At 61.1% G+C, this 54233-nt stretch carries 66 protein-coding genes and 1 pseudogene (1 of these 67 running past the window's edge); 11 read left to right on the forward strand and 56 right to left on the reverse strand.

The features are described from left to right. From DM08_RS08555 to cysM, 9 genes and pseudogenes are all read right to left on the reverse strand, one after another. A pseudogene (locus DM08_RS08555) lies at positions 1-252 on the reverse strand (IS110 family transposase); the annotation flags it as partial. Between the two features lie 104 nt (positions 253-356). Beyond that, on the reverse strand, positions 357-512 hold the full coding sequence (locus DM08_RS13040; protein WP_161780279.1) for a hypothetical protein: 156 nt from the start codon (positions 510-512) through the stop codon (positions 357-359). Next, positions 509-697, reverse strand: a complete 189-nt coding sequence (locus tag DM08_RS13180; protein ID WP_237560254.1) for a hypothetical protein — start codon at positions 695-697, stop codon at positions 509-511. Before DM08_RS13180 ends, DM08_RS13040 begins: the two co-directional genes overlap by 4 nt. Beyond that, on the reverse strand, positions 667-1038 hold the full coding sequence (locus DM08_RS08560) for a hypothetical protein (RefSeq protein ID WP_237560255.1): 372 nt from the start codon (positions 1036-1038) through the stop codon (positions 667-669). Before DM08_RS08560 ends, DM08_RS13180 begins: the two co-directional genes overlap by 31 nt. A gap of 82 nt (positions 1039-1120) precedes the next feature. Beyond that, positions 1121-1726 carry a hypothetical protein gene (locus DM08_RS08565; protein WP_035384251.1) on the reverse strand — a complete coding sequence of 202 codons (606 nt, stop codon included), beginning with the start codon at positions 1724-1726 and terminating at the stop codon, positions 1121-1123. A 57-nt stretch (positions 1727-1783) separates the two neighbouring features. Then, the gene (locus tag DM08_RS08570; protein WP_237560256.1) at positions 1784-2104 is read right to left on the reverse strand and encodes a DUF2442 domain-containing protein; all 321 of its coding nucleotides are present in this window, start codon (positions 2102-2104) and stop codon (positions 1784-1786) included. After that, on the reverse strand, positions 2059-2319 hold the full coding sequence (locus tag DM08_RS08575) for a DUF4160 domain-containing protein (protein WP_035384253.1): 261 nt from the start codon (positions 2317-2319) through the stop codon (positions 2059-2061). Before DM08_RS08575 ends, DM08_RS08570 begins: the two co-directional genes overlap by 46 nt. Positions 2320-2420: 101 nt before the next feature. Then, entirely contained in the window at positions 2421-4085 is a 1665-nt protein-coding gene (gene ettA, locus DM08_RS08580) for an energy-dependent translational throttle protein EttA (RefSeq protein WP_035384254.1), read from the reverse strand. Between the two features lie 54 nt (positions 4086-4139). Then, the gene (gene cysM / locus DM08_RS08585) at positions 4140-5027 is read right to left on the reverse strand and encodes a cysteine synthase CysM (protein WP_035384255.1); all 888 of its coding nucleotides are present in this window, start codon (positions 5025-5027) and stop codon (positions 4140-4142) included. Positions 5028-5157: 130 nt separating this feature from the next. On the opposite strand from cysM, the gene DM08_RS08590 reads away from it, so the two are divergent. From DM08_RS08590 to folD, 3 genes are read left to right on the forward strand one after another with little or no spacing between them, the layout of a single operon-like run. Beyond that, the gene (locus DM08_RS08590; protein WP_161780280.1) at positions 5158-5766 is read left to right on the forward strand and encodes a C40 family peptidase; all 609 of its coding nucleotides are present in this window, start codon (positions 5158-5160) and stop codon (positions 5764-5766) included. A 1-nt stretch (position 5767) separates the two neighbouring features. Next, positions 5768-6295, forward strand: a complete 528-nt coding sequence (gene ppa / locus DM08_RS08595) for an inorganic diphosphatase (RefSeq protein ID WP_035384256.1) — start codon at positions 5768-5770, stop codon at positions 6293-6295. Between the two features lie 3 nt (positions 6296-6298). Next, on the forward strand, positions 6299-7153 hold the full coding sequence (gene folD / locus DM08_RS08600) for a bifunctional methylenetetrahydrofolate dehydrogenase/methenyltetrahydrofolate cyclohydrolase FolD (protein ID WP_035384257.1): 855 nt from the start codon (positions 6299-6301) through the stop codon (positions 7151-7153). 11 nt (positions 7154-7164) lie between these two features. On the opposite strand, the gene DM08_RS08605 is transcribed toward folD, so the two are convergent. From DM08_RS08605 to nagZ, 11 genes are all read right to left on the reverse strand, one after another. Then, complete coding sequence (locus tag DM08_RS08605; protein ID WP_035384258.1) at positions 7165-7431, reverse strand: TfoX/Sxy family protein; 267 nt, start codon at positions 7429-7431, stop codon at positions 7165-7167. Positions 7432-7441: 10 nt separating this feature from the next. After that, complete coding sequence (locus DM08_RS12310) at positions 7442-10798, reverse strand: EAL domain-containing protein (RefSeq protein ID WP_051938028.1); 3357 nt, start codon at positions 10796-10798, stop codon at positions 7442-7444. A gap of 6 nt (positions 10799-10804) precedes the next feature. After that, positions 10805-11509 carry a TorF family putative porin gene (locus DM08_RS12315; protein ID WP_051938030.1) on the reverse strand — a complete coding sequence of 235 codons (705 nt, stop codon included), beginning with the start codon at positions 11507-11509 and terminating at the stop codon, positions 10805-10807. Positions 11510-11520: 11 nt separating this feature from the next. Then, the gene (locus tag DM08_RS08620; RefSeq protein WP_237560257.1) at positions 11521-12555 is read right to left on the reverse strand and encodes a potassium channel family protein; all 1035 of its coding nucleotides are present in this window, start codon (positions 12553-12555) and stop codon (positions 11521-11523) included. A 1-nt stretch (position 12556) separates the two neighbouring features. After that, positions 12557-13084 carry a peptide deformylase gene (gene def, locus DM08_RS08625; protein WP_035384259.1) on the reverse strand — a complete coding sequence of 176 codons (528 nt, stop codon included), beginning with the start codon at positions 13082-13084 and terminating at the stop codon, positions 12557-12559. Beyond that, complete coding sequence (locus tag DM08_RS08630) at positions 13074-13820, reverse strand: S-methyl-5'-thioinosine phosphorylase (protein WP_035384260.1); 747 nt, start codon at positions 13818-13820, stop codon at positions 13074-13076. The genes def and DM08_RS08630 overlap by 11 nt, the downstream gene beginning before the upstream one ends. A 1-nt stretch (position 13821) precedes the next feature. Beyond that, positions 13822-14373, reverse strand: a complete 552-nt coding sequence (locus DM08_RS08635) for a hypoxanthine-guanine phosphoribosyltransferase (RefSeq protein WP_035384261.1) — start codon at positions 14371-14373, stop codon at positions 13822-13824. After that, positions 14370-15308 (reverse strand): UTP--glucose-1-phosphate uridylyltransferase GalU, encoded by a 939-nt coding sequence (gene galU / locus DM08_RS08640; RefSeq protein ID WP_081908844.1) that lies wholly within the window; start codon positions 15306-15308, stop codon positions 14370-14372. The genes DM08_RS08635 and galU overlap by 4 nt, the downstream gene beginning before the upstream one ends. Then, positions 15305-17386 carry an NAD-dependent DNA ligase LigA gene (gene ligA, locus DM08_RS08645; RefSeq protein WP_035384262.1) on the reverse strand — a complete coding sequence of 694 codons (2082 nt, stop codon included), beginning with the start codon at positions 17384-17386 and terminating at the stop codon, positions 15305-15307. Before ligA ends, galU begins: the two co-directional genes overlap by 4 nt. Next, positions 17383-18474, reverse strand: a complete 1092-nt coding sequence (locus DM08_RS08650) for a cell division protein ZipA (RefSeq protein ID WP_081908845.1) — start codon at positions 18472-18474, stop codon at positions 17383-17385. Before DM08_RS08650 ends, ligA begins: the two co-directional genes overlap by 4 nt. A gap of 63 nt (positions 18475-18537) precedes the next feature. Beyond that, entirely contained in the window at positions 18538-19587 is a 1050-nt protein-coding gene (gene nagZ, locus DM08_RS08655; RefSeq protein WP_035384264.1) for a beta-N-acetylhexosaminidase, read from the reverse strand. Between the two features lie 331 nt (positions 19588-19918). On the opposite strand from nagZ, the gene DM08_RS12885 reads away from it, so the two are divergent. Next, a complete protein-coding gene (locus DM08_RS12885) occupies positions 19919-20392 on the forward strand; it encodes a hypothetical protein (protein ID WP_152555814.1) in 474 nt (157 codons plus the stop codon). Positions 20393-21095: 703 nt separating this feature from the next. Here DM08_RS12885 and DM08_RS08665 read toward each other — a convergent pair. The 12 genes from DM08_RS08665 to DM08_RS08720 form a co-directional block, all read right to left on the reverse strand. After that, complete coding sequence (locus DM08_RS08665) at positions 21096-22652, reverse strand: protein adenylyltransferase SelO (protein WP_035384265.1); 1557 nt, start codon at positions 22650-22652, stop codon at positions 21096-21098. Positions 22653-22694: 42 nt separating this feature from the next. After that, on the reverse strand, positions 22695-23207 hold the full coding sequence (locus DM08_RS08670; protein WP_237560258.1) for a disulfide bond formation protein B: 513 nt from the start codon (positions 23205-23207) through the stop codon (positions 22695-22697). Next, complete coding sequence (gene iscX, locus DM08_RS08675) at positions 23204-23398, reverse strand: Fe-S cluster assembly protein IscX (protein ID WP_035384266.1); 195 nt, start codon at positions 23396-23398, stop codon at positions 23204-23206. The genes DM08_RS08670 and iscX overlap by 4 nt, the downstream gene beginning before the upstream one ends. Then, a complete protein-coding gene (gene fdx, locus DM08_RS08680; RefSeq protein ID WP_035384267.1) occupies positions 23395-23736 on the reverse strand; it encodes an ISC system 2Fe-2S type ferredoxin in 342 nt (113 codons plus the stop codon). The genes iscX and fdx overlap by 4 nt, the downstream gene beginning before the upstream one ends. Then, entirely contained in the window at positions 23737-25629 is a 1893-nt protein-coding gene (gene hscA / locus DM08_RS08685; RefSeq protein WP_035384268.1) for a Fe-S protein assembly chaperone HscA, read from the reverse strand. It lies immediately after the preceding gene. Between the two features lie 77 nt (positions 25630-25706). Further along, positions 25707-26255, reverse strand: coding sequence for a Fe-S protein assembly co-chaperone HscB (gene hscB, locus DM08_RS08690; protein ID WP_035384269.1), 549 nt, complete (start codon positions 26253-26255; stop codon positions 25707-25709). After that, positions 26255-26578 (reverse strand): iron-sulfur cluster assembly protein IscA, encoded by a 324-nt coding sequence (gene iscA / locus DM08_RS08695; protein WP_035384270.1) that lies wholly within the window; start codon positions 26576-26578, stop codon positions 26255-26257. The genes hscB and iscA overlap by 1 nt, the downstream gene beginning before the upstream one ends. A 10-nt stretch (positions 26579-26588) precedes the next feature. Continuing rightward, entirely contained in the window at positions 26589-27005 is a 417-nt protein-coding gene (gene iscU / locus DM08_RS08700; RefSeq protein WP_035384271.1) for a Fe-S cluster assembly scaffold IscU, read from the reverse strand. Positions 27006-27104: 99 nt separating this feature from the next. Continuing rightward, the gene (locus tag DM08_RS08705) at positions 27105-28319 is read right to left on the reverse strand and encodes an IscS subfamily cysteine desulfurase (protein WP_035384272.1); all 1215 of its coding nucleotides are present in this window, start codon (positions 28317-28319) and stop codon (positions 27105-27107) included. Between the two features lie 12 nt (positions 28320-28331). Continuing rightward, positions 28332-28790, reverse strand: coding sequence for a Fe-S cluster assembly transcription factor (locus DM08_RS08710; RefSeq protein ID WP_035384273.1), 459 nt, complete (start codon positions 28788-28790; stop codon positions 28332-28334). An 81-nt stretch (positions 28791-28871) separates the two neighbouring features. Further along, positions 28872-29603: a serine O-acetyltransferase gene (cysE, locus tag DM08_RS08715; RefSeq protein WP_035384274.1), complete on the reverse strand. Its 732-nt coding sequence runs from the start codon at positions 29601-29603 to the stop codon at positions 28872-28874. After that, the gene (locus DM08_RS08720; protein WP_343282999.1) at positions 29603-30346 is read right to left on the reverse strand and encodes an RNA methyltransferase; all 744 of its coding nucleotides are present in this window, start codon (positions 30344-30346) and stop codon (positions 29603-29605) included. Before DM08_RS08720 ends, cysE begins: the two co-directional genes overlap by 1 nt. Before the next feature lie 71 nt (positions 30347-30417). On the opposite strand from DM08_RS08720, the gene DM08_RS08725 reads away from it, so the two are divergent. Beyond that, the gene (locus DM08_RS08725) at positions 30418-31215 is read left to right on the forward strand and encodes an inositol monophosphatase family protein (protein ID WP_035384276.1); all 798 of its coding nucleotides are present in this window, start codon (positions 30418-30420) and stop codon (positions 31213-31215) included. Between the two features lie 54 nt (positions 31216-31269). Here the strand turns inward: DM08_RS08725 and DM08_RS08730 are convergent, their stop codons facing one another. Both DM08_RS08730 and DM08_RS08735 read right to left on the reverse strand, forming a co-directional pair. Beyond that, on the reverse strand, positions 31270-31698 hold the full coding sequence (locus DM08_RS08730) for a GNAT family N-acetyltransferase (RefSeq protein WP_035384277.1): 429 nt from the start codon (positions 31696-31698) through the stop codon (positions 31270-31272). An 11-nt stretch (positions 31699-31709) separates the two neighbouring features. Further along, positions 31710-32189 carry a L,D-transpeptidase gene (locus DM08_RS08735; protein ID WP_035384278.1) on the reverse strand — a complete coding sequence of 160 codons (480 nt, stop codon included), beginning with the start codon at positions 32187-32189 and terminating at the stop codon, positions 31710-31712. Positions 32190-32328: 139 nt separating this feature from the next. Between DM08_RS08735 and DM08_RS12325 the strand changes: the two genes are divergently transcribed. Beyond that, a complete protein-coding gene (locus tag DM08_RS12325; RefSeq protein ID WP_051938034.1) occupies positions 32329-34107 on the forward strand; it encodes a diguanylate cyclase domain-containing protein in 1779 nt (592 codons plus the stop codon). A gap of 4 nt (positions 34108-34111) precedes the next feature. Here the strand turns inward: DM08_RS12325 and tadA are convergent, their stop codons facing one another. From tadA to DM08_RS08810, 15 genes are all read right to left on the reverse strand, one after another. Further along, positions 34112-34585, reverse strand: coding sequence for a tRNA adenosine(34) deaminase TadA (tadA, locus tag DM08_RS08745; protein WP_202593392.1), 474 nt, complete (start codon positions 34583-34585; stop codon positions 34112-34114). A 1-nt stretch (position 34586) separates the two neighbouring features. Next, on the reverse strand, positions 34587-35348 hold the full coding sequence (locus tag DM08_RS08750) for a TatD family hydrolase (protein ID WP_035384279.1): 762 nt from the start codon (positions 35346-35348) through the stop codon (positions 34587-34589). Between the two features lie 5 nt (positions 35349-35353). Continuing rightward, positions 35354-36364 carry a DNA polymerase III subunit delta' gene (gene holB / locus DM08_RS08755; RefSeq protein WP_035384280.1) on the reverse strand — a complete coding sequence of 337 codons (1011 nt, stop codon included), beginning with the start codon at positions 36362-36364 and terminating at the stop codon, positions 35354-35356. Beyond that, positions 36361-36966: a dTMP kinase gene (tmk, locus tag DM08_RS08760; protein WP_035384281.1), complete on the reverse strand. Its 606-nt coding sequence runs from the start codon at positions 36964-36966 to the stop codon at positions 36361-36363. The genes holB and tmk overlap by 4 nt, the downstream gene beginning before the upstream one ends. Continuing rightward, positions 36963-37955 carry an endolytic transglycosylase MltG gene (gene mltG / locus DM08_RS08765; RefSeq protein WP_343282996.1) on the reverse strand — a complete coding sequence of 331 codons (993 nt, stop codon included), beginning with the start codon at positions 37953-37955 and terminating at the stop codon, positions 36963-36965. Before mltG ends, tmk begins: the two co-directional genes overlap by 4 nt. Next, positions 37952-38758 (reverse strand): aminodeoxychorismate lyase, encoded by an 807-nt coding sequence (gene pabC / locus DM08_RS08770; protein WP_035384282.1) that lies wholly within the window; start codon positions 38756-38758, stop codon positions 37952-37954. Before pabC ends, mltG begins: the two co-directional genes overlap by 4 nt. A gap of 10 nt (positions 38759-38768) precedes the next feature. After that, positions 38769-40001: a beta-ketoacyl-ACP synthase II gene (gene fabF / locus DM08_RS08775; protein WP_035384283.1), complete on the reverse strand. Its 1233-nt coding sequence runs from the start codon at positions 39999-40001 to the stop codon at positions 38769-38771. A gap of 35 nt (positions 40002-40036) precedes the next feature. Continuing rightward, a complete protein-coding gene (gene acpP / locus DM08_RS08780) occupies positions 40037-40273 on the reverse strand; it encodes an acyl carrier protein (RefSeq protein ID WP_035384284.1) in 237 nt (78 codons plus the stop codon). Between the two features lie 78 nt (positions 40274-40351). Then, positions 40352-41095 (reverse strand): 3-oxoacyl-ACP reductase FabG, encoded by a 744-nt coding sequence (gene fabG / locus DM08_RS08785; RefSeq protein WP_035384285.1) that lies wholly within the window; start codon positions 41093-41095, stop codon positions 40352-40354. Between the two features lie 10 nt (positions 41096-41105). Continuing rightward, positions 41106-42038 carry an ACP S-malonyltransferase gene (gene fabD, locus DM08_RS08790; protein WP_035384286.1) on the reverse strand — a complete coding sequence of 311 codons (933 nt, stop codon included), beginning with the start codon at positions 42036-42038 and terminating at the stop codon, positions 41106-41108. A gap of 23 nt (positions 42039-42061) precedes the next feature. After that, positions 42062-42448, reverse strand: coding sequence for a lysozyme inhibitor LprI family protein (locus DM08_RS12590; protein WP_161780281.1), 387 nt, complete (start codon positions 42446-42448; stop codon positions 42062-42064). 39 nt (positions 42449-42487) lie between these two features. Next, the gene (locus DM08_RS08795; RefSeq protein WP_035384287.1) at positions 42488-43447 is read right to left on the reverse strand and encodes a beta-ketoacyl-ACP synthase III; all 960 of its coding nucleotides are present in this window, start codon (positions 43445-43447) and stop codon (positions 42488-42490) included. Next, on the reverse strand, positions 43444-44481 hold the full coding sequence (gene plsX / locus DM08_RS08800; RefSeq protein WP_035384288.1) for a phosphate acyltransferase PlsX: 1038 nt from the start codon (positions 44479-44481) through the stop codon (positions 43444-43446). The genes DM08_RS08795 and plsX overlap by 4 nt, the downstream gene beginning before the upstream one ends. Before the next feature lie 76 nt (positions 44482-44557). After that, on the reverse strand, positions 44558-44737 hold the full coding sequence (rpmF, locus tag DM08_RS08805; RefSeq protein ID WP_035384289.1) for a 50S ribosomal protein L32: 180 nt from the start codon (positions 44735-44737) through the stop codon (positions 44558-44560). A gap of 22 nt (positions 44738-44759) precedes the next feature. Continuing rightward, complete coding sequence (locus DM08_RS08810) at positions 44760-45248, reverse strand: YceD family protein (protein ID WP_035384290.1); 489 nt, start codon at positions 45246-45248, stop codon at positions 44760-44762. A gap of 9 nt (positions 45249-45257) precedes the next feature. Here DM08_RS08810 and DM08_RS08815 point away from each other — a divergent pair, with 9 nt between their 5' ends. The 5 genes from DM08_RS08815 (at position 45258) to dksA (ending at position 48727) form a co-directional block, all read left to right on the forward strand. Continuing rightward, a complete protein-coding gene (locus DM08_RS08815) occupies positions 45258-45887 on the forward strand; it encodes a Maf family nucleotide pyrophosphatase (protein ID WP_051938036.1) in 630 nt (209 codons plus the stop codon). A 102-nt stretch (positions 45888-45989) separates the two neighbouring features. Beyond that, on the forward strand, positions 45990-46316 hold the full coding sequence (trxA, locus tag DM08_RS08820) for a thioredoxin TrxA (protein WP_035384292.1): 327 nt from the start codon (positions 45990-45992) through the stop codon (positions 46314-46316). A 131-nt stretch (positions 46317-46447) separates the two neighbouring features. Continuing rightward, positions 46448-47704: a transcription termination factor Rho gene (rho, locus tag DM08_RS08825; RefSeq protein WP_035384293.1), complete on the forward strand. Its 1257-nt coding sequence runs from the start codon at positions 46448-46450 to the stop codon at positions 47702-47704. Between the two features lie 13 nt (positions 47705-47717). Then, positions 47718-48230 carry a dihydrofolate reductase gene (locus DM08_RS08830; RefSeq protein WP_035384294.1) on the forward strand — a complete coding sequence of 171 codons (513 nt, stop codon included), beginning with the start codon at positions 47718-47720 and terminating at the stop codon, positions 48228-48230. 77 nt (positions 48231-48307) lie between these two features. Further along, positions 48308-48727 (forward strand): RNA polymerase-binding protein DksA, encoded by a 420-nt coding sequence (dksA, locus tag DM08_RS08835; protein ID WP_035384295.1) that lies wholly within the window; start codon positions 48308-48310, stop codon positions 48725-48727. Between the two features lie 73 nt (positions 48728-48800). Here the strand turns inward: dksA and DM08_RS08840 are convergent, their stop codons facing one another. The 7 genes from DM08_RS08840 to DM08_RS08870 form a co-directional block, all read right to left on the reverse strand. Continuing rightward, positions 48801-49262, reverse strand: coding sequence for a rhodanese-like domain-containing protein (locus DM08_RS08840; RefSeq protein ID WP_035384296.1), 462 nt, complete (start codon positions 49260-49262; stop codon positions 48801-48803). Between the two features lie 2 nt (positions 49263-49264). Continuing rightward, positions 49265-50575: a 23S rRNA (uracil(1939)-C(5))-methyltransferase RlmD gene (rlmD, locus tag DM08_RS08845; RefSeq protein ID WP_035384297.1), complete on the reverse strand. Its 1311-nt coding sequence runs from the start codon at positions 50573-50575 to the stop codon at positions 49265-49267. Positions 50576-50580: 5 nt separating this feature from the next. Next, positions 50581-50958 (reverse strand): VanZ family protein, encoded by a 378-nt coding sequence (locus DM08_RS08850; RefSeq protein WP_035384298.1) that lies wholly within the window; start codon positions 50956-50958, stop codon positions 50581-50583. A 1-nt stretch (position 50959) separates the two neighbouring features. Next, positions 50960-51736 (reverse strand): 3'-5' exonuclease, encoded by a 777-nt coding sequence (locus tag DM08_RS08855; RefSeq protein ID WP_035384299.1) that lies wholly within the window; start codon positions 51734-51736, stop codon positions 50960-50962. A gap of 62 nt (positions 51737-51798) precedes the next feature. Next, positions 51799-52215, reverse strand: a complete 417-nt coding sequence (locus DM08_RS08860) for a YdbL family probable chaperone protein (RefSeq protein WP_035384300.1) — start codon at positions 52213-52215, stop codon at positions 51799-51801. Continuing rightward, positions 52212-52394, reverse strand: a complete 183-nt coding sequence (locus DM08_RS08865) for a hypothetical protein (RefSeq protein WP_035384301.1) — start codon at positions 52392-52394, stop codon at positions 52212-52214. Before DM08_RS08865 ends, DM08_RS08860 begins: the two co-directional genes overlap by 4 nt. A 10-nt stretch (positions 52395-52404) precedes the next feature. Next, positions 52405-54233 carry the 3' portion of a translocation/assembly module TamB domain-containing protein gene (locus DM08_RS08870; protein WP_035384302.1) on the reverse strand. It continues 151 nt past the right edge of the window, so only the last 1829 of its 1980 coding nucleotides appear in the window; the start codon falls outside the window, past its right edge — the gene reads right to left on this strand; it ends in the stop codon at positions 52405-52407.

A 54233-nucleotide genomic window follows, 5' to 3' on the forward strand; every position in this document is an offset into this window, starting at 1 on the left:
CTTGACGTAAGGCTTGACGAATTGCGGCGACATCAGTCGCACGTCATGTCCCATTTTGCCCAGCTCCCGCGCCCAGTAGTGTGAGCTTCCACAGGCTTCCATGCCGATCAATGTCGCTGGCAGTTTGCCAAAGTATGCCTGCATCTGGTTGCGCCGCAATTGCTTCCTGACAATCACCTTGCCCGCACGATCCACTCCGTGTATCTGGAATACGTTCTTTGCCAGGTCTATGCCAATACGCGTAATATCCATTTCACACCTCCCTCTGTTGACTGGTTGTTTGCCATCTCCAGTCTGGCACATCTCGATGCCGTTTAGGGGGAGGTGTCCATTCCATTGCCCTACACGGGCTGTACTTACTTGTTTTTTTTCGCTTCCGTACCAGACGGCCGCGAAACAAAAGGCGTACCGGTCTGCGCAGCTAGTTGGCGTGCCTTCTCGGCAGCGCGCATCAAGGCTTGCGGAGCTTTTTGCAAAGTGGAGTCTTTCAAATGCGACACGGGAGCTTTCATTTTTTCTGTCCTTCATCTAACAGCACTGGAGGCATGCTGGAATTATCATAAAACTGCCAGCTATCTACCAGCAACTTGTAGCGCTCGAAATTCGAAATGCCATGTGCGAAACGACGGCGAATCACATCAACCGGGATATTGTGCCCGCCCTGTCTTACACAAATCGCGACACGCTCAATCGCCATTTCAGCATCCGGTAATGATAAAAAACCAGCTCAACCACATAACCCGAAGCGCGCCACACCGGAATCATCTGCGCATAGGTCAACCCAGAAAGCGTCGTCTCGAAAGAAAAACTCGCACCGCGCTTTGCATACTCCGCTATCGTTTCCAGCATCAACCGCCCGGCCTTGAAGGCCGCAAGCTCTGGCGCGAAGGGAGATAGACCGGCGGCGATCAGATCGGCATTCACAAAGTTGGGCAACTCGGCATCCGTCGGCAAGAACTCTCGCGCAAAGGTCGTCTTACCCGCGCCGTTTGGCCCGGCGATGATGACGATGCGCTTATTACTTGAGGTAGATGTCATGTGATGTGTCGATGAAGTTCGAGCCTAGTCCCTTTAACTTAAATCAATTCGACTCCGGTACCTTTAGTTTGGTACCTTTGGTTCACTCGGTATCACTTGTTTGCTTTGAAAAGACTATTGGGCCAAATTTTGGGTCATATATCCCAAATGCATTAACCCTGTTTTCTTTCAACTGAAACACTAGATTCCATCTTTCGAATGAAGCAAGTCGCCTTAGTTGATCGGGCGAGATAGCAACTGATGTAGGGTCACCGAGTTTTTCCCTCAGCTCCGTATAATCTGTACCGATGCCAAGACCGGATATTTTGTAGCAGTATGAGCATGACCCGACGTAGAGTACGCCTTTGACTTCTGTGCCCTTGAAAATAACTACAGCTTCATTCTCACTAGATGAGTTTCTATACAACCAGACCTGTCCGTCTTCAGCAGAGGGGTTGCCCTTTTTGAACTTCACATCGGGCGCTTTGTCGCCAAGTACAATGGAAAGAAATTCAGTCTGCGCCATTACCCTTGTCTCGTACTTCCCATAAATCCAAATCAGCAGAGCGGTCAGGCAACCTAGCGCAATAGAACCCCAAAGAACACGAACTAAAATTTTCTTCCAGCCCCACCTATCCTTTGTCTGTCCATAGAGAAGTACCAAACCCAAGACTAGCGAAGCCAAGAAAATCCCTGTACCTACTTCCATGCTAGCTCCCTTTTAAACGAATTATTGCGGAAACTCATCTTGAACTAATGCGAGGAATTAAACGGGGACAGACCACGTTTTATTCTTCGCTATCTCTTCATGCACCCACAACGGATCAAGGTCAGCACCATTCGGCCAAGTGAGCGCACCAAGCTCGATATTGACTTGCTGAAACAACTGCACATCTTTAAGTGCCGCGAAGATTCCCGCATCCACGCTATTCACCAGCGCAGACATATCGACGATGCCGCTCGTACCATCATTACAGGTGATTGAAAGCCTATAACTTGGCTGCACGTTAACAGCACGCACGCGCCAAGGTGCGGCAGCGATCACTCCAGAGGGGCGATGTTCTTGGGTAACTGTTTCGATTGGCATAGGTTCCAGTCCTCCATCAACTCTTTGCGGTGTTGTGCTGCCCATTCAAGTACAAGTGCCTGCGCACGTCTCGGCAGACTACCCTTTATGACTTCCAATGTGCGAATGTCTATCAGTGCTTCGTACTCACCATACATGGCGTGAAAGTGAGGCGGTGCATGTTCTCGCCAGAACATCTGCACAACGATTCCAAAAAACTGGCTGATGGTTGGCATGCACCTTCTCCTTGTTGGCTAGTTTACCTTTCAACAGGCTCGGGGCGAAAATTCTCCCCCACCCCAGCCCTCCCCCGGTGGGAGAGGGAGTAGTGCGGCGGTTACCGACTGATCGGCTTATACCGAATCCTCTTAGGCTTCGCCCCCTCCTCACCCAGCCGCTTCTTCTTGTCCGCCTCATATTCCTGATAGTTGCCATCAAAGAACGTCCACTTGGAGTCGCCTTCGCAGGCGAGGATGTGGGTGGCGATGCGGTCGAGGAACCAGCGGTCGTGGGAGATGACAGCGACGCAGCCGGCGAATTCGAGCAGGGCATCTTCCAGCGCGCGCAGGGTTTCCACGTCGAGGTCGTTGGAAGGTTCGTCGAGCAAGAGGACATTTCCGCCGGAGATGAGCGTCTGCGCCAGATGCAAACGTCCACGTTCGCCGCCGGAGAGTTGGCCGACGATCTTGGCCTGGTCTGCGCCTTTGAAGTTGAAGCGGCCGATGTAGGCGCGCGCCGGGGTTTCGTATTTGCCCACGGTCAAGATGTCGTTGCCACCGGAGATGGCATCGAACACGGTCTTGTCGTTGTCCAACCCTTCGCGCGATTGGTCGATGTGCGAGACTTTGACGGTCTGGCCGATCTTCACCGTGCCGCTGTCGGGCGTTTCCTTGCCGGTGATCATGCGGAACAGCGTGGATTTACCCGCGCCGTTCGGGCCGATGATGCCGACGATCGCGCCGGGCGGAATCTTGAAGCTGAGGTTGTCGATCAGCAGGCGGTCGCCAAAGGCCTTGGAGACGTTCTCGAACTCGATGACTTCGTTGCCCAGGCGGTCGCCGATGGGGATGAAGATTTCCTGCGTCTCGTTGCGCTTCTGGTGCTCTTGCGAGTTCAGCTCTTCAAAGCGGGCGATACGCGCCTTGGATTTGGCCTGACGCGCTTTCGGATTTTGGCGCACCCATTCCAGCTCCTGCTTCATCGCCTTGGCGTGAGCGTCGAGCTGCTTTTGTTCGAGCGCCAGACGCGCGCCCTTCTGGTCGAGCCAGCTCGAATAATTGCCCTTCCAGGGAATGCCTTGTCCACGGTCGAGTTCGAGGATCCATTCGGCGGCATTGTCGAGGAAGTAGCGGTCGTGGGTGACGGCGACCACGGTGCCGGGGAAGCGCACCAGGAACTGTTCCAGCCATTCGACGGACTCGGCGTCGAGGTGGTTGGTCGGCTCGTCCAGCAGCAGCATGTCGGGTTTTTCCAGCAGCAGCTTGCACAGCGCCACGCGGCGTTTCTCACCGCCGGACAGGTTCTTGATGAGCGCGTCCCACTCGGGCAGGCGCAGCGCGTCGGCGGCGATGTCCATCTGGTGTTCGGAGTCCGCACCGCTGGTGGCGATGATGGCTTCGAGGCGCGCCTGCTCGGTGGCCAGCGCGTCGAAATCGGCATCCTCTTCGGCGTAGGCGGCGTACACCGCATCCAGCTTGGCTTGCGCCTGCATCACTTCGCCCAGGGCGGACTCGACCTCCTGACGCACCGTCCAGTCGGGGTTCAGCACCGGCTCCTGCGGCAGGTAGCCGATGCGGATGTTCGGCTCGCGCTGGATCTCACCGTCGTATTCCTTGTCCACGCCCGCCATCAGGCGCAGCACGGTGGACTTGCCGGAGCCGTTCAGACCGAGCAGGCCGATCTTCGCGCCGGGGAAGAAACTGAGGGAAATATCCTTGATGATCTGACGCTTGGGAGGAACGATCTTGCTCACGCGGAGCATCGACATTACGTATTGGGCCATGATTTGAAAGTGCCTGTGATGGAATTGAAAAGGTGCCGGATTATACCGCCCGCCCTAAGCCGGAAACACGCCGGTGGACAGGTAACGGTCGCCCCGGTCGCAGACGATGAACACGATGGTGGCGTGCTCGACCTGTTGCGAGATGCGCTGGGCGATGGCGAGTGCGCCGCCGGAGGAGATGCCGCAGAAGATGCCTTCCTCGCGCGCCAGTCGGCGGGTGTATTCCTCGGCTTCGGCCTGACCGACGTATTCGATGCAATCGACGTTGGTCGGGCTGTAGATGGTGGGCAGATACGCCTCCGGCCATTTGCGGATGCCGGGTATCTGCGCGCCCTCTTCCGGCTGCGCGCCGATGATCTGGATGGCGGGATTGCGCTCCTTGAGGAAGCGCGAGGTGCCCATGATGGTGCCGGTGGTGCCCATGCTGGACACAAAATGCGTGATGCCGCCCTGTGTACCGCGCCAGATCTCGGGGCCGGTGCCTTCGTAATGGGCCAGCGGGTTGTCCGGGTTGCCGAACTGGTCGAGGATGATGCCGCGCCCCTCGGCGCGCAGCCGTTCGGCGGTGTCGCGCGCCAGCTCCATGCCGCCCTCTTTCGGTGTCAGCACCAGTTCGGCGCCAAAGGCGCGCATGGTCTGGCGGCGCTCCACGCTCTGGTTCTCGGGCATCACCAGGATCATGCCGTAACCGCGCATGGCGGCGGCCATCGCCAGCGCGATGCCGGTGTTGCCGGAGGTGGCCTCGATCAGCGTATCGCCGGGACGAATCTCGCCGCGCGCTTCCGCGTGCGCGATCATGGATAAGGCGGGGCGGTCTTTCACCGAACCCGCTGGATTGTTACCCTCCAGTTTCGCGAGGATCACATTGGACGTGTTGCCGGGGATGCGCTTCAAGCGTACCAGCGGCGTTTCGCCCACAAAGTCTTCTAGTGTCTTGTACATGGCGGCTCCTGAACAGCCGTGAATGATAGCAGCAGGCCACGGCAGAAGCGGCAGGATTCTTTGGCAGGGCCGCGCCAAATCGCATAAAATGGCGCGGTTCCAAGACTCGTCCCTGGCCCTGCCCACCCCTATGAACAAATGCGGGTTCCTGTTCGCTGCGCTGCTGCTTGCGTGCCTTCCGGCACGCATGGTCGCGGCTGCCCCGCAGGACAGCGCACTGGCCGCCTCCGCCCCGGCGGGCGCGGCCACGCTGGGCGGCGATGCCAACATGATCGACCAGCTGCTGGGCAAGGCGCACGAACTCATCGGCACGCCTTACCGCAACGGCGGCATGTCACCGCTGACCGGCTTCGATTGCAGCGGCTTCGTCGGCTACCTGTTCAAGACCAATCTGGCGATGAACCTGCCGCGCACCTCCAAGGACATGAGCCGGGTCGGCGACAAGGTGGACAAGAACGAGCTGAAACCGGGCGACCTGCTGTTCTTCAACACCGTGAAGCGCGGCATCTCGCACGTCGGCATCTATCTGGGCGACGGCAAGTTCATCCACTCGCCCTGGCACGGCAGCAGCGTGGAAGTCGCCTACCTCGGCATGAAATACTGGACCAAACGCTTCGCCGTGGCCAAGCGCCTCGACCTGCCCGAGACTTTACCCAATCCGCTGTCGAGCTTGCAGCCGCCACCCGCGACCGTGGCCCAACAGCCTTATCCCACCCCTCCATCAACACAAGGAAAATAGCATGAGCTTGAACAATGTCAGCGCCGGCAAGAATCTGCCACAGGAATGTAACGTCATCATCGAGATCCCGGCGCACTCCGATCCGGTCAAGTACGAAGTGGATAAGGAGAGCGGCGCGCTGTTTGTCGACCGCTTCGTCTCCACCCTGATGCGCTATCCGTGCAACTACGGCTACATCCCCAACACCTTGGCGGACGATGGCGATCCCGTCGACGTGCTGGTCGTCACCCCCTTCCCGCTGGTGCACGGCGCGGTCATCCGCGTGCGTCCGCTGGGCATGCTGGACATGGACGACGAGAGCGGCGGCGATGCCAAGCTGGTAGCCGTGCCGGTGACCAAGCTGACCCCGCTGTACCAGAACGTGAACAGCATCGAAGACCTGCCAGAGCAACTGCTGCAACAGATCCAGCATTTCTTCGAGAACTACAAGTCGCTGGAAAAAGGCAAGTGGGTCAAGGTCAAGGGCTGGAAAGGCATCGAAGCTGCCCACACCGAGATCACCAACGGCGTCGCCAACTACAAGGGCTGATCCATGACCGCGCGCATCATTGACGGCAAGGCCATCGCGCAGGAAGTACGCGCCGAGTGGAAGGTTCGCGCCGACGCGCTCAAGGCGCGCGGCATCACGCCGGGTCTGGCGGTCATCATCGTCGGCGAAGATCCGGCCTCGAAGGTCTACGTCGCCAACAAGGTGAAGGCGTGTGCGGAGTTGGGCTTGCATTCCGAGCACATCGCCCTGCCCGCCGACACCTCGGAGGCAGCCCTGCTGGCGAAGATCGCCGAGTTGAACGCCGACCCGGCCATTCACGGCCTGCTGGTGCAACTACCGGTGCCCAAGCACATCGACGGCGACAAGGTGCTGAACGCCATCAGCCCTGAAAAGGACGTGGACGGCTTTCACCCGATCAACGTCGGCGCGCTGGCCACCGGCAACATGCGCTTCGCGCCGTGCACGCCGTACGGTTCGCTGGTGCTGCTGCAAAAGAGCGGTGTCAGCATCGAAGGCAAGCACGCCGTGGTGGTGGGACGCAGCAACATCGTCGGCAAACCGATGGCGCTGTTGCTGTTGCAGCACAACGCCACCGTCACCATCTGCACCTCCAAGACCGTCGATCTCGCCAAGCACACCCGCGATGCCGACATCCTGGTAGTGGCGACGGGCAGGCCGAAGATGGTCACCGGCGACATGATCAAGCCGGGTGCCGCCGTCATCGACGTGGGCATCAACCGCATGGCGGATGGCAAGCTGTGCGGCGATGTGGATTTCGAGTCGGCAAAAGAAGTGGCCGGCTGGATCACGCCGGTGCCCGGCGGTGTCGGCCCGATGACCATTACCATGCTGGTCGCCAACACCGTGCAATCGGCGGAACGTAGCGCCGGTATCTGATACGGCGGTCGTCAGGTAGCGGGAGCGCTCTGCTCCCGCTCCAATTCCAGCAATAAATTCAGCCTGTCGGTTCGCGCCACTTCCAGCCAATGACGGTTGGAGAGTGCGCCTTCCATCGCCCAGAGCAGATTCAAGCTGACCTTCACTCCGCTACGCTTCACTTGAAGATAGGCGCGAACCGCACCGAGTTTGCTCAACTGCTCAAACGAATGGATGCCGGCAATCGCCAACATCTGTTTTGATTTCAGGCCGAGATTGGGCAGCTTGGCAATATCCATCGCTACACGGCTAGCGCGCTTTCAATAAAGCATCAAACTCTTCAGCTGGCATGGGCTTGGCGAACAGATAGCCTTGGCCGAGATCACAACCGATCTGCATCAGCAAGTCGCGCTGCTCTCTGGTTTCCACGCCTTCGGCGATCACCTTCAACCCAAGTTTGTGTGCCATGACTACGATAGCCTCACATAACGCCATATCGGCTGGATCGCTGGCCATGTTGCGCACGAACGATTGATCGATCTTGAGGTAGTCGATGTCGAATTTTTTCAGATACGACAGTGCAGAATATCCTGTGCCGAAGTCATCTATGGAAACCTGGATGCCGGCATCCCTGAACTGGAGCAGCTTGCGCACCGTTTCGTCATCCTTGTTGAGCAGCAGCCCTTCCGTGATCTCGATAGCAATGCTGCGCCCGGACAAGCCATTGTCACGGAGGAAACGAATCCAGGATTCTGGAGTGTCCTCTTTGCTGCGGAACTGTATGGGGGACTTGTTCACGCTTATCTGGAATGACCGGTTACCGGCCATCTCGCTCCATCGTTTCGCATGCCTTGCCGATTCGTGGAATACCCACTCTCCAATCGGATTGATCAGTCCGGTCTCCTCGGCAAGCGGGATAAATGTCATCGGACTGACGAGCCCCCGCAGTGGATGCTGCCAGCGCAACAACGCTTCGGCCTTGAAAATGTTGCCGGTAGCTAATTCTATGATGGGCTGAAAGTAGACACGCAACTGATTGCCAGTGAGCGCCTGGCTCAACTCACCGATCAAGCGCAGCCGCAGCTTGGCCGCCTCTTGCAGGGCAGGCGTGAAATAGCTGTAGCGGTTGCGCCCCTCCTCCTTGGAGACGTACATGGCCTGATCTGCATTCTGGAGTAACTGTTCAAGTTGAGTGGCATCATCAGGGTACACCGTGATGCCAATACTGGCGGAGATGTGTGCAACCTCACTTCCGAGGAAGTATGGCTCGGCAAGCCTGTTGATTATGGTCTGTGTCAATTGATCGATATCTTCCATCTCGTGAAGATGCGACAAAATCACGGTGAACTCGTCTCCTCCCAGGCGCGCAACCGTATCAGATTCGCGCACACAGCCGATCAGCCGCTGAGAGGCCTGCACCAATAGATCGTCACCGACGTGATGTCCCAAGGAGTCATTCACTTCCTTGAACCGGTCCAGGTCTATGAATAGCAATGCGAAGGCATCGGTGGCGCGATCCGCCTTCTTGATCTCCTGAGCCAGTCGATCACGGAACATCCGACGATTGGGCAGGCCTGTCAGCAAATCGAAATTGGCCTGGTGCCAAATGATCTCCTCGGATTTTAGCTTTTCGGTGATATCCGAGAACATGGCTACCCGGCGATGTACCAAACCTTCCGTGTCGTAGATGGTGTTGATGGTCAAATGCTCGGCGTACACCTCACCGTTCTTGCGCCGATCCCATATCTCGCCCTGCCAGCGACCGCTAGTATTCAATGCATCCCACATGGTTTGGTAGAAAGTGGGGTCTTGACGACCCGAGCTGAGCACATTCGGGCTTTGGCCGATGATCTCGTCCTCGGTATATCCCGTGGTTGATGTAAATGCCGGGTTCACCGCAATGATTCGGTTATTGGCATCGGTAATCAGCATGGCCTCGCTACTCACTTGATAGACCAAAGCTGCCAGGCGCAAATCTTCCTCGGTTTGTTTGCGTACCGAGATGTCGGCGTGCGTTCCGATCATGCGCAATGGCTTACCTTCTGCATCGCGACTCACCAGCATCCCGCGCGCCAAAATCCATTTGTAACTACCGTTCTTGCAACGCATCCGGAACTCGACGGTGTAGATCGAAAGCTCGCCTGCAAAATAAGCTTCAACTTGTGCCAGAACTTGTTCGCGGTCATCTGGATGCAAATGAGCAAGCCACGCGTCCGATAGGTTCGGGAATTCATGCTCGTCGTAACCTATCATTTCCTTCCAGCGCTTCGAGAATATGGCCTCGCCCGTTTGCACCGACCAGTCCCACACGCCATCACCGGCACCTTCCAGAGCAAAATGCCAGCGCTCTTCACTGGCACGCAAGGCATTTTCGGCCAGGATGCGATCGTGGTTGGAGCGGTCGATATCGCCGGTCATCTCGCTGAAAGCTCGGGCAGCGTAAGCGATCTCATCCTCACCCGCCATCAGCTCCGCATCCGCTTTGTACTCACCTTTACCATACTGGCGCATCGCCTCGCTGAGTCTTTGCAGTCGATTGATGATGCTGCGGCTCACCGCAATTTCGATGAAATAACCGCTCAATAACGAAATCAGCACGATCATGCCTGCCAGTGCCTTGAATAGCGCATTGGTGGTAGCCATCACCTGCTCTACCGGAACCAATTGGAAATAGCGCCACCCCAAAGGCTGGATCTGTACGCCGACGGCGATATGTGCACGACCATTCAACATCAATCCTTGCGCAAGCACCTGAGGCTTATCGGTCAAGGTCGATTTCAGCAACTGCTGCAACTCTGGCTCTGCAGAAAAATCCGGAACAAAGCTATCCTGCGCCGCCTCCAGTTGTTTCTGCCAGGCACCTACCAGCACAAAATGCCCCTCGCTATCGACCAGGAAATGCTGCGTTTCATCGTATAGCTGGGTTGAAGCGAACAACGATTCCATCACGTTGGACAGCTGCATATCTTCGCCTATCGTACCCAGCCACTTATCGCCCAGGTAGAGCGGAAAAACCGCACTGACCATCCAGGCTTTGGCGACCGGGTCGTACAGCGGGGGTGTGTAACGCAGGAGACGCAAAGGGTTGAGCTGGGGCGAGGTGTAGCTCAGCCAGGGGGTATGCGTGTAATCATTGTCTGCAGGCATGCCAATCGTAAAATCCGGCATGGAGGCATCAAAGATAATCTCGCTACGCTCGGGGGACAGGAACCAGGTGTTTTCCAACTTGCGACTGGCAGCTGCACCAAATGAATCAAGGACATGCTTGATACGCCAATGCTGTAACTTCTGTGTGTCACTTTCATTGGCATTGGGCGGGAGAAAAATACCCGCTTCACGCTTGCCATCATACGGGGGCTTGCGATTGCGCCAGACCCCATCCTTCCCGCGCACCATTTGGCGATGGAATTCACTCAGCCCGGTCGGGTCTGCGGGCTTGGACAGTTCCGCCTGCAACAAACGCGAAAGTGCCGGCAACTTAACCCCGGCCTCGACAAAACGCTGGGTGGCAGGCGCAATAAGATTGGACGTCTTCTTGGCTATCGCTGCAGACTCGGCCTGAATGATCTGCTGGTGAGCATAACGGTAGATCAACCATGCACCGGGCACCGCCGTCAGCAGGATGCTGGCAGTAACGATCAGCGTGATCTTGCGTCGGACATTCATTGAGCTCTACTTTCCATCCAGCAAGGTGAAATACCGGGTCACCAGCAGATTGATGGCATCGCCACACCAATTCTGCCCGGCAAAACACTCGGCTCGCCCCAAACCATTGCTCTGCCAGGTCAGGCGTGCATCCCATTCCCCGAAACGCTTTTGCAAGGTGATCGAACGCTGCGTGTAATCAGGCAGCCCCAGCATGGCGTTGTTACTCAGCCGCTGCCTGCCCAAGCGCAGGTCAAGGTTGAATTCGTGGGGCAAGGGAATGATGGCTATGCCTTCAACGTATTGCGCTGCTCCAGAGCCAAAATAGTCCCGAATGAAGTCGTAATAGACTCCAACGGTAGCTGTAGGCAAGGAGTAGCGAAAATCAAGTCGATATTTGTATGAGGCATATTTGAGTGACTTGGCCGTGCCGGGATAATTGAATGACAGATAGCTGGCATCCCAACTGAACGCATCCTTGCTGCCCGCATGACCGGCATAGTAATCGACCTCGGTGCGCGCCTGCCGGCCATCGTTGAAGTCGACATTCGACAGCCAAGTGCCTGCATAAACGCCTGAATCAGCTGTGTAATCCAGCCCGCCCTGGAGTGCGGGCCGGTGTCCGGAGTTGGAGATGCCACGAAAGACATAGTCATTGGTTGCTGCCACATTGGCGGTCACCGCTGCCTGGGCAATCAGCGGATGAACAAGCAGTGCGCCAAGCAACAACATCCTTCTCACAATCACTCCATGCTTGCACCTGCCAGCAGCTCCTCCACACGGGCTCTGCCCTGCGGGGTCGTCATAACCATCAACACATCGCCTCCCTGTACCGGATGTGCCGCTGGGGGGTTGAATTTCCAGTGTCCTACGTGCTTAACGGCAAGAACCACGCAATCTGTATTTCCGTGATACAGCACCGCCAGCGGCTTACCTGAAAGGGCCTCGGGAATGGTTATCTCTTCCATGCGCAAGTGATCCTCAGACTTGAGCATTTCATCGAGGAAAGAAACGACTTGCGGGCGTACCATCGCCGAAACCAGCCTCAAGCCGCCGGTAAAATCTGGTGAAACGATCTCGTCGGCACCCGCACGGCGGGTCTTTTCCACGTTTTTTACATCATGACACCGTGCCACGACACGTATCTTTGAATTTAACTGTTTGGCGCTCAGGCTAATCACCAGATTCTTGCTGTCATCCGCCGCCACCGCGAACACGCCTTTGGCGCGATGCACCCCCGCTGAGATCAGCAGATCGTTGTCGGTGGCATCGCCATGCACGAAAAGCTGTTCGGGATGTTTGTCCAGATAGTTCTCGATATGCTGCATGTCCTCATCGACGATCACGCACGAGCGTCCGGTCGCACTAAGTTCGTGGGCAACGTTGCTTCCCACCCGACCGATACCGCAGACGATGTAATGTTCGCTCAACTTCTCGATTTTCTTCTGCATCTTCTTTCTCCGCCAAGCTTGATTGAGGTCGCCTTCCAGTATGAACGCCGTCACCGTAGACAGCAGATAAGTCAGCGTGGCGATCCCGGCAAAGCCGATGAACACCGTGAATAAGCGCCCGTAATGATTGTTCGACAGATCGACGATCTCGCCAAAGCCGATGGTGGCAATGGTGATGAAGGTCATGTAGAAGCAATCGACCCAGGAATTGTGATCTCCACCCAACAGCCGGTAACCGACCGTACCGATGATGAACACCAGGATCAGCGCCACACAGCCCCAGATGAACGAGGCGTAGATATGGCGCGCGGATGCGTCCAGTCTCACGTCACTGCTCCGGCTTCCGGGGGAACAGCACATCGCTGAAACCGAACTGGCTCAGATCCTCGATGCGCATGGGGTACAGGATGCCATCCAGATGATCGCACTCATGCTGCACCACACGGGCATGGAAACCACTCACGGTGCGGTCGATCAGCGCGCCGTACTGGTCGTAGCCCTGATAGCGCAGATAGTCGAAACGCGGCACTTTGCCACGCAACCCCGGCACGCTCAGACAACCTTCCCAGTCTTCGCTCTGCTCGTCGCCCAGCGGCATCAGCACGGGATTGATCAACACGGTCTGCGGCACGGCGGGAGCATCCGGGTAGCGCGGATTGTGCTCACAACCGAAGATGACCACCCGCAACGGCACGCCGATCTGGGGCGCGGCCAGGCCGACACCCTCGTGGGCCCGCATGGTGTCATGCATGGTCGCCAGCAGCTCGTGCAAGTAAGGGGTGTCAAAGGCATCGACCTCGTCCGCACGAGACAACAGCCGCACATCGCCCATCCGCAGGATCTCGCTAATCGCCATCGCACTGCACCACACACTCCAGCAGGGTGCGCACCTGCACCATCACCCGCTGCGCGACCTTGCCCACCTCCTCCAGACTCACGCTATCGCGACTGTCACCACGTCCGGCAGCATGGTTCACTACTGCGGCGATGGTCGCATAGCCCAAGCCCAGCTCTCGCGCCAGGATGGCTTCCGGCATCCCGGTCATGCCGACCATGTCGGCACCATCACGCTCCATGCGATCGATTTCGGCGATGGTCTCCAGACGCGGTCCCTGGACGGCAGCATACACGCCACCGTCCAGGCAGTTGGTGTCGGCCAGTCTTGCCGCCGAGAGCAAGCGGCTGCGCAACGGGGCGGAATAGGGATGGGTAAAATCAGTATGGATCACTGCCGTGTCGGTGCCATCGACGAAGGTCGACTCGCGGCCATGGGTGTAATCGATGATCTGGTCGGGCACCACCAGCGTGCCGGGGACCAGATCGGCACGGATGCCACCGACCGAAGCCACCGATACGACGCGCGTCACGCCCTCCTGCTTCAGCGCCCACAGATTGGCACGGTAGTTCACCAAATGTGGCGGAATGGTGTGTCCGTAGCCGTGGCGGGCGAGGAAGATGACCTCGTGCCCGCCCAAGGTACCGAAGGTCAGCGCACCGGAAGGTTCGCCGTAAGGCGTACGCATCACCTGTCGCCGGGTGATCTGCAGATTGGCCAGTTGGGTCAGGCCGCTTCCGCCCAGAATCGCCAGCATCTCAATTCTCCTTTAACGCATGGATGGCCGGCAGATTGCGCCAGGCACCGTGTATGTCCATGCCATAACCGAACACGAAGCGGTCCGGCACCTCGATGCCGACAAAGTCGGCGGATAAGGGTTTCGGTTTGCCGTGCTGCTTGTCCACGAACACCGCACAATGGAACTCGGCGGCCCCGAGTTCCAGCACCCGCTGCCTTACCGCAGCCAGCGTCTCACCCTCGTCCAGGATGTCGTCCAGCACCAGCACCACCCGCCCCTTCAGCGTCTCGTGCTGCGGCTGCACTTTCCAATGCAACTCGCCCCCCTGCTGGCGGTCACCATAGCGCGAGACATGCACGTAATCGAAATCGAGCGGGAAAGCGAGTTGCGGTAACAGCTGACCGACGAACACCACTGCGCCGCCCATCACCGCCAGCACCAAGGGCTGGGAGTCACCCAGCCGCGCCGTTATCTCTCGGGCCAACCGGGCCAGCGCCGCCTGCACCTGATCCGGGCGACAAATCACCTCGGAACGCTGTAGATAGTCCTGCGCTTGCCCGGCTGGGATCATCGGGCAACCGTCCTCAGGTAGGCGGCGAACTCGTCGTGGAACTCGGGGCGTTTGAGTCCGAACGACACCACCGCCTTGAGATAACCCAGCTTGTCGCCGCAGTCGTAACGCACGCCATCGTAACGGTAAGCCAGCAGATTCTCCTCCTGCATCAGGGCAGCGATGCCATCGGTCAGCTGGATCTCGCCGCCAGCCCCCGGCTGGAGTTGGCGCAGGTGATGGAAGATACGCGGCGTCAGGATGTAACGCCCTACCACCGCCAGCGTGGAGGGCGCCTGCTCAGGCTTGGGTTTCTCGACGATAGCGTCGACCTGCTCCAGCGCGGCGGTGAGCGGCGTGCTGCTGACGATGCCGTAGCTGCCCGTCTGCTCGCGGGGCACGTTCTCCACCCCCAGGATGGAGCACTGCCGCTCGCGGAATACCGCCGACATCTGCGCGGTGACCGACGGCACGCCATCCAGCAGATCGTCCGCCAGCAACACGGCGAAAGGCTCGCCCTGCACCACCGGCTCAGCACACAGTACGGCATGGCCCAAGCCCAACGCCACCGGCTGACGGATGTAGATGCAGTTGATGTTCTTGGGGATGACCTCCTGTACGATGCGCAGCAACTCTTTCTTGCCGCGCATCTCCAGCTCGGCTTCCAACTCGTAGGCCTTGTCGAAGTGATCGGGGATAGCGCGCTTGTTGCGACCGATGATGAACACCATGTCGGTGATACCGGCCTCCACCGCCTCTTCCACCGCATACTGGATCAGCGGTTTGTCGACTACCGGCATCATCTCCTTGGGGGTGGCCTTGGTGACCGGCAGGAAACGCGTCCCCATCCCCGCCACCGGAAACACCGCCTTGGTGATCTGCTTCGTTCTGCGGTCACGATGGGCGTTCCTGCGCTCCACGAACACCCCCTTGATGAGATCGTTCTGCTCCGTCATTCCATCTCCCTCAGCTTATCCATCAACCCTTGTTCGTCCAGTACCGGCACGCCCAGTTGCAGTGCCTTGTCCAGCTTGCTGCCGGCTTCCGCCCCCGCCACCACGAAATCAGTCCTCTTCGAGACGCTACCGGCCACCTTCGCCCCCCTGGCTTCCAGCAGGGCCTTGGCCGCATCACGGCTCAATGTCGGCAGTGTACCAGTCAACACGAAGGTTTTCCCGCTCAGGGGTAAGGTCACAGCGGACAGACCGTCATGCTCTTCCCAAGACACACCCAGCGCACGCAACTGCGCCACCACTTCGCGGTTGTGCGGTTCGGCGAACGAATCGGCGATGCTCTGCGCCACCACCGGCCCCACGTCCGGTACCGCCAGCAAGTCCTCCGGCGTGGCTTGCATGATGGCATCCAGCCTGCCGAAGTGTCGCGCCAGGTCCTTGGCCGTACTCTCGCCGACATGGCGGATACCCAAGGCATAGAGGAAACGGTTGAGCGTGGTCGTCTTGCTATGCTCCAGCGCGGCCACCAGGTTCTGCGCACTCTTTTCGGCCATGCGCTCCAGGCCGGCCAGCGTCGCCACGTCCAGACGGTAAAGATCAGGCAGGGAGTGGATCAAGCCGCCATCCACCAGTTGCTCCACCAGCCTATCGCCCAGACCTTCGATATCCATCGCCCGCCGCCCGGCAAAGTGCAGGATGGCCTGCTTGCGCTGGGCGGCACACACCAGCCCGCCGGAACAACGCCAATCGACCTCGCCCTCCTCGCGCACGATATGGCTACCGCACACCGGGCACTTGCCGCCCAGCCGGGCATACAGATCGAACGGCGCTCTCCTTGCACCCTCGGCCCTGCGGTATTGCTCAGCATCGACTCCGCTACGCGCAGGCAATGGGTTTTCCAGCACCACGCCGACCACCTCCGGGATGACATCACCGGCACGCCGCACGATCACCGTATCGCCGATGCGCACATCCTTGCGGCGCGTCTCGTCCTCGTTGTGCAAGGTGGCGTTCGACACGGTGGTGCCACCGACGAACACCGGCTCCAGCTTGGCCACCGGAGTGAGCTTGCCGGTGCGCCCCACCTGGATGTCGATGTCACGCACCACGGTGAGCTGCTCCTCGGCGGGAAACTTGTGCGCCACGGCCCAGCGCGGCTCGCGCGTGACGAAGCCCAGCCGCTGCTGCAGTGCCAGGCTGTTGACCTTGTACACCACGCCGTCGATGTCGAACGGCAGGCTGTCGCGCAGGCCAGCGATGCGCTCGTGAAATCCGACCAACCCCGGCCCACCCCGTACCACCGCGCGCTCTTCGCACACCGGCACACCGAACGCCGCCAGCGCATCGAGGATGCCGTTGTGCGTGTCGGGCAGCGGCCAGCCCTGCACCTCGCCCAGCCCGTAGGCGAAGAACGACAACGGGCGGCGCGCCGCCAGCGCCGGGTCGAGCTGGCGGATGCTGCCCGCCGCGCCGTTGCGCGGATTCACCAGCGTGGGCAAGCCCAGTGCGCGCTGTTTTTCGTTGTAGCGCTCGAAATCGCTGCGCGCCATGTAAGCCTCGCCGCGCACTTCCAGCACGGGTGCATCACAACCCTGCAAACGCAGCGGGATCTGGTGGATAGTGCGCACGTTCTGCGTCACGTCCTCGCCGGTCTCGCCGTCGCCGCGCGTGGCGGCCTGCACCAACACACCCTGTTCGTAACGCAGATTGATGGCCAATCCATCAAACTTCAGTTCACAGACGTATTCGACCTGCGCCTCCGGCTGTTCCAGTTCGCGCCGCACGCGCGCGTCGAAAGCCAGCGCGCCTGCGTCGCTGATGTCGGTCTCGGTACGGATGGACAGCATGGGCACCGCATGGCGCACCGGCGCGAACCCATCGAGCACTTGGCCGCCGACACGTTGCGTAGGGGAATCGGGTGTGCGCTGCTCAGGATGAGCCGCTTCCAGCGTCTGCAGTTCACGGAACAGCCGGTCATATTCGGCATCCGGGATCAGCGGCGCATCCAGCGCGTAATACTGGTGGTTATGTCTTGCGATCTCGGCTCGCAGTTGTGCGGCCCGCTCGACGGGGCCGGTCATGCAAACAACCGCAGAGCCTGAGAGCTGCCGGGCGGGAGCTGCTGCGCCAGCATGGTCTGTTCGATGGCCACGATCTGCTCGCGGATCAGGGCGACAGCCTCGTCACCCAACGGCTTGCGACGGTCGTCCACCACATTGGCACGCAAGCTGGCTGCGATCACCTTGGCCATCTCCAGCATCTCGTCGAAACGCTCGACGGGATGCTCCACGCGCGGCACTTCGAGCAACAAGGTCAGGCCGGAGAAGGACATCTGGTTGAGCACATGGTGCTGGAACGGCACGTTGTCGAGGTTGCTCAGGCTGAACTGGGTCAGCCCACGGCCATCGAGGAACTGGAACGCGCCATCGGCTTGCAGGGTAAAACCGTTCTGCGATGCAACATAGACGATCTCGGCACCAAGCAAGGGGCGGTCGCTGCGCGGCACCAGGTTGAGGCCGATGATCTGGTCCACCTCGGCGCACACGGCATCCAGCGCGATGGCGCGCTGGGCGGCTTCGGCCACGTCGGGGCACTCGGCCTCAGCCGACATATCGGCGGCTATGCGTTTGATGAGTTCGCGGAACGCCACCAGACGCGTCTCGCTGATGGCACCCGAGCGATCGACCAGTTGCAACGAGATCTTGAAAGAGTCATACAGCAGCGGACTTTCCGGGATGACTCGCTCCCACTGTGAACTGGACGAGTTCAGACCGCAGGCATTGACCGGCTTGCCGAAATCGAAGCGCTGTTGCCACAAGGGAGCCAGCGCCCCCACTCCGATGGGCGTGCCGGGATAGATCAGGGCCACATAGTCGCTGCTGGCATCGACCAGCGCGCAACCGTCATCGGTGGCGCTGTTGCGCGTCGGCTCCTCGGCCAGCGCCTGGACGGTCTCCTCGACGGTAGCGACCGCTTCAGAGCCCTCCTGTGGCGCGGCATCCGGCCTGTCGTCCAGCGGAGCAGTCTGTTGCAGCACGTCCTCCCGCTTCTTCTCGAACACCTCGCCGAAGCGGCGGCGGTATTGGCGCTGCTGCCACCAACCGTAAGCCCACACGGCCAGTACCACGAAAACCCCGATACCCAGCAGACTGATTTGCAATTCACTCATGGCGATGATTGTTGTTATTGGAAGCGGCTGGATTATCGCAACAGCACAGGGAAATGGCAAAGCCTATGACAGGGCCAGATCGCCTTCGTGCATGCCTATGTTGGCCACCTCGCGCAGCGCGACGAGGAATTCCGGCGACTCGTGCAACTGCGCCTGCGACATCGGATGCGCCCCGCCCCGCATGTGCGTCAAACGCAACCGGCTGGTAGCCGGCATCTCGTACACCAACCCGGCCAGCAACTCGTCCGCCGATTCCGGCTTGTTGCACACCAGCACCATATCCGCACCCGCGTTCAGCGCAGCCTCGGCTCGCTGCACGATACCGCCCGCCACCGTAGCGCCTTCCATGGACAGGTCGTCACTGAAGATGCACCCCTCGAAGCCCAGCTCGCCGCGCAGGACTTGCTTCAACCACACCGGCGAAAAGCCCGCCGGACGCGGATCCACCTTGGGATAGATGACATGGGCGGGCATCACGGCGGTGAGCCCGCAGTTCACCATCTGGCGGAACGGGATCAGGTCGGCCAGCTCGATGTCGGTATAGCTGCGCTCATCCACCGGGATGTCCAGGTGCGAGTCGGCAGCGATGTAACCGTGGCCGGGGAAATGCTTGCCCACCGTCTGCATACCGGCCTGACGCAAGCCCAGCAACAGACTGTGCGCCAGCTCGGCGATGGCCTGCGGCTCAGAATGGAAAGCGCGGTCGCCGATCACCGTGCTCACACCGTAATCCATGTCCAGCACCGGCGTGAAACTGAAATCCACCCCGCAGGCACGCAGCTCGGCGGCCAGCACGAACCCGGCCTGCTGCGCCAGATGCCTGGCGCGCTTGGGCTGCACATCCCAGACCTTGCCCAGCTCACGCATCGGCGGGATGCGGGTGAAGCCGGAACGGAAACGCTGCACCCGCCCGCCCTCGTGGTCCACCGCGATCAACAACGGCGGCGTGCGCACCGCCCGGATCGCCGCCGTCAGCTCGCACAACTGCGCTGGCGATTCGTAGTTGCGCGCGAACAGGATCACCCCGCCCACCAGCGGATGGCGCAACCGCGCCTCATCCTCCGCCGTCAAAACCTTGCCCACCACATCCAGCATCACCGGCCCCAAACCCATACTTTCCCCCTTAATCCCGCTCAAGCCGCACGCCCGAATCATCCATAGCCACAGGCCTATCCCGCCCCGGCCACCTTGTGAGGACGTGAGTGTAAAGCATGGTCGCCCGCACGTCTTTGCGACCGAACGCCCCTGTGCCGCATCGCCCACAACGGACAAAGTCCTCAACGATGGAAACGGTCGAGTAAACAGACAAAACCATGAAAGCAACGCCCTAACACACCCTGATACTTAGAGCCAAAGGAGACAACAACATTCTGCATTTGAATTGACAAGTATCTTGTAATTAGAGGAAAGTCGGGGGCCTGTTCTTTCACGTTAGGTTGAGTCCATGCAATTTCTACTGACTTTAATCGTCCTGTTCTTAAATGTTCAACCTGTATTCGGCCAACCGGCAGTTACATGCGCTGAAAATGGGTGCGTCGCGGGGACCTATATCTCAACATATACTGACAAATCTACGCCATTCTACGAATGCCCTACTCGTGAAGTTTCTGATTACATCACTCTAGTCACCTCCATGCTTCGATTGCAAGCTGCGATGGGAGTTATGCCGAATATTTCACCAGTTACTGGCGAGCCGGAGTACACAGGCGAAAGCAAAGCCATTCTTGATAAATACCGTATCAAAGCCGGGATAAAAACATTCGACCAAGCAATTGGAATGTGCCAAAAAGGGAAAAGTGGCACAAAGGCCACGGTAATGAACTATCAAAAAGATGGCTTAAGCATTTGGGTCTCACCTAGGCGCTCCGGAAGCCAACCCTTCTGGATGCCAGTTGCAAGTGCGATTCCCATCAGATAAAAAAAGGACCAACATTTCTGCCAAATCAAACCTGGGCAAGCAATACTTGGCAACCACCGCACGGGCCGGTTACTTCAATCGTTAAGTCACAGACAGATATGTCAGAGGCACACGAAAATTACCTTCACCTCCTCGTCTGCATCGACCGTCTTAACAACGCGTGGAGTACCCTCCTGACGATCAAAGCGAATCCAAGCAACCCCTTATCAGGCCCCGCATTCCGATATGCCCTGGTTGAATATGCGACGGCTTTCACGCGGTCAGATGGTAGTGTCAGAAAACGCCGAACCTTGCACGACTCTGTAGTACCTGCGGAATATGCGGAATTGCATAAGAGGATAGTTGATGCGCGGCACTCCATTCACGCCCATGCCGATCTCACCGCACTAGATGCTCAGCTCCACATAGCCCATCTGAGGGGCAAGAAGTGCATCTCAATAGTCCAGAATCACATTACTGGCTTGGAGGAGTTGTCTAAAATTGAGGTCGTTATCTCCATGATTGAGGCTGTACTCAAGCGCCTCTATGAGTTGCAGCGAACAGGTGAGCTTGGAATTTTGGCCTGATTGTCGTGAGAAATATGCACATACTCACCTCTTAGGGCATTAGATACGCCATTTATTCCGCTTTGACTGTAATGCTTCCAAAAGCCTTTTTGATAGGCTACCCCCTCAACCAGAAGAAAAACCCATCCCTCTCCAGCTCAGGAGCTACATGAAAGTGTGGAGCATCCGGGTTTGTTGACGGCCCAGGCGGGGCGTTTGGCGGTGAGTTCGGGCGGCAGGTCTGCGCTATAGGGTTGGCGGGCAGCTTGCATGAGCCGGTCCAGCATGGACAGGTCGCCTTGTTCGGCAGCTTCGATGGCTTGTTGGGCCAGGTAGTTGCGCAGGATGAAGCGGGGATTGACGCGATTCATGCGCGTGCGCCGTTCCGCATCGCTCTCCTGCTGGCGGCCCAGTCGCGCCGCGTAGCGCTCCAGCCATTGCTGGAACAGGGCGCGATGGTTCTGCATCAGGTGCTCCTGATAGAACGCCGGGCGCAGCAACTCGACATCCACCGAGCCTTGCTTCAGCTCGGCCAGTGCGCGGAAGAATTCGCTCATGTCCACCTCGGCGCGCTGCATCAGGTCGAAAATGTCTTCCACCAGGGCGGCATCGCCCTCTTGCCAATCGAGCCAGCCGAACTTGGCGGCGAGCATGGCGGACAAGCCGGTTTGCAAAGAGGTATCGAACTGCGCGAGGCCGTCATCCAGCCAGTTGCGTGCAGGCAGGACGCGCTGCAACGCCTCGGCCAGCCGCTCCAGGTTCCAGCGGGCGACCGCCGGTTGCTGGGCGAAGCAGTAACGTTTCATCCCGGCATCCGTGGTGTTCGGTGTCCAGCCCGGATCGAAATCCTCCACCCAGCCATAAGGTCCGTAATCGATGGTCAAACCGAGGATGGACATGTTGTCGGTGTTCATCACCCCGTGTACGAAACCGACGCGCAGCCACTCCACCATGAGATGGGCGGTGCGCTCGCAGACCTGGCGGAACCAGATGGCGTAGCGCTCGGCAGGCGCACCGACGATCTGGGGAAAGTCTCGGTCCAGAGTGAGATCGAGCAGACGTTGCAGCAAGGCCTGCTCGCCATGTGCTGCAAGTATCTCGAAGTTGCCGAAACGGATGAACGATGGGGCGACGCGGCAGACCACCGCGCCGGGCTCGGCGCGCGGATGGCCGTCGTAGAACATGTCGCGCACGACCTGCTCGCCGGTGGCGATGAGACTCAAGGCGCGCGTGGTGGGGATGCCGAGATGGTGCATGGCTTCACTGCACAGGAATTCGCGGATGGACGAGCGCAGCACGGCACGACCATCGGCACGACGCGAATAAGGCGTGGGGCCGGCCCCCTTGAGTTGCAACTCCCAGCGCTGCCCTGCCTGGTTCAGTATCTCGCCCAGCCCGATGGCCCGGCCATCACCCAGTTGTCCCGCCCAGTTGCCGAACTGGTGGCCGCCGTATCGGGTGGCGTAGGCGCTCATCCCCGGCAACAACTGGTTCCCGCAGAACGCCGCCAGGAACTCCGGCGCACGCACATTGGCTGCACTCAAGCCCAAGGTCGCGGCGACCTCACTGGAGTGTGCCAGCAAGACCGGCTGGGCGACAGGCGTGGGCTGTACCGCCGCCCAGCATACGCCGGGGGTCTGGCGTGAGCCGGGCGCGCCCGAGGTATCGCCCGGCAGCTCGCGAAGCAAGCGATTATCAAACTGGAGCCGGATCATGGCTCGCTCTCATGAGGTAGGTTCAGGCGCTGGCGCAGGATGTCATTTGCGCTTCACGGCCACCAGCAAGGCCAGGCTGCCCAGCAACACGTAGGCCAGCAGCGACCATTCCGGGATGCCGAGGTTGAACAGGGTCCAGCCCTGCTCCGCACACTCGCCCGAGCCGTGCAGCAGTTCCTTCAGCACGTCGGCCATGGGGAAGTTCTGCAGCATGTAGTCGAGACCGGGGCCGCAGGCCGGGACCTGGTCCTTGGGCAGGTGTTGCAGCCAGATGTGGCGACTGGCGACACCGATCCCGGTAAAGGCGAGCAGGCCGATGAGAAAGCCGTAGGCCTTGGCACCTGCGGCGCGGGGATTCTGCAAGGTCGCCAGCAGGAAGAAGAATCCCATCAGGATGAAGATCACACGCTGCACCATGCACAGCGGGCACGGCTCCTGATGCAGAAAGTATTGCAGGTAGAGTGCGCCGCAATACAGCCCGACGATGGCGAGGAAGCCGATCAGGTAAGGGGTGCGGCTGCGTGGTGCGCCGGCTGCAGGTCGTTTCGCCATCATTCCACCTCGTCTATCCAGGCCATCTGGATGGCCTCCAACACCTTCTCACCGCCGCGACCGTGCTCGTCGTCGAAGCCAGGCAAGTCCACCACCCAGTTGTGCAGATCGGTGAAACGCACGCTGCGCGGGTCGATCTCCGGATGCCGTTCGGCCAGTTCGATGGCGATATCGCTCACATCAGTCCATTTCATCGGTGTCCCTCTTTGGTCATGTTGATGGTGTACTTGGGGATCTCGACCACCAGGTCGCGGTCAGCCACGACCGCCTGGCAACTCAGGCGCGAGTTCGGTTCCAGCCCCCAGGCCTTGTCCAGCATATCCTCTTCCAGATCATCAGCCGCCGCCAGTGAAGCGAAACCTTCGCGGATAACGACGTGACACGTAGTACAGGCGCAGGACTTCTCGCAGGCGTGTTCGATGTCGACCTCATGGTCGAGCAGCACCTCGATCAGCACCGTGCCGGCATCGGCCTGCAACACCTTGCCTTGCGGGCACAACTCCGGATGCGGAAGTACGATGATTTGCGGCATTTACATCTCCAGATCGGACAGTTTCTTGCCGCCCAGCGCACGGGCGACGTTGTTATCCATGCGTCGCTGGGCAAAAGCAACGGTCAGTTCGTTCAGTTTCGAGACGGCGCGCTTGATGGCGGGCAGATCGCTGCCGGGCAGCACCGCGCCCAAAGCCGCCATCCCGTCCTGTATTGCGGCACGCTCATCGGGGGCGAGCAACGCGGTGCCATCCTCATCCAGCGCATTCTGCACGGCTTCCAGCAACTGCCGGGCTTCGACCTGCTGCTCGCGCAACGCCCGCGCCCGCATGTCGTCGGCGGCATGGGCGTTGGACTCGGCCAGCATGCGTGTCACTTCCTCGTCGCTCAGCCCATAGGACGGCTTGACGGTGATGTGCGCCTCCACGCCCCGGCTCATCTCGCGGGCGGAGACGCTCAGCAGGCCGTCGGCATCTACCTGATAGGTCACCCGGATGCGCGCCGCGCCCGCCACCATGGGCGGGATGCCGCGCAGCTCGAAGCGCGCCAGCGAACGACAGTCGGCCACCAGCTCGCGTTCGCCCTGCACCACATGCACGCTCATCGCGGTCTGACCGTCCTTGTAGGTGGTGAATTCCTGCGCCCGCGCGGTGGGAATGGTGCTGTTGCGCGGCACGATCTTCTCGGTCAGCCCGCCCATGATCTCGATGCCTAGCGACAGCGGCAGCACGTCCAGCAGCAGCCAGTCGTCACCGCTGCGGTTGCCCGCCAGCACATTGGCCTGAATGGCCGCGCCCAGCGCCACCACCTTGTCCGGGTCGAGGTTGGTCAGCGGGGTCTGGCCGAAGAACTCCGCCACAGCGCGTTGCACCTGCGGCATCCGTGTCGCACCGCCCACCATCACCACGCCTTTGACCTCCTCCACCGTCAGCTGCGCATCGCGCAAGGCACGGCGCAGCGGTTGCAAGGTGCGCGACACCAGGTTGCGCGTCATTTCATGGAATACCTGCTGGGTCAGCAGGTTGTCGATGATCTCGCCGCCGGAAAGCACGGCGGTGATGCGCGTCTCGGCGTGCTCGGTCAGCTCTTCCTTGGCAGCACGGGCGCGGGTCAGCAGCAAGCGCGTGTCGTGCGGGTTCAGCGGCGGCAGCTCGTTCTGCGCCAGCAGCCAGCAATAGATGCGATGGTCGAAATCGTCGCCGCCCAGCGCCGAATCACCATTGGCCGCGAGCACCTCGAACACGCCGCGCGACAGGCGCAGGATGGAGATATCGAAGGTGCCGCCGCCAAGGTCGTAGACCGCGTAGACACCCTCGCTGGCGTTGTCCAGCCCGTAGGCGATGGCGGCGGCAGTCGGCTCGTTGAGCAGACGCAACACATTGATGCCCGCCAGCCGCGCTGCGTCCTTGGTGGCTTGGCGCTGCGCGTCGTCGAAATAGGCGGGCACGGTGATGACCGCTCCTACCAACTCGCCGCCCAGCGAGGCCTCGGCTCGGGCACGCAACTGTTTCAGTATCTCGGCGGAGACTTCCACCGGACTTTTTACGCCAGCGACGGTGCGCAACTGCACCATGCCGGGAGCCTGTCCTGAGCCTGTCGAAGGGATATCCACGAAGCGATAAGGCGAACCGCTGACATCGCCGATGTCCTTCAGTCCGCGCCCCATGAAGCGCTTGGCCGACACGATGGTGTTGGATGGATCGAGGTTCTGCGCAGCCTGCGCCGATTCGCCCACCTGTACGCTGCCATCTTCCAGGTAACGCACCACCGACGGCAGCAGCAACCTGCCCTGTTCGTCGTTCAGCACCACGCTGATGCCGTTGCGCACCGTGGCGACCAGCGAATTGGTGGTGCCCAGGTCGATGCCCACCGCCAGCCGATGCTGGTGCGGCAAGGTCGAAAGACCGGGTTCGGAAATTTGCAGTAGGGCCATTCTGGTTTTGAGTCGCAAGACGTAAGACGTAAGTTATGGCGCTGCACCAACTTACGTCTTACGTCTCCCGACGGCTTTCAATTATCTATCTCATCAAACGCGGCAGAGATCTCTTCCGCCAGTTTCTCCATGAAGCGGAGTTTGCGCACCGTACCGGCTGCGGCGGCGGGATTGTAGTGGTTTTCGTCGTCCAGTTGCAGGGCGAGTTGCTGTTGCAAGCTGCGCGTATCGGACTGCAAACGGCGCTGCAAGGCATCCAGCGCGTCCACATCCGACCGGCGCGCCGCCTCTTCCACCGCCTCGCGCCGCTCCATCTGCTCCATCAGGAAATCGACCGGCATCGCCGTATTGGTCTCTTCCTGGGTATCGACACCGCGCAGCTTCAGCAGATATCGGCCCCGGTTGAGCGGGCTGCGCAGCGTCTGGTACGCCTCGTTCACCCGCGTCGCCCACTGCATGGCGAGCCGCTGCTCGGCTTCGGTCTGGTGGGCGAACTTGTCGGGATGGACCTGCGACTGCAAGGCGCGGTAATGCTCGTCTAGCAACGCCCCCTCGATCTGGAAGCGCGCCGGGATACCCAGTAGCTGAAAGAAATCTTGCGTGGGATCGAAGACGGGCGCAGCCATTACACCTTGAAGCTTTCGCCGCAGCCGCACTGGTCCTTGACGTTGGGGTTGTTGAACTTGAACCCCTCGTTCAGCCCTTCGCGGGTGTAATCCAGCTCCATGCCGTTGATGTAAGGCAAGCTCTTGGGATCGACCAGCAAGGTGACACCATGGCTCTCGAAAGTCAGGTCGTCGCTGGCCACCTCATCGGCGAACTCCAGCTTGTAAGCCATGCCGGAGCAGCCCGAGGTCTTCACGCCCAAGCGCAGGCCAACACCTTTGCCGCGCTTGGTGATGAAGTTCTGCACATGTTTGGCTGCGCTTTCGGTCAAAGAGACAGACATGGTCTTCCTTTCAGCAACTGCCCTTGCAGGCATCGGTTTCGGTCAGCGCGCCGTGTTTGGCACGATAGTCCGCCACGGCGGCCTTGATCGCGTCTTCGGCCAGGATGGAGCAGTGGATCTTCACCGGCGGCAGCGCCAGTTCCTCGGCGATGGCGGTGTTCTTGATCGCCAGTGCCTGATCCAGCGTCTTACCCTTGACCCACTCCGTCACCAGCGAGCTGGAGGCGATGGCCGAACCGCAGCCATAGGTCTTGAATTTCGCATCCTCGATCACGCCGTCATCATTGACGCGGATCTGCAACTTCATCACGTCGCCGCAGGCCGGCGCCCCTACCATGCCGGTGCCGACACTGCCGTCGTCCTTGCTCAAAGCACCCACGTTGCGCGGGTTCTCGTAGTGATCCAGTAATTTTTCGCTGTAAGCCATTTGATGCTCCTTTCAGTCGCAGTCGCAAGACGTAAGTTGTTAGACGTAAGTTAAGGCGACTCCAACTACCAACTCACGTCTTACGTCTGCCAACTGCCTCTAGTGTGCCGCCCACTGCACCGTGTTCAGATCGATGCCGTCCTGGTACATCTCCCACAACGGCGACAGGTCGCGCAGTTTGCCGATCTTGTTCTTCAACAGTTCGACAGCGTAATCCACTTCCTCTTCGGTCGTAAATCGCCCGATGGAGAACCTGATGGAGCTATGCGCCAGTTCGTCACTGCGCCCCAGTGCGCGCAGCACGTAGGACGGCTCCAGGCTGGCCGAGGTGCAGGCCGAGCCGCTCGATACCGCGATGTCCTTCACCGCCATGATCAGCGATTCGCCTTCGACAAAGTTGAAGCTGACGTTGAGGTTGTGCGGCACGCGCTGCGTCATGTCACCGTTCAGGAACACTTCCTCCATGCTGGACAAGCCGGCCCACAGGCGGTCGCGCAGCTTGCGCACGCGCTCGTTCTCGGCTGCCATCTCCTCCTGCGCGATGCGGAAGGCCTCGCCCATGCCGACGATCTGGTGCGTCGCCAGCGTACCGGAGCGGAAACCGCGCTCATGCCCGCCGCCGTGCATCTGCGCTTCCAGCCGCACGCGCGGTTTGCGCCGCACATACAGCGCGCCTATGCCCTTGGGACCGTAGGTCTTGTGCGCGGAGAAGCTCATCAGTTCGACCGGCAGCTTGGCCAGGTCGATCTCCACCTTGCCGGTCGCCTGCGCCGCATCCACATGGAACACGATGCCACGCTCGCGACACAGGTTGCCGATGCTGACGATGTCCTGGATCACGCCGATCTCGTTGTTGACCAGCATCACCGAGACCAGCACGGTGTCAGGGCGCATCGCCTCACGCAGCGTGTCGATCGAGATCAGTCCATTGGGCTCGGGGTCGAGATAGGTCGCCGAAAATCCCTGGCGCTCCATCTCGCGCACCGTGTCCAGCACCGCCTTGTGCTCGGTCTTGACGGTGATGATGTGCTTGCCCTTGCCCGAGTAGAAGTTGGCCGCACCCTTGATGGCGAGGTTGTTCGACTCGGTCGCGCCCGAAGTCCAGACGATCTCTTTGGGATCACAGTTAACCAGTGCCGCCACCTGCTGACGCGCCGTTTCCACGGCCTGCTCCGCCTCCCAGCCATAGGCGTGGGAACGCGAAGCCGGATTGCCGAACCTCTCCACCAGATAGGGGATCATCTTCTCGGCCACGCGCGGATCGACCGGCGTAGTGGCGGAATAATCGAGATAAATTGGGAAGTGCAAAGTCATATCGGGTCGCACTCAGGCCAAAGCGGTTTTACGGGTCACCGTGACGGGCACGCCATTGGCGCCCTCGGTCAGATGCTTATCCACCAGTTGCTTAAGGTTGACCTGCCCAAGGTAGTCATAGATCGTCTTGTTCAAGCCCATCCACAGATCGTGTGTCAGGCAGGGCTTGCCGTCGTGGCAATCACCTTCGCCGCCGCACTGGGTCGCCTCGACCGCCTCATCGACCGCAGTGATGATCTCGGCCACCGTCACTTCCGCTGCCGGACGCGCCATACAGTAGCCGCCACCCGGGCCACGCACGCTTTCCACGATGCCGGCACGACGCAACTTGCCGAACAACTGCTCCAGATAGGACAGCGAAATCCTTTGCCGCTCGCTGATCCCGGCCAGCGTCACCGGCGCATAACCGCCACGCGATGCCAGATCGACCATCGCCGTCACAGCGAAGCGCCCTTTAGTGGTGAGTCTCATTTTGCCTCTCCTATTACCTTGTCAACTTTAGGGGTAGAAACCATGCTCATAGCGGGGCGAATAATAGAATGACCAACTCTTTCAGTCAACAATTTTATTCAGGTAATTCGGATCGAACTTGTCGGCGGTGGCACGCTCCTCCTCCACCTTCACGCCCAGCTTCTCCAACTGCTGCAGGATCAGTTCGATGCGCTGATCCACCACCGCCGTGTGGCCGAGCAGGCCGTGGATGGCCTTGGACATGGGATCGTTCTGGTCATTGCCGATGCCATAGGGATTGAAGTGCTTCTGCGTGTCGCGCGCCTCGTCGAGGATACGCGCCGGGATACCCACCGCCGTCGCGCCCGCCGGGACATCCTTGACCACCACGGCGTTGGAGCCGATCTTGCCGCCCGCGCCTATGGTGATCGGCCCCAGGATCTTGGCCCCGGCGCCCACCACCACGCCATCGCCCAGCGTCGGATGGCGCTTGCCTTCCTTCCAGGACGTGCCGCCCAGCGTCACACCGTGATACAGCGTCACGTCGTCGCCGATCTCGGCGGTCTCGCCGATCACCACGCCCATGCCGTGATCGATGAAGAAGCGGCGGCCTATGGTCGCACCGGGATGGATCTCGATGCCCGTGAACCAACGCCCGACGTGCGACACGAAGCGGGCCAGCCACTTGAAACCGCCATGCCAGAGCTTGTTCGCCAAGCGGTGGAACACGCGCGCATGGAAACCCGGATAGCAGGTCAACACCTCGAAGGTGCTGCGCGCCGCCGGGTCGCGCTCGAACACGCTGGCGATATCTTCTCGAATTCCCTTGAACATCATTTTTCCGTTGTCTGCCCTGCTTTTTTTGCGTGGTACTCCAGCGATACCGTCAGTATCCCGCGCAGGATGTTGATCTCTTCCTGCTCCAGCCGCGCCCGCGCATACAGGCGGCGCAGTTTGTGCATCAATTTGGTCGGATGCTTGTTGTTGAGGAAGCCGACCTCGACCAGGGTCTGCTCCAGATGCTGATAGAAACGCTCCACCTGCTCCGCCGGGGCAGGCCGCAGGTCCGGCGCACCGCAATCACCCTGCCCCGCCGCCAGCCGCATCTCGTAACTCAGCAACTGCACCGCAGCCGCCAGATTGAGCGAGCTGTATTCCGGGTTGCAGGGAATGCGTACCATGATCTGGCAACGCGCCGCCTCCTCGTTGGTCAGCCCGGACATCTCGGTACCGAACAACAACGCCACCGGCGCTGCCACCGCTTGCTGCATCAGCAAAGCCGTCGCCTCGCGTGGTGGCAGCACTTCCTGCGAGATGTCGCGCACCCGCGCCGACATGCCGGCCACCAGCACGCAACCCTGCAGGGCTTCGTCCAGCGTGGCGCACACCACCGCGCCCTCAAGGATGTCGTCCGCCCCCGCCGCCATCGCCGTCGCCTGGGCATCGGGAAACTGCTTGGGGTGAATCAGATAGAGCCGCGACAGGCCCATCGTCTTCATCGCCCGCGCCGCTGCACCGATGTTGCCGGGATGGCTGGTGTGGCTCAGCACCACGCGCACATTACTCAACAAATCCACTCTATCCAAAACGCGCCCTGCTTATATGCTGTAAAATGCGCGCCCTACGCAATGTTGACCGAAAGTTTCCCATGCATCCCATGCTCAATATCGCGGTGAAAGCCGCACGCCGCGCTGGCAACCTGATCCACCGCGCCGCCGACAAGATCGACCACCTCACCGTCACCAAGAAATCCCACTCGGATTACGTCAGCGAGGTCGACCGCGCTGCCGAGCAGACCATCATCGAAACCCTGCTGGAGGCCTATCCGGGGCACGCGATTCTAGCAGAAGAGAGCGGCACCCAAGGCGATTCGGAATTCGTCTGGATCATCGACCCGCTGGATGGCACCACCAACTTCCTGCACGGCGTGCAGCAATACGCGGTCTCCATCGCCCTGATGCATCACGGTGTGCTGACCCAGGCAGTGATCTACGATCCGACCAAGAACGACCTGTTCACCGCCACCCGTGGCCGTGGTGCCTTCCTCAACGACCGCCGCATCCGCGTCAGCAAGCGCGTCCAACTGGCCGATGCGCTGGTCGGCACCGGCTTCCCCTACACCAACTTCGACCATGAAGAAGCCTACTTCGGCATCTTCCGCGAGCTGATGCACAAGACCTCCGGCCTGCGTCGCCCCGGCGCGGCTTCGCTGGACCTGGCCTGGACCGCTGCCGGTCGCTTCGACGGGTTCTTCGAGACCGGCCTGAAGCCGTGGGACATCGCCGCCGGCTGCCTGCTGATCACCGAAGCTGGCGGCATGGTGAGCGATCTGGCTGGCAGCGACAACTTCCTCAAGAGCGGCCACATCTGCGCCGGCAGCCCGCTGATCCACGAACAGATGCTGAAAGTGATTCAGCCGCACCTGAGCGACGCGCTCAAGGCCTAGGCCTGAGAACGACAATGCCCGCAGATGCGGGCATTGTTCTCTGATTAGCGCGGGTCAGAACCTCAACCTCATTTCGATATGCGGGATGCCCGCATCCATGAACGTTTCGCCGTGCTCGGTGAAATCGAAGCGGCGGTAGAACGGGACTGCATGCACCTGCGCATGGACCAGCACACCGGGCAAATGCCGCCCGCGCGCGTCGGCCAGCAAAGCCTCCATCATCGCCGTCCCGACCTTCAACCGCCGCCATTCGGGCAACACGCTCATGCGCCCGATCTGCGCCTGCGGTGTCAAGCGGCCACAGCCTATGGCCTCCCCTTTGGGGCTCAGTGCGAGGATGTGCCGACATACGGCATCCAGGCCATCCCACTCCAGTTCTTCCGGCACCTGCTGTTCGCGGATGAACACCGATTCGCGCACTGTACGCAACAAGGGCTCGCCGTCATGCCAGGAAACGGGATGGACGGTAAAAACTGGACTCATGGCAACTCCTTTCAGGCGATCAGATTGACCGGGGTGCCGACCGGCACCTGATCGAACAGCTCGATGAGGTCACGATTGCGCATGCGGACGCAACCACGCGAACCCGGTTTGCCGAGCTCGGTCCCATCGGGCGTGCCGTGGATGTACACATAGCGCCGCATGGTATCGCAACTTCCGAGGCGATTGAAACCGGGCTCGCAGCCGGACAGCCAGAGGATGCGCGTCAGGATCCAGTCACGCCCCGGATAGGCCGCGCCCAGCTCCGGCGTATGAATCTCCCCCGTGGGGCGGCGACGCACGAACACCGCACCTTCAGGCTGACCCGCCCCGATCTTGGCGCGGATGAGGTGCCGACCGCGCGGAGTACAGAAGCTGCCGCTCTCCTCGCCCATGCCGTGCGCCCCCGTCGAGACCGGGTAACGGGCCAGCAGGGTACCGGCAGCGTCGCGCAATTCAAGCGTCTGGGTCGGAATATGGATATCGATGTTCATCCAGCGTCGCACTCGTTCGTGTAGGTATTAAGGCAGAGGCCCGAGTATAGCAATCAGAGCGGCAGGAATGAATCAAAGTAACCAACCAGAATGTATGGTTATAATGCGGCCACGCTACGCAGCCTTACGGGGTACATCGGTGTCACCATCCGGCAACAAGCCACAACGCAAGATCACACTAGCCCTGCTGCTCGGTGTCTTCCTGTGTACCAGCCTGGTCGCTTATCTCGTCATCCGGGACACGGTGCGCGAGACCATCGAGAACCAGGCCGTCGCCTTCGCCGAGATCGCCGCAGTACAAGCCACTACCGCGCGCTCGGTGTATGCCCGCGAAGTCGCCGAAAAGCTCCGCCGGGACGGTTATGGTCCGAACGTGGACTACACACATATGCCGGGCTATGTGCCCATCCCCGCCCAGTTCCTGAAGATGCTCGGCCAGGCATCGACAGCCAACACGTCCAGCCTGTTCCAGTACAAGCCGGTCAGCAAATGGAACCTGGAAAGCAGTCAAGGGCTGTCCGACGAATTCCTGCGCTGGGCCTGGCCGCAGATCGAGCGGCAGGACAGCACCGCCCCCTCGGGACCGATAGCCTGGAAGCCGGTGTGGCGCTTCGAGCAACAAGATGGGCAACGTGTGCTGCGCTACCTGAGCGCAGATGCCGCCTCCCAGCCATCCTGCGTCAACTGCCACAACGCCTACGAAAGCTCACCCGAGATCATCTCTCGTCGCAAGACCGACCATATCCAGACCGGCAAACAATGGCAACAACACCAGTTGATGGGTGCCATCTCCATCACCATCCCCCTGAGCAAGGTCGAGGCAATGGCCGCAGCACGGGTGCAGAAGACCAGCGTCCTGATCTTCTGCATCCTGTTCGCCAGCCTGGTCTCGGCGATCTGGTTCAGCCGCCGGCTGATCCGTCAGGAGATCAATCTGAACGAGGTCGAGCGCGAACTGCTCAGGTCGGAGAAGGAGACGCGCGATGCCAAGGAACTGCTGCTGGCCAAGCAGGATGTGGAGCGCGCGTTCAATGAGCTATCTGCCTACTTGCAGGCGATAGACCAGCACGCCATCGTATCGGTGACCACGCCGGATGGGCGCATCATTCAGGTGAACCGGAAATTCTGTGAGGTGAGCGGATACAGCGAGGCAGAGCTCATCGGCCAAAGCCACAGCATCGTCAATTCCGGCATCCACCCGCCGGAGTTCTTCCGGGAGATGTGGGAGTGCATCAGCCGTGGCGACATCTGGACCGGCGAGGTGTGCAACCGCACCAAGTCCGGCGAGTTGTACTGGGTGGATTCCAGCATAGTACCGCTCAAGGATACCGATGGCCGCATCACTCGGTACATCTCGATCCGGCTCGACATCACCGCCCGCAAACACACCGAGCAGCGCATGACCCACCTGGCCAATCACGATGCGCTGACCGGCCTGCCCAACCGCTATCTGCTTCAGGACCGCTTCCACGCGGTACTGGCACGCTGCACCCGCCACCGCGCCGCAACGGCGGTCATGTTCATCGACCTCGACGAGTTCAAGCCCATCAACGACACGCTGGGACACAAGGTCGGCGACCTGTTGCTGGTCGAAGTGGCCAAACGGCTGCGCGCAGGCGTGCGCGAGGTAGACACCGTATCGCGTCACGGTGGGGATGAGTTCATCATCCTGCTGGCCGAGATCTCCAATACCCAAGACGCTCAGTCTCTGGCCGAAAAGCTGCTGGATGCCCTCAACCAGCCTTACCCGATCATGGGACAAGCGCTGCACATCAGTGCCAGCATCGGCATCGCCACCTTCCCGGAGGATGGCGATAGCATGGAGGCGCTGCTGAAACACAGCGATCTTGCCATGTACTACGCCAAACAGAGCGGCGGGAACAGTTGCCAGCTCTACCGGGCCGACATGCACAAGTAAGCGATCAGGCTGCCCGCTGCGCGGCCCGACGCGCCGCGAAGAAGCGACTCAACATCGAACCACAATCCTCGGCCAGCACGCCACCTTCGACAGCGGCATGATGGTTGATGCGGGCCTCGGCGAACAGGTCGAGCGCGCTGCCCGCCGCACCTGTCTTGGGATCGCGCGCGCCGTACACCACGCGGGCGATGCGGGCATGGAAGATGGCACCGCTGCACATGGCGCAAGGCTCCAGCGTGACGTACAGCTCGCAGCCCGGCAGCCGGTAGTTGCCCAGCCGTTGCGCCGCGTCGCGCAACGCCATCATCTCGGCATGGGCCGACGGGTCGTGTCGCGAGATGGGCGCATTGAACCCCCGCCCGACGATCTCGCCAGCCAGCACCACCACCGCGCCCACCGGCACCTCGCCCAGTGCCTCAGCCTGCTGCGCCAGCTCCAGAGCCGCACGCATGAAGGATTCGTCAGCAGTGCGCGTCAATTCACACCCCGAACAGCCTGCGGAAATTCTGCGTGGAAGCCGCCCCGACCTCGTCCGCCGTCAGCCCCTTGAGGCGCGCGATCTCTTCGGCGACATGCTTCACATAGCCGGGTTGATTGAGTTTGCCGCGATGCGGCACCGGGGCCAGGTACGGCGCATCGGTCTCGATCAGGATGCGCTCCAGCGGCACCACGCGGGCGACCTCTTTCAGCGCAACCGCGTTCTTGAAGGTGACGATGCCGGAGAAGGAGATGTGAAAACCCATGTCCAGCGCGGCCTGCGCCACAGCCTCGGTCTCGGTGAAGCAATGCATCACACCGCCCGCCTCGCGCGCCCGCTCTTCCCGCATCAACCGCAAAGTGTCGGCAGCGGCCTCGCGGGTATGGATGATGAGCGGCTTACCTATCTCCCGCGCGGCGCGGATGTGTGTGCGGAAGCGCTCGCGCTGCCACTCCAGGTCGCCCGTGAGTCGGAAATAATCCAGCCCGGTCTCGCCGATGGCGACCACGCGCGGGTGCGTCGCCAGCTGCACCAGCCGCGCCACATCCGGCTCCTCTACGCCCTCGTAGTCGGGATGTACGCCGACCGAGGCGTAGAGATTGTCATGCTGCTCGGCCAGCGCCAGCACCTGCGGGAAATCTTCCAGGTTCACGCCCACACAGAGGGCCATGCCAACCTCGTTAGCGCGCATCAGGTCCAGCACGCTGACCAGGTTGGCAGAGAGTTCGGGGAAATTCAGGTGGCAGTGCGAATCGGCGTACATCGGTCTCAGGCGTAACAGTGTTGGTAAGCGGCGAACAGGGATTCCAGGAACAGTCGCGGGTTGAGTGGATGGGAGGCTTCGCGGCGGGCAGTCAGCAGGTCGCGCTGGAAGTTCATCAGTTGCAACGGTGCCACCCTGTCGGCCAGCTTGCGCAAAGCGGCTGCATGGTTGCCGTGATAGCGCACCCTGCCGGTCGATCGCACCGAGGAAAGGTCGTAACACCATTGCTGCAACCAGTGCACCACTTGGGGCAACTCGGTGCGCTGCAACTTGTCAGCCAGCGCCAGATAGTCCACGGACGGTGCCGCGCACAAAGCCTGCAGCAAGATGGCGCGTCCGGCACCCTGCTCCTGCGTGGCCAGCTCCAGTGCCAACAACGGCGCAAACCCGGCTTGCGCAAGCACGGCCTCGGCATCGGTCACTCCCTGCTCGCTCAGCCAGCGGCAAGCGGTTTCGGCAGGCGGCAAGGTCACCGCGAACGCCAGGCAGCGACTGAGGATGGTCGGCAAAAGCTGCTGCGGCTTGTGCGTCACCAGCAGGAAATGCAAGCCGGGCGTGGGCTCTTCCAGCGTCTTGAGCAGCGCGTTGGCGGCAGCGGGCGGCATCGATTCGGCGGGCGAGATCACCACCACGCGACGCTGTCCCTGATGGGCGGATTGATTGAAGAAATCCTCAAGCGCGCGCAACTGCTCGATCCTGATGACCTTGGACTTCTTCTTGTCCGCCTTCTCGCCCTCGATCGCCTCTCCTGCATCGCCCACGGCATCCGCCTCCGACTGCACCAGACGAAAGTCGGGATGCGAACCCTGCTCGAACCAGTGACAGGACGCACACTTGCCGCAGGCCTGACCGTCGTCGTCAGGATGTACGCACAACAGGCTGGCGGCAAAGGCCAGCGCCAGATCCAGCTTGCCTATGCCCTGCCCGCCCTTCAGCAGCAAGCCGTGGGGCAAGCGCTGGCGCAACGCCTGCAAGCGCTGCCAATCCTCCTGCTGCCACGGGTAGAGTGCGTTCATAGCCGATCCAGCACGGCTTGTACTTGTGCGCGCACCTGCTCCAGCGTCTGCACCGCGTCGATCACGGCGAAGCGCTGCGGCTGCTGGCGCGCGCGGTCCAGATAGGCGCTGCGCACGCGCTGGAAGAATCCAGCCTGCTCGCGCTCGAATTTGTCCGGCTCGCGCGCATCGGCCAGCCGTGCCTTGGCAACTTCCACCGGGATGTCGAACAGCAAGGTCAGATCGGGACGAAAGTCGCCGCAAGCCCAGCGTTCCAGCGCCTCCAGCCGGGCGATGTCCATGCCGCGCCCACCGCCCTGATAGGCAAAACTGGCGTCGCTGAAACGATCCGACACCACCCAGGCCCCGCGCGCCAGCGCTGGCTTGATGACCTGCTCGATGTGCTCGACGCGGGCGGCGAACATCAGCATCGCCTCGGTATCCATGTGCATGGACTGGTGCAGCACCAGCTCGCGCAGTTGCTCGCCCAGCGGCGTGCCGCCCGGCTCGCGGGTCAGTACCACGTCCACGCCGCGCGCGCGCAGCGCCTCGACGAAACCATGCAGATGGGTGGACTTCCCCGCCCCGTCGACGCCTTCAAAGGTGATGAATTTTCCGCTCACTTCTTCCCTGCTTTCAATTGGTAGCGGGCGACCGCCCGGTTGTGCTGTTCCAGTGTTTCGGAAAATTCCGAGCTGCCATCGCCGCGCGCCACGAAATACAGCGCTTTCGTCTCAGCCGGATGCAGCACCGCCTGCAAGGCCGCCGCTCCCGGCAAGGCGATCGGCGTCGGGGTCAGCCCGCGACGGGTATAGGTATTGTACGGCGTATCGGCGACCAGATCGGCGCGCCGCAGATTGCCGTCGAAGCGCGCGCCCAGGCCGTAGATCACCGAAGGATCGGTTTGCAAGGGCCTGCCGATGCGCAGCCGGTTCTCGAACACCGCCGCGATCAGGGCGCGGTCTTGCGGCGCGCCAGTCTCCTTCTCCACGATAGAGGCCAGGATCAGCGCCTGATACGGCGACTCGAACGGCAGCCCGTCGGCGCGGACCTCCCACTGCTCCGCCATCACCCGCGCCATGGCCTGATAGGCCTGCTTCAGCACCGCCAAGTCGCTCTCGCCCCGGCTGAACAAATAAGTGTCGGGGAAGAAGAAACCCTCGGCCTGCGCACCTTCCGCGCCGATGCGGCGCAGGATCTCGGCCTCGCTCAGTCCGACGCTGTCGTGCGCCACATCCGGGCTGGCATCCAGCGCCGCGCGCAACTGGCGGAAGCTCCAGCCTTCGATCACGCTGAGCTGAGCCTGACTGAATTCGCCGTTGCGCAACATCTCCAGCAGGCGCAGCGGAGTCACCGGCTGATCGAGCCGGTAGCCACCGGCCTTGAGCTGCTCCGCCTGCCCCATCGCCCGCGCCAACAACACGAAGGGCAACTCCAGGTTGAGCACGCCCGCTTCGCGCATCTGTCGCGCGGCGGACTTCAGTCCGCTACCCGGCTTGAGGGTGAAATCCCGCGGCGCTTGTGCCAACGGCAGCGGGGTCAAGGCGTAATAGCTCAACCCGCCGCCCAGCGTCATGACGAGCAGCACCAGCATCAACAGCAAACGCTTCACGGTAATGCCTCCAACGCCGCCGCCAACGCACGGGTGCGCGGGAAGGCTAGCCAGCTGCGCCCGGCGAGTTCGCGCACCGGCCACAGGCCGAACACGCTGTTGCAGACGAAGACCTCCTCTGCCGCCAGTACCTCGTCCAGTGGCAGCTCGCGCACTTCCAGCGGCTGGCCGCTGTGCAACGCCCATTCGAGGATGCGCTGACGCTGTACCCCGGCCACGCCGCAACGCGAGAGGTCGGGCGTCAGCAACACGCCGCCATGCCAGCAGAACAGGTTGCTGCGCACCCCGCCGATCACCCGCCCGGCTTCATCGCGCAACAGCCCTTCGGCGATGGCAGGATCGTTCCATTCGGCAGCGGCCAGCACGTTTTCCAGCCGGTTGAGATGCTTCACCCCGGCCAGACGCAACTGGGCCGACATGCGCAATTCGCACAGATACAGACGCACGCCCTGCTCTACCCATGCGGCGTTGGATGCGGGTAAGGGTGACAGCGACAGGAGACGGGTCGGATGCACCGCGGCAGGCGGCGCATAACCGCGCGGGCCGATGCCACGGGTCAGCGTCAGCCGCACCACGCCGTCGGGCTGCTCCCACGCTAGTTGCTCAATCTCGGTTTCCAGCAGGCGTGCGTCAGGACAGGGCAACAGCAGCGCGGAGCAGTCCTGTTGCAGTTTTCGGTAGTGGTGCGACCAATGAACAATGCGCCTGTCGAGCAGGCGCATTGTGCGGAAGACGCCGTCGCCATACATCAGGCCACGGTCGGCTGCGCTGATCGATTCACCGGGCAGGCCGTTGATCAGCATGGGATTTTACTTAGACCTTGCGGAACACCAGCGAGCCGTTGGTTCCACCGAAGCCGAAGTTGTTATTGACCGCCACGTCGATCTTCATATCGCGAGCGGTGTTGGCACAATAGTCCAAATCGCACTCAGGGTCTTGCTCGAAGATGTTGATGGTCGGTGGCGACACTTGGTGATGTACAGCCAGTGCACAGAACAGCGACTCGATACCGCCCGCGCCACCCAGCAAGTGGCCAATCATGGATTTGGTCGAGTTCACCACCAGCTTGCCGGCGTGATCGCCAAAGGCCAGCTTGATGGCTTCGGTCTCGTTCTTGTCGCCCAGCGGGGTGGAGGTGCCGTGCGCGTTGACGTACTGTACTCCATCCGGATTGACCCCGGCATTGCGCAAGGCGTTCAACATACTGCGCTTGGGGCCGTCGGTGCTCGGTGCGGTCATGTGGTAGGCATCGGCACTCATGCCGTAACCCGCCAGTTCAGCATAGATCTTCGCGCCGCGTGCCTTGGCGTGCTCGTACTCTTCCAGCACCAGCACACCCGCGCCCTCACCCATCACGAAACCGTCGCGACCCTTATCCCAAGGACGGCTGGCGGTAGCCGGATCGTCATTGCGGGTGGACAGCGCACGGGCGGATGCGAAACCGCCCACTGCCAGTGCCGAGATGGTCGCCTCGGCGCCTCCGGCGATCATCACGTCGGCATCGCCGTACTCGATGATGCGAGCGGATTCGCCGATACAGTGGGTGCCGGTGGTACACGCCGTCACCACCGCCAGATTCGGCCCCCTCAGTCCATACATGATGGACAGGTTTCCGGAGATCATGTTGATGATGGTGCCGGGAATAAAGAACGGCGAGATCTTGCGCGGACCGGCTTCGAGGTAATCATCGTGTGTCTCTTCGATCATCGGCAAGCCGCCGATACCGGAGCCGATGTTCACGCCGATGCGCTCGGCGTTCTGCTCGGTGACTTCCAGACCGGAGTCCTTGAAGGCTTCGATGCCAGCCGCCAATCCGAAATGGATGAAGCGGCCCATGCGACGGGCATCCTTGGCTGGCAGGAACTGGGTGACATCAAAGTTCTTGACCTCACCCGCCACCTGACAAGCGAACGCAGTCGGGTCGAAATGCTCGATCCGACTGATGCCGGACTTACCGTTGACGATATTTTGCCAAGTTTCGGCAACCCCGATCCCGACCGGGGTGACTGCACCCAGCCCGGTGATGACTACTCTACGTCTTGCCAAACCAGACTCCGTTCCTGCAACCGAATGTGAGGTTGTTACTTTTGATTGGCGTTGATGTAGTCAACAGCCTGCTGCACAGTGGTGATCTTCTCGGCCTGATCGTCCGGAATCTCGCACTCGAACTCTTCTTCCAGCGCCATCACCAGCTCAACGGTATCCAGAGAATCTGCGCCCAAGTCATTGACGAACGAGGACTCGATCTTGACTTCGGACTCGTTGACACCCAGTTGCTCGGCAACGATCTTCTTAACGCGCTGTTCAATGCTAGACATGTATTTCTCCCTAACTCAGATTAACAACCAAAAAAGCTGCAGCATTCTACCAAACTTGCCGCATTTTCCAAAATTACCTTATTCCATCACCATGCCGCCGTTGACATGCAAGGTCGCGCCAGTGATGTAGGCCGCACCGGGCCCAGCCAAAAAGGCCGCTGCTGCCGCGATGTCGGATGCCTGCCCCAAGCGACGCAGAGGGACGTTATCGACCAGCTTGGCCTTCTGCTCGTCGCTCAGACCGTGGGTCATGTCGGTGGCGATGAAGCCGGGAGCGATGCAGTTGACGGTGATGTTGCGACTACCAACTTCGCGCGCCAGCGACTTGGAGAAGCCCACCATGCCTGCTTTGGCGGCGGCATAGTTGGATTGTCCGGCATTGCCCATGCTGCCGACCACCGACGAGATGTTGATGATGCGACCGGTGCGCGCCTTCATCATGGCACGCAGCACGGCACGACTCAAACGGAACACCGAAGTCAGGTTGGTGGCGATGATGTCGTCCCACTCTTCGTCCGACATGCGCGCCAGCAGGTTGTCGCGGGTGATGCCCGCGTTGTTGACCAGGATGCCGATCTCGCCGAACTGGCTGCGGATCGCGCCCAGCACGGCTTCGCACTGCGCGGCATCATTGACGTTGAGTGCCATGCCCGCGCCCTGCACGCCTGCAGCGGCGAGGTATTCAGAGATGGCGGCGGCACCCTTGTCGGTGGTGGCGGTGCCAACCACGGTCGCGCCGAGCTTGCCCAACTCCAGCGCGATGGCCTGCCCGATGCCGCGTGTAGCGCCGGTCACCAGCGCGATCTGTCCTTGCAAACTCATCTTCGTCTCCTTATGCCAGTGCCGCCAGCACAGCCTGAATGGCGGCACCGTCGTTCATTGCCAGCGCTTGCTGATTGGTGTCGATACGCTTGTTCAGCCCGGCCAGCACCTTGCCCGGCGCACACTCGACGTTGATGGTCACGCCCATGCCGCCAAAGGCTTGCACGGTTTCGACCCAGCGCACCGGGGAATACAGTTGGCGCACCAGCGCACTGCGGATGCTGGCGGCGTCACTGTAGCTGGCGACATCGGCGTTGTGCAGCACCGGAATGGACGGTGCGGCGATGGCGACGTTTTCCAGATACGCGCCCAGCTTCTCGGCGGCACCCTTGAGCAGGCTGCAATGCGACGGCACGCTCATCGGCAGCATCAGCGCACGCTTGGCACCGCGCGCCTTGGCGGCTTCCATGCCGCGCTCGACGGCGCTACGGTTGCCCGCGATCACCACCTGACCCGGCGAATTGTAATTGACCGCTTCCAGCACTTCGCCCTGCGCGGCTTCGGCGCACACGGCGCGCACCGCGTCGTCGTCCAGCCCCAGGATCGCGGCGATGCCGCCCACGCCTTCCGGCACGGCCTGCTGCATGCACTCGGCGCGGTAGCGCACCAGCGGCAGCGCATCGCGGAAGGCCAGCGCTCCAGACGCCACCAGCGCGGTGTATTCGCCCAGACTATGGCCGGCCAGCACCACCGGCTGCGGGCCATTCAGCGACTGCCAGGCACGCCACACGGCGACACCGGCAGTCAGCATCAGCGGCTGGGTGTTGACGGTCGCATTGAGCTGAGCGTCCTCACCCTCGGCAACCAGTTGCCACAGATCCTGATTCAGCACCTCGGAGGCTTCGGCAAAGGTATCGCGCACCACGGCGTGGTCGGCATAGCCCGCCATCATGCCGCGCGACTGGGAACCCTGACCGGGGAAGACAAAAGCGAACTTACTCATAACATGCATTCTTCGTAAAATTGTTAGCGAGCCTCAGTCAGGCTGCCAGCTGGCACTATTAGCCTTCTCGCAAAATCTTGGTTCAGTTTTATTTCACACCGAAGCCTCAAATCACCGGCCGCACTCCCTCCGGCAGCAGTAGAAGCCTCAAACTCACAGAAACTCACTCTAAATTTCCTGAATGAATCCATCGAAGCATCCAGTAGTTCAATGGCTCGTCGAGTGAAGCTTTCCTCCTCACCTGCGGTAGAAATACGCAATTGCAGAGTTTTTTCTGCCTGATCAAGCTTGGCAACACTCCACTGAGCTTCAGCAACTAAGCATTGCCGATATTCAGAATGAGAAATTCCCTCACGCCACTCACAATCTGCCAATACGTTGGAACTTAGCCCGGCTGCCACCAGAAACATGATTAATCGCATATTCCTGCCAGCCAACAACATCGTTTCTCACCACTTAACCAGCACCGCACCCCACACGAAACCGCCGCCGACCGCTTCCAGCAGCACGTTCTGGCCGGGCTGGATGCGTCCGGCGCGGACAGCGGTGTCCAGCGCCAGCGGGATGGAGGCGGCGGAAGTGTTGCCGTGTTCACCCACGGTCAGCACGACCTTGTCCATGCCCATGCCCAGTTTCTTGGCCGTGGCTTCGATGATGCGAATGTTGGCCTGGTGCGGCACCAGCCAGTTGATGTCGGCGTAGCCGAGATTCAAATCGGCCAGCAGTTCGTCCACCACTTCGGCCAGCACCTTGACGGCGAATTTGAACACTGCCTGCCCGTCCATGTACATGTAGGGCGAGCCTTCGATCTGGCCGTTGTTGATGCGCGCCTCGGCCTTGAGCATGCCGCGATGACGGCCATCGGCGTGCAGCTTGGCACCCAGGATGCCCGGCTGCTCGGACGCTTGCAACACCACCGCACCCGCGCCGTCGCCGAACAGCACGCAGGTACTGCGGTCGGTCCAGTCCAGCAAGCGGGTCAGCGCTTCCGCGCCCACCACCAGCGCAGTGCGCGCCTGGCCGCCACGGATATAGAGATCAGCCGTGTTCAGCGCATAGATGAAACCGCTGCACACTGCCTGCACGTCGAACGCCACGCCCTGGCGCACGCCCAGCTTATCTTGCAGGATGCAGGCAGTGCTGGGGAACACCTGATCGGGTGTGGTGGTAGCGACGATGATGAGGTCGATATCTTCCGCCGTCACCCCCGCTGCCTCCATGGCGCGGCGGCTGGCTTGCAGCGCCAGATCGCTGGTCAACTCACCTTCGGCGACCAGATGGCGCTCGGAGATGCCGCTGCGGGTGACGATCCATTCATGCGTAGTGTCCACGATCTTTTCCAGATCGTGGTTGGTCAACACTTTTTCCGGCAGGTAGCTGCCGGTGCCGATGATGCGGGAATAGGTCAAGATGCCGCCTCTTTCTGTTGTTGACGGTCCAGATGCCAGGCTTCGACACGCTCGCTGATATGCTCCAGCATCCCACCGCGCGCCTCTTCCGCCGCTCGCTCCAGAGCCGTGCCGAAGGCCAGCACATCCGCGCCACCGTGGCTCTTCACCACGATGCCGCGCAGACCGAGGAAGCTGGCCCCGTTGTAACGACGCGGATCGACGCGGCGCTTGAAGGCCTTGAGCACAGGCATCGCCACCAGAGCCATGGCCTTGGTCACGACGTTGCGATTGAACTCTTCCTTGAGGAAGCTGCCCAGCATGTGGGCCAGCCCTTCAGTGGTCTTGAGCGAGACGTTGCCGACGAAACCGTCGCACACCACCACGTCCACCACGCCCTTGAAGATGTCGTTGCCTTCGACGTTGCCAACGAAGTTGAGGTCGCTCGCCTGCAACAGCGCAGCCGCCTGTTTGACCACTTCGTTGCCCTTGATGTCTTCGCTGCCGATGTTGAGCAGGCCGACGCGCGGACGCTCGATGTGGTCAACCGCACTCACCAGCATGGAACCCATCAGGGCGAACTGCAGCAGATGTTCGGCGTTGCAATCGACGTTCGCGCCCAGATCGAGCATGCAGGTCTCGCCCTTGACGGTGGGCATGAAGGAAGCGATGGCGGGACGGTCGATGCCGGGCAGTGTCTTGAGCACGTAGCGCGCAGTAGCCATCAGCGCGCCGGTGTTGCCGGCGCTGACGCAAGCACCCGCCTGACCATCCTTGACCAGATTGATCGCCACGCGCATCGAGGATTGCTTCTTGTTGCGCAGCGCAAGCTGGGGCGACTCGTCCATACCCACGACCTCGGTCGCCGGATGGATCATCAAGCGCGAACTCTGGGAAACGTTCAGCGACTTCAGTTCTGCCTCGATCGCCTCCGGCAACCCCACCAGGATGATGGTGTCCTTGGGATGCTGACGCAGATGCTGAACCGCAGCAGGCACAGTGACCTTGGTACCATGATCACCGCCCATGGCATCGATAGCTAAGGTTACCCCCACTCTACGGTGCTCCTCGATTCATTAAGATGGACAAAGCCCGGCATGCATGGCATGACCGGGCTGGGAGAGGAGGCTATTACTCGCCCTTGGTCTTGACGACCTTCTTGCCGCGATAGAAACCGGTCGGGCTGATGTGGTGACGCAGATGGGTCTCGCCAGTGGACGGCTCGATGGCGGTCGCCGGGTTGGTCAGGAAATCATGCGCACGGTGCATCCCACGCTTGGATGGGGACTTCTTATTCTGTTGAACTGCCATTTCGTACTCCTAAAATTAAAAACTACTTGCTCTTCAATCCTGCCAGCACCGCAAACGGGTTCGTTTCCGGCTGACTCAATCCTGCGCTGTCGGCAACGCATTCACCCTCGGCGTGGCGGGGAGCGAACGGCAAAGCCAGCAACAACTCATCTTCCAGCAAACCGACCACATCCAGTTGATGCGTGGCGGCGATGCTATCGAACGCTTCATCCTCATCGGCGAACTCGTCCAGCTCGCCCTCCACCAGATGCAGGCGGGAAATCACCCGCACCGGATAGGTCATCGCTTCGAGGCAGCGCTGGCAACGAGGCTGGCAACTTCCTTCCAGCGACAACTCCAGCATCAGCCTGTCTTCCTTATCCAGGTAGCCGCGCAGCTCATAACGAATGACACCCTCGCCTGTCGCCAGCACATCCTGCAAACGCGGCAGCGCGGAGACCGCCACTTCACCACGCAACTCCTTGCCCTGACTGGCAAATTCCGAACTGTCGATGAAAGGCTGTGCAAACATGAGGCGCGCATGATATATATTTCGACCTCCCCTGTCAAAAATCACGGAAAAATCTTGAATTCTCAGCCGCTTGTTCTTGCCTCCACCTCGCCCTACCGCAGCGAACTACTCTCCCGCCTGCGCCTTCACTTCAAGACCGCCGCCCCCGATGTGGACGAAACTCCCTTACCCGGCGAATCCGCCCGCGACACCTCGCTGCGGCTGTCGCGCGCAAAGGCGCTGGCGGTCGCCGAGCGCTTCCCCGATGCCCTGATCATCGGCTCCGACCAGGTGGCCCTATTGGACGGACAGCAGATTGGCAAGCCGGGAAATCATGAGAATGCCGTGCGACAGTTGCAGGCGATGCGCGGCAAGACCGTGATCTTCTATACCGCGCTCACCCTGCACAACGCCCGTAGCGGCGAGACGCAAACCGGGGTGGCCGAGAACCGCGTCAGCTTCCGCATGCTGACGGATGACGAGATCGAGTCCTACCTGCGCATGGAGCAACCTTATAACTGCGCAGGTAGCGCCAAGTCCGAAGGGCTGGGTATCGCACTCATCGAACGCATGGAAGGTGACGACCCCAACGCGCTCATCGGACTCCCTATGATCCTGCTGATCTCGATGCTGAAAAATCAGGGCACCTCCCCTTTTTAACGCTTCACATAGCCACCGATTTTAGTTAGGATGCCACCTGAGTTCAGCTTCACCCATTCCGGCAAGACCCAATCAACCCTCTAGACATAAGTGAGACACACCATGAGCGAGCACATTAGTTATGTGACTGACCAATCCTTCGCCTCCGACGTATTGCAGTCGCCCGTTCCAGTTCTGGTCGACTACTGGGCGGAGTGGTGCGGCCCCTGCCGCATGATCGGCCCCATCCTGGAAGAAGTCGCAAAAGATTATGCTGGCCGCCTGACCGTTGCCAAACTGAACGTGGACGAGAACCAAGCCACTCCGGGCAAGTACGGCATCCGTGGCATCCCGACCCTGATGCTGTTCAAGAACGGCAACGTCGAAGCCACCAAGGTCGGCGCCCTGTCCAAGTCGCAACTCACCGCCTTCATTGACAGCCACATCTGAACCGATTAACCTCGCGCCTGCATTCGCCCCGCTGTAACACGAACCATTACCGAACAGCGGCAGTGCGGGCGCTTCCCGTCTGAATCCCCCTTTCCCCGGTTTTAACCCAAGCAGCATCACCCACTCATACCATGCATCTATCCGACCTGAAAGCCAAACACGTCACCGAACTCGTTGAGATGGCCGTTGCCAACTCGATCGACAATGCCAACCGCATGCGCAAGCAGGACCTGATCTTTGCGCTACTGAAGAATCAGGCCAAGAAGGGCGAGAGCATCTTCGGCGACGGCACGCTGGAGATCCTGCCGGACGGCTTCGGCTTCCTGCGCTCGCCCGACACCTCGTACCTCGCCGGCCCGGACGACATCTACGTCAGTCCCAGCCAGATCCGCCGCTTCAACCTGCACACCGGCGACTCCATCGAGGGCGAGATCCGCACCCCCAAGGACGGCGAACGCTACGTGGCGCTGGTCAAGGTGGACCGGGTCAACAACGAGCCGCCGGAGAACGCCAAGAACAAGATTCTGTTCGAGAACCTGACACCACTGTTCCCCAAGGAGCCACTGCGGCTGGAGCGCGACATCAAGGCTGAGGAGAACGTGACAGGCCGCATCATCGACATCGTCGCCCCCATCGGCAAGGGCCAGCGCGGCCTGCTGGTCGCCTCGCCCAAGTCCGGCAAAACGGTGATGCTGCAACACATCGCCCACTCCATCTCGGCCAACAATCCTGATGCGACCCTGATCGTGCTGCTGATCGACGAGCGTCCGGAAGAAGTGACCGAGATGACGCGCACGGTGCGCGGCGAGGTGGTCGCCTCCACCTTCGACGAACCGGCCACCCGCCACGTGCAAGTCGCCGAGATGGTGCTGGAGAAAGCCAAGCGCCTGGTCGAGCACAAGAAGGATGTGATCATCCTGCTCGATTCCATCACCCGCCTGGCACGCGCCTACAACACCGTCATCCCCTCCTCCGGCAAGGTGCTGACCGGCGGCGTCGATGCCAACGCCCTGCAAAAGCCCAAGCGCTTCTTCGGCGCAGCGCGCAACATCGAGGAAGGCGGCTCGTTGACCATCATCGCCACCGCGCTGGTGGATACCGGCAGTCGCATGGATGACGTGATCTACGAAGAATTCAAGGGCACCGGCAACATGGAAATCCACCTGGATCGCCGCATGGCCGAGAAGCGCATCTACCCGGCGATTAACATCAATCGCTCCGGCACCCGCAAGGAAGAGCTGCTGATCAAGGCCGACATCCTGCAACGCATCTGGGTACTGCGCAAACTGCTCTACCCGATGGACGAGCTGGAGGCAATGGAGTTCCTGCTCGACAAGATCAAGGCGACCAAGAACAACGCCGAGTTCTTCGACTCGATGCGCCGCTGATCTGCCCGCAGCGATGAGCCGCCCCTCTCTGGCGATCGTGGTGGCGATGGCGCAGAACCGCACCATCGGCATCGACAACACCCTGCCCTGGCGCTGCCCGGAAGACTTGCAGCATTTCAAGGCCCTGACCATGGGCCACCACCTCATCATGGGGCGCAAGACCTTCGATTCGATCGGCAAGGCGCTACCGGGACGCACCACCGTGGTGGTGACCCGCAACACGGCGTGGGCTGCGCCGGGTTGCATCGCCGCGCACTCGCTGCAACAGGCCATCGATGCCTGCCGTGGCGACGAGATCGCCTTCGTGGTGGGCGGTGCGGAGTTGTACGCCCAGGCTCTCCCGCTGGTAGACACGCTCTACGTCACCGAGATCGGACAGCCGGTGACCGGCGATGCCCACTTCCCGGACTTTTCGCCTGAAGCATGGCAGGAGACCGAGCGCAGGAGCAGCTCACAGGAAACACCGCAACCGTTGAGTTACGACTTCGTCACCTACCGCAGAAAGCCTGCCAAACGGGACAAATAAGCGAATCTTCTTGCGCCGTCAGGTGGATTCTGTTAATAAAGCGCGTTTTGAAAATTCCACCGATTCTGGAGATGTAAATGCCTCAACCTAGCAAGCCCGTCGCCGCGTACAAACCCAAAAAGGGTGAAGCCTATATGAGCCCGGCCCAGCTGGAGCACTTCCGCTCCATACTGGGCAGCCTGAAGACTGAGTTGAGCCACGAGATCGACCGTACCGTGCATACCATGCAGGACGAAGCCACCGTGTTCGCCGACCCCAACGACCGGGCCAGCCAGGAATCGGACATGAGTCTGGAACTGCGCAACCGCGACCGCGAGCGCAAGCTAATCAAGAACATCGACAAGATGTTGGTGCGCATCGATGAGGGCGATTACGGCTACTGCGACAAGTGCGGCATCGAGATCGGCCTGAGCCGCCTGGAGGCGCGCCCCACCGCCACGCTGTGCATAGACTGCAAGACGCTGGAAGAGATACGCGAAAAACAGATGGCGCGCTGATCGGCCACCTGCCTCAAAGATGAAGCCCGCTTGCGCGGGCTTCGTCGTTTCAAGGCCGGGGCGTGTGACCCGGCTAAGGCTTGCGCTGATCTGGCCGCACGCGCGCGGTCAGCATGACATCGGCCTCATCGCCATCCACGGTATTGCCCGCCGCATCCAGCAGCGGCTGGTCATAATCGTTCCAGCCGCGTACCCCGGTCCGGAGCGAAACGACGTTGCGGAACCCCATGCGCAGCATCACATCGGCAGCCAGCACCGAACGCTTGCCGGAGCGGCAGATCACCACGATCTCGGCCTCCTGACCACCGGCCAGCTCGGGCACGGTCTCGTCATAATCCCACTCGCAGGATTGCTCCAGCACGCCGCGCGGCACATTGATCGAACCGGGGATGCGCAGCGCCGCGAACTCTGCCGGCTCGCGCACATCGAGCAGGATCAGCGGCACACCGGTCGCCAGTCGCGCACGCAAATCCCAGGGCTGGATCTCGCGCACCCGCGTCAGCGCCTCAGCCACCATCGCGTTGTAAGCGACCATGCTCACTCCCGCTCGAACAAGGCGATGGATTCGACGTGCGAGGTGTGTGGAAACATGTTCATCACGCCAGCCGCGCTCAGTTTGTAGCCGTGCACCTGCACCAGCAGGGACGCGTCACGCGCCAACGTCGCCGGGTTGCAGCTCACATAGACGATGCGCCGGGGCGCGATCTCCGGCGTAATCGCCTTGACCAGCTCGATGGCACCGTCACGCGGCGGGTCGATCAGCCAGCGGTCGAACCGGCCCAGCTTCGCCAACTCCGCCGCATCCATCTCGAACAGGTTCATCGCCATGAACGCGGTATTGGCCGACAGGCCGTTATGGGCGGCATTCTGCGCAGCGCGTCTCACCAGCGCGGCACTGCCCTCGATGCCCAGTACCTGTGCGCCGCTGCGCGCGATGGGCAAGGTGAAGTTGCCCAGACCACAGAAGAAATCGGCGATGCGCTCGCCCGGCTGCGGAGCCAGCAAGCGCACGGCGCGGTGCACCATCACCCGGTTGAGCTGGTGGTTGACCTGGGTGAACTCGGTCGGCGCGAACGGCATCTCGATGCCGAATTCGGGCAAAGTGTAGGTCAGCGCGGGCGCGTCCAGCGGATAGAACGGCTTGACCGTGTCCGGCCCCTTGGTCTGCGTCCAGAACTGCACCTTGAACTCGTCCGCATAGGCACGCAACTCGGCTTCATCCTGAGGGCTGAGCGGCCCCAGGATACGCAGCACCAGCGCATCGACGTTGTCGCCGCAAGCTACCTCGATCTGCGGCAGCTTGTCGCGGATGGATAGCTTGTCCATCAGCTTCACCAGCTCGGTCAGCCGGTAGCCGATCTTGGGCGGCAGAATCTCGCACTGGCTCATGTCGGCCACATAGCTGCTGCGTTTCTCGTGGAAGCCGACCAGCGTCTTGTCCTTCTTGATGACGTGACGCACCGACAGCCGCGCCCGCTGGCGGTAGCCCCAGGTCAGTCCGTGCATGGGCGGCAGTATGGTCTCGGCCTTGACCTTGCCGATGTGCCACAGATTGTCCTCCAGGATGCGCTGCTTGGCGGCGACCTGTCCGCGCCGCTCCAGATGCTGCATCGAGCAACCGCCACACACACCGAAGTGCGCGCACTTGGGCTGGACGCGCATGTACGACGACTTGAATATCTGGCCGACCTGCGCCACTTCGAAGTTCGGCTTCTTGCGAAAGGACGAATACGTCACGCGCTCGCCCGGCAGCGCGCCGTCGATGAAGATGGTCTTGCCTTCGTGCCGCGCAACACCGCGCCCTTCATAGTCGAGCGACTCGACCGTCACCTGCTGATTTTCCGCCATGATCCCTACCGTTCCGGCTGGACTGCGCCAGCCTCTATCTTCAACAAAATCCGTCCTGCTGCCGTCCCCGCCAGCCCCCACCCCAACAGCACGCCCGTGCTGTTCGCCAGCATGTCGGCGTACTCGAAATAGCGATAACCCGTCATCCCTTGCAGGAACTCGATGCCGACACCCATCGCCACGAACGCCAGCCCCAGCCTCACCCTGGAGTACGCCAACTGGCAGAACCACAGCATCAGCAACGCGTAGGCCAGCGCGTGCTCCAGCTTGTCCACGTTCCAGAATTGAACCGGTTCGGGGGGATGCGGTGTCAGCGAAAGGTAGAACACCACGGCCACCCACAGCCAGCCCAGAACCAGCCAGGCCTTGCGTATCGCCGTCATGTCAAACCGGCCAGGCTGCCAGATATTCCTGCCAGTGCGGCAGGTCCAGCTTGCCCAGCGTGGCGCGCACCAGCTCGCATTCCCGCTGATACTGCTCGCGGGTGAGCTGCCCGCGCATCATCTGGAAGCGCAGATAGACCAGCCATGTGTTCACCACGTCGGTCTCGCAGTAGTTGCGTATCTCGGCCAGACGGCCCTGCTGATACGCCTCCCACACGCGGCTACCGTCCATGCCCAGCTTGCCGGGGAAGCCGATCAGCTTGGCCAGCTCGTCCAGCGGCGCATTGGCGCGGCCCGTGTACATCGCCAGCAAGTCCATCAGATCGAGGTGGCGGGTGTGGTAACGGCTGATGTAGTTGTTCCATTTGAACTCGCGGTCGTCCTCGCCCATGTCCCAGTAGCGCGGGCTCTGCACACCGTGGATCAGCCCGCGATAGTGCAGCACCGGCAGATCGAAGCCGCCGCCGTTCCAGCTCACCAACTGCGGCGTGTATTTTTCGATGCCGTCGAAGAAGCGCTGGATCAGGCTGCCTTCGTCCTCGTCCAGCCCGCCCAACGTCCACACCCGAAAACTATCGCCCTCGCGCAAGGTGCACGAGATCGCCACCACCCGCTGCAGATGATGTTGCAGGAAATCGCCGCCGGTCTTCTGGCGACGCATCTGAAAAGCCATCTCTGCCACCTCGGCATCACTGACCGCGCCATCGACCTCATACAGTGTGCGCAGCCCGGCGATGTCGGGAATGGTTTCGATGTCAAAAACGAGAGTGGGAGTCATGTACGGTTCCGCCACCCTCCCCCGCGACAGGGGAAGGCGGATCATTTAAATTCAGTGGGAGGTTATTTCTTCGACCAAGTGCCGCCGCTCTGTACCCACCAGCCTGCTTGGGCGCGCTGGATCCAGCGTTGGGCGAAGGTGCTGCGAATCTCGGTCTGCCATTCGGGATGGCCGTTGGCGCGGGCGATCTCGGCATACAGGCTGGTGCGGTCCTGGTTCTCGGCGGCGACCAGGCTGTTGACCGCCTGGCGTTGCGCCAGGGGCACGGCGCTGGCATCGTGCACGGCGACGAGTCCGTCAGCGGTCAGGCCGACCGCTCCGCTGGCGTACAGCCCGGCCAGCTGGGCATGGCGCGCCTGCATGGATTGTTTCAATGCGGCGACACCGGGCGTGTTCACTTCCAAGTCGGCTTGCGCCAGTGCTGCCGTGGAAAGACACAGCGCCAGCAAGGTCAGGCAAAATTTCAGCAAGCGGTTCATTTCGTTTCCTCCTTCTTGGCCTCAGGCGCAGCCGCCTTGTCGGGATGTTGCGTCTGCCAGACTTCGTCGATGATCTTGTCCGCCGCCTTCTCCGCCGCAGCCGCCGGGAAGTAGATGTTGATGGTGACGCAGGCGGTCAGGGCTGCACCCGCCAAAGGTAGTGCGATCCAGTTCTTCATTGAGGCTCCTTCATTTCACCACGGCTTTCACGTTGTCCTGCATCACGCGCTTGAGGCGCGCCAGCAGCTCATCCCAACCCACGGCGCGATTGTAGCCCATCACGGTGATGGCCGGTATGCCGCCGCCCTGCACGATGACGTAGCCATCCTTGCTGCCCGACACGCCGTCCATCAGACACACGCCATCGCGCAGCACGCAACTCAGGCCGATCTGACTGTATCCAAAGTTCTCGAACACGCGCAGGAAGCTGCGCTGCAAGGCCGCCGTGGCGCCGGAACCGCCCAGCGACGAGATATTCTCCACCGCCTTCTGGCTGATCTTTTTGCGGTAGCGGCCAGGGCTGCTGGCCACCTTGGCATCGAAGCGCACCGGCTGCCAGTTGGCCAGTTCCAGATTGTTGACGCTGACATCGAGCTTGCCCTGAATGTTGCCGAACGAGAAGGTACGGGTGAGCAGATCGAGGTCGAGTCCGCGCATGTCCAGATTGCCACTCAGGCGCGGCGCACGCCCGAACGCATCGTAAAGCCGCAAGCGGTTGGCGACGATGGTGCCATCGAAGAGACGGAACAGCAGCGCCCCGTCCACCGTCATCTCGCCATCGGCATAGCTCACCTGCGGGATCATGCCGGACAAGGTGCCGTGCATCTCCGGCAGGCCGAGTGCGGAACTCAACGCCTGCATAGCGATCGGCGCGAGACTGCCCGCAAAGCTCCAGTGCCAGGCCTCGCTCTCACGATGGAGATGGAAATCACGCAGCGACAGTTGGCCATCCAGGATGGGCACGGTTGCGACAGGCAAGGTCAGCTCCAGCCCGCGCAGGGTGGCCGACAGCTCGGTCGCCCCCAAGGGCAATTTGAGCAGTTCGCCGCTCGCCCAGCGGATGCTGGCTTGCGTCTCGGCACTGGCCTGCCAGGGAATGGAGGCCTCGATACCGCGCAAGCCGAAACGGTGTTCGGCATCGACGATCGCGGCATCATGCAACTTTAGCGTCAGCGCTGTGGTCGCACCGGAACGGTAGCGCCAATCCACATCGGCGTGCCCCGACAGCTCGGCATGCGCCAGCGCGCTCTTGTCCAGCCAGGGCTGGATCCATGTGGCGAACAGGGGAGCGAGTGCGATCTGTCGGCCTTGCAGGTCGGCATCCAGCAGCGCTCCAGCCTGAGAGTCCCAACGCCCAGCCAATTCGAAGTCGCCGACCTGCGCCAGTCTGGCCGTGGCATGAGTGACCTCCAACTGTCCCCGCCGGAGCTTGCCTGCCGCGCGCAAGCCGTGCCCGCCTCGCAGGTAGAGCGGCTGCCAGAACAGTTCACCGTCCTGCCATTGCAGGTCGGTCTTCCAGTCCCAGCGCCCTCCCGCGTTCAACGCCGCCACTTGCAATCTGCCCGCCAGACCTTCGGCGGCATGCAAGCCGGAAGCATCGCTGAAAGCCAGCTGCGTGACGTGCAGGTCGGCATCCAGCGCGCCCAGCCCGGACGCGTTACCGTGGGCCGCGATACGCCCGTCCAGCGTACCCTGGCTGGGCAGCGGCAGCTGGGCGGGCAGGAATCCCGCCAAGCGTCGTACCTGCGCCTGGTGCAGCCGCAGCTCGACCTGCCAGTTCGGCAAACCGAACTCGCCCGTCACTTGCCAGTGCTCGGCACCGGCTGTGAGCGCAAGGTCGAGCCGCTTGTGCGGCAATTCGTAGTCGAACTCCAGCGCCACTGCCGCATCGCCGGACATCTGGCCGCGCCGACATCGCACGGTCGCGCCATCGAAGCCGAACTCGCCACAATGCACGGCCACCTTGCGCCACGTCTGGTCCTGAATACGCAACTCGTCCAGCGTCAGATCGGCCTCGC

This window comes from Ferriphaselus sp. R-1 (assembly GCF_000746095.1).
GTDB lineage: Bacteria > Pseudomonadota > Gammaproteobacteria > Burkholderiales > Gallionellaceae > Ferriphaselus.

What these genes read in the sequence shown, in the direction of transcription:
- DM08_RS08565 (WP_035384251.1), bottom strand. Translation starts at nt 1,726, where the DNA reads ATGGAAGTAGGTACAGGGATTTTCTTGGCTTCGCTAGTCTTGGGTTTG.
- DM08_RS08590 (WP_161780280.1), top strand. Translation starts at nt 5,158, where the DNA reads ATGAACAAATGCGGGTTCCTGTTCGCTGCGCTGCTGCTTGCGTGCCTT.
- ligA (WP_035384262.1), bottom strand. Translation starts at nt 17,386, where the DNA reads ATGACCGGCCCCGTCGAGCGGGCCGCACAACTGCGAGCCGAGATCGCA.
- holB (WP_035384280.1), bottom strand. Translation starts at nt 36,364, where the DNA reads ATGAACGCACTCTACCCGTGGCAGCAGGAGGATTGGCAGCGCTTGCAG.
- DM08_RS08665 (WP_035384265.1), bottom strand. Translation starts at nt 22,652, where the DNA reads ATGATCCGGCTCCAGTTTGATAATCGCTTGCTTCGCGAGCTGCCGGGC.
- DM08_RS08860 (WP_035384300.1), bottom strand. Translation starts at nt 52,215, where the DNA reads ATGAACCGCTTGCTGAAATTTTGCCTGACCTTGCTGGCGCTGTGTCTT.
- nagZ (WP_035384264.1), bottom strand. Translation starts at nt 19,587, where the DNA reads ATGGGTTTGGGGCCGGTGATGCTGGATGTGGTGGGCAAGGTTTTGACG.
- dksA (WP_035384295.1), top strand. Translation starts at nt 48,308, where the DNA reads ATGCCTCAACCTAGCAAGCCCGTCGCCGCGTACAAACCCAAAAAGGGT.
- trxA (WP_035384292.1), top strand. Translation starts at nt 45,990, where the DNA reads ATGAGCGAGCACATTAGTTATGTGACTGACCAATCCTTCGCCTCCGAC.
- DM08_RS08855 (WP_035384299.1), bottom strand. Translation starts at nt 51,736, where the DNA reads ATGACTCCCACTCTCGTTTTTGACATCGAAACCATTCCCGACATCGCC.
- DM08_RS08560 (WP_237560255.1), bottom strand. Translation starts at nt 1,038, where the DNA reads ATGACATCTACCTCAAGTAATAAGCGCATCGTCATCATCGCCGGGCCA.
- DM08_RS08865 (WP_035384301.1), bottom strand. Translation starts at nt 52,394, where the DNA reads ATGAAGAACTGGATCGCACTACCTTTGGCGGGTGCAGCCCTGACCGCC.
- DM08_RS08630 (WP_035384260.1), bottom strand. Translation starts at nt 13,820, where the DNA reads ATGCTGGCGATTCTGGGCGGAAGCGGCCTGACCCAACTGGCCAATCTG.
- def (WP_035384259.1), bottom strand. Translation starts at nt 13,084, where the DNA reads ATGGCGATTAGCGAGATCCTGCGGATGGGCGATGTGCGGCTGTTGTCT.
- DM08_RS08830 (WP_035384294.1), top strand. Translation starts at nt 47,718, where the DNA reads ATGAGCCGCCCCTCTCTGGCGATCGTGGTGGCGATGGCGCAGAACCGC.
- DM08_RS08840 (WP_035384296.1), bottom strand. Translation starts at nt 49,262, where the DNA reads ATGGTCGCTTACAACGCGATGGTGGCTGAGGCGCTGACGCGGGTGCGC.
- iscX (WP_035384266.1), bottom strand. Translation starts at nt 23,398, where the DNA reads ATGAAATGGACTGATGTGAGCGATATCGCCATCGAACTGGCCGAACGG.
- cysM (WP_035384255.1), bottom strand. Translation starts at nt 5,027, where the DNA reads ATGTACAAGACACTAGAAGACTTTGTGGGCGAAACGCCGCTGGTACGC.
- DM08_RS08670 (WP_237560258.1), bottom strand. Translation starts at nt 23,207, where the DNA reads ATGATGGCGAAACGACCTGCAGCCGGCGCACCACGCAGCCGCACCCCT.
- DM08_RS08605 (WP_035384258.1), bottom strand. Translation starts at nt 7,431, where the DNA reads ATGGATATTGCCAAGCTGCCCAATCTCGGCCTGAAATCAAAACAGATG.
- ppa (WP_035384256.1), top strand. Translation starts at nt 5,768, where the DNA reads ATGAGCTTGAACAATGTCAGCGCCGGCAAGAATCTGCCACAGGAATGT.
- DM08_RS08750 (WP_035384279.1), bottom strand. Translation starts at nt 35,348, where the DNA reads ATGTACGCCGATTCGCACTGCCACCTGAATTTCCCCGAACTCTCTGCC.
- iscA (WP_035384270.1), bottom strand. Translation starts at nt 26,578, where the DNA reads ATGTCTGTCTCTTTGACCGAAAGCGCAGCCAAACATGTGCAGAACTTC.
- DM08_RS08735 (WP_035384278.1), bottom strand. Translation starts at nt 32,189, where the DNA reads ATGAACATCGATATCCATATTCCGACCCAGACGCTTGAATTGCGCGAC.
- DM08_RS08650 (WP_081908845.1), bottom strand. Translation starts at nt 18,474, where the DNA reads ATGAGTGAATTGCAAATCAGTCTGCTGGGTATCGGGGTTTTCGTGGTA.
- DM08_RS08710 (WP_035384273.1), bottom strand. Translation starts at nt 28,790, where the DNA reads ATGAGACTCACCACTAAAGGGCGCTTCGCTGTGACGGCGATGGTCGAT.
- DM08_RS08810 (WP_035384290.1), bottom strand. Translation starts at nt 45,248, where the DNA reads ATGTTTGCACAGCCTTTCATCGACAGTTCGGAATTTGCCAGTCAGGGC.
- DM08_RS12885 (WP_152555814.1), top strand. Translation starts at nt 19,919, where the DNA reads ATGCAATTTCTACTGACTTTAATCGTCCTGTTCTTAAATGTTCAACCT.
- rlmD (WP_035384297.1), bottom strand. Translation starts at nt 50,575, where the DNA reads ATGGCGGAAAATCAGCAGGTGACGGTCGAGTCGCTCGACTATGAAGGG.
- fdx (WP_035384267.1), bottom strand. Translation starts at nt 23,736, where the DNA reads ATGCCGCAAATCATCGTACTTCCGCATCCGGAGTTGTGCCCGCAAGGC.
- DM08_RS08635 (WP_035384261.1), bottom strand. Translation starts at nt 14,373, where the DNA reads ATGATCCCAGCCGGGCAAGCGCAGGACTATCTACAGCGTTCCGAGGTG.
- DM08_RS08575 (WP_035384253.1), bottom strand. Translation starts at nt 2,319, where the DNA reads ATGCCAACCATCAGCCAGTTTTTTGGAATCGTTGTGCAGATGTTCTGG.
- folD (WP_035384257.1), top strand. Translation starts at nt 6,299, where the DNA reads ATGACCGCGCGCATCATTGACGGCAAGGCCATCGCGCAGGAAGTACGC.
- DM08_RS08570 (WP_237560256.1), bottom strand. Translation starts at nt 2,104, where the DNA reads ATGCCAATCGAAACAGTTACCCAAGAACATCGCCCCTCTGGAGTGATC.
- hscB (WP_035384269.1), bottom strand. Translation starts at nt 26,255, where the DNA reads ATGGCTGCGCCCGTCTTCGATCCCACGCAAGATTTCTTTCAGCTACTG.
- DM08_RS08850 (WP_035384298.1), bottom strand. Translation starts at nt 50,958, where the DNA reads ATGACGGCGATACGCAAGGCCTGGCTGGTTCTGGGCTGGCTGTGGGTG.
- DM08_RS08725 (WP_035384276.1), top strand. Translation starts at nt 30,418, where the DNA reads ATGCATCCCATGCTCAATATCGCGGTGAAAGCCGCACGCCGCGCTGGC.
- hscA (WP_035384268.1), bottom strand. Translation starts at nt 25,629, where the DNA reads ATGGCCCTACTGCAAATTTCCGAACCCGGTCTTTCGACCTTGCCGCAC.
- fabD (WP_035384286.1), bottom strand. Translation starts at nt 42,038, where the DNA reads ATGAGTAAGTTCGCTTTTGTCTTCCCCGGTCAGGGTTCCCAGTCGCGC.
- DM08_RS13040 (WP_161780279.1), bottom strand. Translation starts at nt 512, where the DNA reads ATGAAAGCTCCCGTGTCGCATTTGAAAGACTCCACTTTGCAAAAAGCT.
- DM08_RS08815 (WP_051938036.1), top strand. Translation starts at nt 45,258, where the DNA reads ATGATATATATTTCGACCTCCCCTGTCAAAAATCACGGAAAAATCTTG.
- pabC (WP_035384282.1), bottom strand. Translation starts at nt 38,758, where the DNA reads ATGCTGATCAACGGCCTGCCCGGTGAATCGATCAGCGCAGCCGACCGT.
- DM08_RS12315 (WP_051938030.1), bottom strand. Translation starts at nt 11,509, where the DNA reads ATGTTGTTGCTTGGCGCACTGCTTGTTCATCCGCTGATTGCCCAGGCA.
- DM08_RS13180 (WP_237560254.1), bottom strand. Translation starts at nt 697, where the DNA reads ATGGCGATTGAGCGTGTCGCGATTTGTGTAAGACAGGGCGGGCACAAT.
- cysE (WP_035384274.1), bottom strand. Translation starts at nt 29,603, where the DNA reads ATGTTCAAGGGAATTCGAGAAGATATCGCCAGCGTGTTCGAGCGCGAC.
- iscU (WP_035384271.1), bottom strand. Translation starts at nt 27,005, where the DNA reads ATGGCTTACAGCGAAAAATTACTGGATCACTACGAGAACCCGCGCAAC.
- rho (WP_035384293.1), top strand. Translation starts at nt 46,448, where the DNA reads ATGCATCTATCCGACCTGAAAGCCAAACACGTCACCGAACTCGTTGAG.
- DM08_RS08730 (WP_035384277.1), bottom strand. Translation starts at nt 31,698, where the DNA reads ATGAGTCCAGTTTTTACCGTCCATCCCGTTTCCTGGCATGACGGCGAG.
- ettA (WP_035384254.1), bottom strand. Translation starts at nt 4,085, where the DNA reads ATGGCCCAATACGTAATGTCGATGCTCCGCGTGAGCAAGATCGTTCCT.
- DM08_RS12590 (WP_161780281.1), bottom strand. Translation starts at nt 42,448, where the DNA reads ATGTTTCTGGTGGCAGCCGGGCTAAGTTCCAACGTATTGGCAGATTGT.
- DM08_RS08705 (WP_035384272.1), bottom strand. Translation starts at nt 28,319, where the DNA reads ATGACTTTGCACTTCCCAATTTATCTCGATTATTCCGCCACTACGCCG.
- rpmF (WP_035384289.1), bottom strand. Translation starts at nt 44,737, where the DNA reads ATGGCAGTTCAACAGAATAAGAAGTCCCCATCCAAGCGTGGGATGCAC.
- galU (WP_081908844.1), bottom strand. Translation starts at nt 15,308, where the DNA reads ATGACGGAGCAGAACGATCTCATCAAGGGGGTGTTCGTGGAGCGCAGG.
- fabG (WP_035384285.1), bottom strand. Translation starts at nt 41,095, where the DNA reads ATGAGTTTGCAAGGACAGATCGCGCTGGTGACCGGCGCTACACGCGGC.
- acpP (WP_035384284.1), bottom strand. Translation starts at nt 40,273, where the DNA reads ATGTCTAGCATTGAACAGCGCGTTAAGAAGATCGTTGCCGAGCAACTG.
- DM08_RS12310 (WP_051938028.1), bottom strand. Translation starts at nt 10,798, where the DNA reads ATGAATGTCCGACGCAAGATCACGCTGATCGTTACTGCCAGCATCCTG.